Annotated in this window: 43 protein-coding genes, 1 tRNA gene and 1 pseudogene (1 of these 45 running past the window's edge); 26 read left to right on the top strand and 19 right to left on the bottom strand. The window is 59.4% G+C overall.

The features are described from left to right. Positions 1-686, bottom strand: partial view of a phosphate regulon transcriptional regulator PhoB gene (gene phoB / locus BF99_RS0104400; RefSeq protein ID WP_025769913.1) — the 5' portion only. Its footprint begins 19 nt before the window's first position; 686 of the gene's 705 nt are visible here — the first part of the coding sequence; it begins with the start codon at positions 684-686; the stop codon falls past the left edge of the window. Between the two features lie 223 nt (positions 687-909). Continuing rightward, positions 910-5,064 (bottom strand): ATP-dependent RNA helicase HrpA, encoded by a 4,155-nt coding sequence (gene hrpA / locus BF99_RS0104390; protein ID WP_197019038.1) that lies wholly within the window; start codon positions 5,062-5,064, stop codon positions 910-912. Between the two features lie 496 nt (positions 5,065-5,560). On the opposite strand from hrpA, the gene BF99_RS0104370 reads away from it, so the two are divergent. From BF99_RS0104370 to BF99_RS0104325, 9 genes are all read left to right on the top strand, one after another. Beyond that, a complete protein-coding gene (locus BF99_RS0104370) occupies positions 5,561-6,622 on the top strand; it encodes a BMP family lipoprotein (RefSeq protein ID WP_197019037.1) in 1,062 nt (353 codons plus the stop codon). A gap of 29 nt (positions 6,623-6,651) precedes the next feature. After that, a complete protein-coding gene (locus BF99_RS20195; protein WP_051482774.1) occupies positions 6,652-8,214 on the top strand; it encodes an ABC transporter ATP-binding protein in 1,563 nt (520 codons plus the stop codon). Positions 8,215-8,240: 26 nt separating this feature from the next. Then, entirely contained in the window at positions 8,241-9,344 is a 1,104-nt protein-coding gene (locus tag BF99_RS0104360; RefSeq protein ID WP_197019036.1) for an ABC transporter permease, read from the top strand. Next, positions 9,341-10,321 (top strand): ABC transporter permease, encoded by a 981-nt coding sequence (locus BF99_RS0104355; RefSeq protein WP_025769907.1) that lies wholly within the window; start codon positions 9,341-9,343, stop codon positions 10,319-10,321. The genes BF99_RS0104360 and BF99_RS0104355 overlap by 4 nt, the downstream gene beginning before the upstream one ends. A 77-nt stretch (positions 10,322-10,398) precedes the next feature. Beyond that, on the top strand, positions 10,399-11,379 hold the full coding sequence (gene paaA / locus BF99_RS0104350) for a 1,2-phenylacetyl-CoA epoxidase subunit PaaA (RefSeq protein WP_038097252.1): 981 nt from the start codon (positions 10,399-10,401) through the stop codon (positions 11,377-11,379). Between the two features lie 99 nt (positions 11,380-11,478). Continuing rightward, on the top strand, positions 11,479-11,874 hold the full coding sequence (gene paaB / locus BF99_RS20190; protein ID WP_025769905.1) for a 1,2-phenylacetyl-CoA epoxidase subunit PaaB: 396 nt from the start codon (positions 11,479-11,481) through the stop codon (positions 11,872-11,874). 59 nt (positions 11,875-11,933) lie between these two features. Further along, on the top strand, positions 11,934-12,710 hold the full coding sequence (gene paaC / locus BF99_RS0104340; RefSeq protein ID WP_025769904.1) for a 1,2-phenylacetyl-CoA epoxidase subunit PaaC: 777 nt from the start codon (positions 11,934-11,936) through the stop codon (positions 12,708-12,710). 1 nt (position 12,711) lies between these two features. Beyond that, positions 12,712-13,185: a 1,2-phenylacetyl-CoA epoxidase subunit PaaD gene (gene paaD, locus BF99_RS0104335; protein ID WP_025769903.1), complete on the top strand. Its 474-nt coding sequence runs from the start codon at positions 12,712-12,714 to the stop codon at positions 13,183-13,185. A 115-nt stretch (positions 13,186-13,300) separates the two neighbouring features. Further along, positions 13,301-14,380 carry a 2Fe-2S iron-sulfur cluster-binding protein gene (locus tag BF99_RS0104325; protein WP_025769902.1) on the top strand — a complete coding sequence of 360 codons (1,080 nt, stop codon included), beginning with the start codon at positions 13,301-13,303 and terminating at the stop codon, positions 14,378-14,380. Positions 14,381-14,468: 88 nt separating this feature from the next. Here the strand turns inward: BF99_RS0104325 and BF99_RS0104320 are convergent, their stop codons facing one another. The 8 genes from BF99_RS0104320 to BF99_RS0104280 all read right to left on the bottom strand — a co-directional run bounded on the left by BF99_RS0104320 (position 14,469) and on the right by BF99_RS0104280 (position 23,611). Then, entirely contained in the window at positions 14,469-15,791 is a 1,323-nt protein-coding gene (locus tag BF99_RS0104320; RefSeq protein WP_025769901.1) for an AMP-binding protein, read from the bottom strand. Beyond that, positions 15,788-16,234: a hydroxyphenylacetyl-CoA thioesterase PaaI gene (gene paaI / locus BF99_RS0104315; protein ID WP_025769900.1), complete on the bottom strand. Its 447-nt coding sequence runs from the start codon at positions 16,232-16,234 to the stop codon at positions 15,788-15,790. Before paaI ends, BF99_RS0104320 begins: the two co-directional genes overlap by 4 nt. Positions 16,235-16,555: 321 nt before the next feature. Continuing rightward, positions 16,556-17,542: a sugar-binding protein gene (locus BF99_RS0104305; RefSeq protein WP_025769899.1), complete on the bottom strand. Its 987-nt coding sequence runs from the start codon at positions 17,540-17,542 to the stop codon at positions 16,556-16,558. A gap of 38 nt (positions 17,543-17,580) precedes the next feature. Continuing rightward, positions 17,581-18,603: an ABC transporter permease gene (locus BF99_RS0104300; protein ID WP_051482773.1), complete on the bottom strand. Its 1,023-nt coding sequence runs from the start codon at positions 18,601-18,603 to the stop codon at positions 17,581-17,583. Beyond that, positions 18,600-19,340 carry an ATP-binding cassette domain-containing protein gene (locus BF99_RS0104295; RefSeq protein ID WP_025769897.1) on the bottom strand — a complete coding sequence of 247 codons (741 nt, stop codon included), beginning with the start codon at positions 19,338-19,340 and terminating at the stop codon, positions 18,600-18,602. The genes BF99_RS0104300 and BF99_RS0104295 overlap by 4 nt, the downstream gene beginning before the upstream one ends. A gap of 12 nt (positions 19,341-19,352) precedes the next feature. Continuing rightward, positions 19,353-20,168 carry an SDR family oxidoreductase gene (locus tag BF99_RS0104290; RefSeq protein WP_025769896.1) on the bottom strand — a complete coding sequence of 272 codons (816 nt, stop codon included), beginning with the start codon at positions 20,166-20,168 and terminating at the stop codon, positions 19,353-19,355. After that, positions 20,165-21,064: a myo-inosose-2 dehydratase gene (iolE, locus tag BF99_RS0104285; RefSeq protein ID WP_025769895.1), complete on the bottom strand. Its 900-nt coding sequence runs from the start codon at positions 21,062-21,064 to the stop codon at positions 20,165-20,167. Before iolE ends, BF99_RS0104290 begins: the two co-directional genes overlap by 4 nt. 126 nt (positions 21,065-21,190) lie before the next feature. Continuing rightward, positions 21,191-23,611 carry a GcvT family protein gene (locus tag BF99_RS0104280; RefSeq protein WP_025769894.1) on the bottom strand — a complete coding sequence of 807 codons (2,421 nt, stop codon included), beginning with the start codon at positions 23,609-23,611 and terminating at the stop codon, positions 21,191-21,193. A 92-nt stretch (positions 23,612-23,703) separates the two neighbouring features. On the opposite strand from BF99_RS0104280, the gene BF99_RS0104275 reads away from it, so the two are divergent. Continuing rightward, positions 23,704-25,302: a trimethylamine methyltransferase family protein gene (locus tag BF99_RS0104275; RefSeq protein WP_025769893.1), complete on the top strand. Its 1,599-nt coding sequence runs from the start codon at positions 23,704-23,706 to the stop codon at positions 25,300-25,302. Between the two features lie 27 nt (positions 25,303-25,329). Here the strand turns inward: BF99_RS0104275 and BF99_RS0104270 are convergent, their stop codons facing one another. After that, positions 25,330-25,836, bottom strand: a complete 507-nt coding sequence (locus tag BF99_RS0104270) for a GNAT family N-acetyltransferase (RefSeq protein WP_025769892.1) — start codon at positions 25,834-25,836, stop codon at positions 25,330-25,332. Beyond that, on the bottom strand, positions 25,833-27,692 hold the full coding sequence (gene iolD, locus BF99_RS0104265) for a 3D-(3,5/4)-trihydroxycyclohexane-1,2-dione acylhydrolase (decyclizing) (protein ID WP_025769891.1): 1,860 nt from the start codon (positions 27,690-27,692) through the stop codon (positions 25,833-25,835). Before iolD ends, BF99_RS0104270 begins: the two co-directional genes overlap by 4 nt. Positions 27,693-27,857: 165 nt before the next feature. Between iolD and iolG the strand changes: the two genes are divergently transcribed. Beyond that, positions 27,858-28,865 carry an inositol 2-dehydrogenase gene (iolG, locus tag BF99_RS0104260; protein ID WP_025769890.1) on the top strand — a complete coding sequence of 336 codons (1,008 nt, stop codon included), beginning with the start codon at positions 27,858-27,860 and terminating at the stop codon, positions 28,863-28,865. A gap of 199 nt (positions 28,866-29,064) precedes the next feature. After that, positions 29,065-30,213, top strand: a complete 1,149-nt coding sequence (locus tag BF99_RS0104250; protein WP_025769889.1) for a Gfo/Idh/MocA family protein — start codon at positions 29,065-29,067, stop codon at positions 30,211-30,213. On the opposite strand, the gene BF99_RS0104245 is transcribed toward BF99_RS0104250, so the two are convergent. The 4 genes from BF99_RS0104245 to BF99_RS0104230 form a co-directional block, all read right to left on the bottom strand. After that, positions 30,184-31,464: a TRAP transporter large permease gene (locus BF99_RS0104245; RefSeq protein ID WP_025769888.1), complete on the bottom strand. Its 1,281-nt coding sequence runs from the start codon at positions 31,462-31,464 to the stop codon at positions 30,184-30,186. The genes BF99_RS0104250 and BF99_RS0104245 overlap by 30 nt on opposite strands. A 9-nt stretch (positions 31,465-31,473) precedes the next feature. Then, positions 31,474-32,007 carry a TRAP transporter small permease gene (locus tag BF99_RS0104240; RefSeq protein ID WP_025769887.1) on the bottom strand — a complete coding sequence of 178 codons (534 nt, stop codon included), beginning with the start codon at positions 32,005-32,007 and terminating at the stop codon, positions 31,474-31,476. Between the two features lie 78 nt (positions 32,008-32,085). Then, the gene (locus BF99_RS0104235; protein ID WP_051482772.1) at positions 32,086-33,072 is read right to left on the bottom strand and encodes a TRAP transporter substrate-binding protein; all 987 of its coding nucleotides are present in this window, start codon (positions 33,070-33,072) and stop codon (positions 32,086-32,088) included. Positions 33,073-33,133: 61 nt separating this feature from the next. Next, positions 33,134-33,919 (bottom strand): SDR family NAD(P)-dependent oxidoreductase, encoded by a 786-nt coding sequence (locus BF99_RS0104230; RefSeq protein ID WP_197019035.1) that lies wholly within the window; start codon positions 33,917-33,919, stop codon positions 33,134-33,136. Positions 33,920-34,120: 201 nt separating this feature from the next. Between BF99_RS0104230 and BF99_RS0104220 the strand changes: the two genes are divergently transcribed. The 6 genes and pseudogenes from BF99_RS0104220 to BF99_RS0104200 all read left to right on the top strand — a co-directional run bounded on the left by BF99_RS0104220 (position 34,121) and on the right by BF99_RS0104200 (position 41,337). Further along, a complete protein-coding gene (locus BF99_RS0104220; RefSeq protein WP_038097249.1) occupies positions 34,121-34,804 on the top strand; it encodes a GntR family transcriptional regulator in 684 nt (227 codons plus the stop codon). A 567-nt stretch (positions 34,805-35,371) separates the two neighbouring features. Beyond that, entirely contained in the window at positions 35,372-36,592 is a 1,221-nt protein-coding gene (locus BF99_RS0104215; RefSeq protein WP_197019034.1) for a hypothetical protein, read from the top strand. 545 nt (positions 36,593-37,137) lie between these two features. Continuing rightward, on the top strand, positions 37,138-38,718 hold the full coding sequence (locus tag BF99_RS0104210) for an ATP-binding protein (protein ID WP_197019033.1): 1,581 nt from the start codon (positions 37,138-37,140) through the stop codon (positions 38,716-38,718). Then, positions 38,715-38,918: pseudogene (locus BF99_RS23980) on the top strand (DNA methyltransferase); the annotation flags it as partial. The gene BF99_RS0104210 and the pseudogene BF99_RS23980, both read left to right, overlap by 4 nt. 372 nt (positions 38,919-39,290) lie before the next feature. Further along, positions 39,291-39,815: a hypothetical protein gene (locus BF99_RS23670; protein ID WP_231471305.1), complete on the top strand. Its 525-nt coding sequence runs from the start codon at positions 39,291-39,293 to the stop codon at positions 39,813-39,815. Between the two features lie 118 nt (positions 39,816-39,933). After that, entirely contained in the window at positions 39,934-41,337 is a 1,404-nt protein-coding gene (locus BF99_RS0104200) for a DNA-processing protein DprA (RefSeq protein WP_025769879.1), read from the top strand. A 546-nt stretch (positions 41,338-41,883) separates the two neighbouring features. Here BF99_RS0104200 and BF99_RS0104190 read toward each other — a convergent pair. After that, positions 41,884-41,974 (bottom strand) — tRNA-Ser (locus tag BF99_RS0104190). Positions 41,975-42,724: 750 nt separating this feature from the next. On the opposite strand from BF99_RS0104190, the gene BF99_RS0104165 reads away from it, so the two are divergent. Beyond that, positions 42,725-46,426, top strand: a complete 3,702-nt coding sequence (locus BF99_RS0104165; protein ID WP_156013159.1) for a hypothetical protein — start codon at positions 42,725-42,727, stop codon at positions 46,424-46,426. Positions 46,427-46,952: 526 nt separating this feature from the next. Beyond that, positions 46,953-47,366: a hypothetical protein gene (locus tag BF99_RS0104155; protein WP_025769873.1), complete on the top strand. Its 414-nt coding sequence runs from the start codon at positions 46,953-46,955 to the stop codon at positions 47,364-47,366. 59 nt (positions 47,367-47,425) lie between these two features. Here BF99_RS0104155 and BF99_RS0104150 read toward each other — a convergent pair whose 3' ends face one another. Together BF99_RS0104150 and BF99_RS0104145 are read right to left on the bottom strand one after the other, a co-directional pair. Continuing rightward, positions 47,426-48,421, bottom strand: coding sequence for a CobW family GTP-binding protein (locus BF99_RS0104150; RefSeq protein ID WP_025769872.1), 996 nt, complete (start codon positions 48,419-48,421; stop codon positions 47,426-47,428). Further along, positions 48,418-50,031, bottom strand: a complete 1,614-nt coding sequence (locus tag BF99_RS0104145; protein ID WP_197019032.1) for an amidohydrolase — start codon at positions 50,029-50,031, stop codon at positions 48,418-48,420. Before BF99_RS0104145 ends, BF99_RS0104150 begins: the two co-directional genes overlap by 4 nt. 210 nt (positions 50,032-50,241) lie before the next feature. On the opposite strand from BF99_RS0104145, the gene BF99_RS0104140 reads away from it, so the two are divergent. The 6 genes from BF99_RS0104140 (at position 50,242) to BF99_RS0104100 (ending at position 57,109) form a co-directional block, all read left to right on the top strand. Next, a complete protein-coding gene (locus tag BF99_RS0104140; protein ID WP_025769870.1) occupies positions 50,242-51,807 on the top strand; it encodes an ABC transporter substrate-binding protein in 1,566 nt (521 codons plus the stop codon). Between the two features lie 251 nt (positions 51,808-52,058). Beyond that, positions 52,059-53,036 (top strand): ABC transporter permease, encoded by a 978-nt coding sequence (locus tag BF99_RS0104130; protein ID WP_025769868.1) that lies wholly within the window; start codon positions 52,059-52,061, stop codon positions 53,034-53,036. Positions 53,037-53,222: 186 nt separating this feature from the next. Then, entirely contained in the window at positions 53,223-54,110 is an 888-nt protein-coding gene (locus tag BF99_RS0104120; RefSeq protein WP_231471303.1) for an ABC transporter permease, read from the top strand. Continuing rightward, positions 54,107-55,078, top strand: a complete 972-nt coding sequence (locus tag BF99_RS23665; protein WP_025769866.1) for an ABC transporter ATP-binding protein — start codon at positions 54,107-54,109, stop codon at positions 55,076-55,078. The genes BF99_RS0104120 and BF99_RS23665 overlap by 4 nt, the downstream gene beginning before the upstream one ends. Continuing rightward, positions 55,075-56,049, top strand: coding sequence for an ABC transporter ATP-binding protein (locus BF99_RS23660; RefSeq protein ID WP_025769865.1), 975 nt, complete (start codon positions 55,075-55,077; stop codon positions 56,047-56,049). Before BF99_RS23665 ends, BF99_RS23660 begins: the two co-directional genes overlap by 4 nt. Before the next feature lie 301 nt (positions 56,050-56,350). Beyond that, on the top strand, positions 56,351-57,109 hold the full coding sequence (locus BF99_RS0104100) for a Spy/CpxP family protein refolding chaperone (RefSeq protein ID WP_156013158.1): 759 nt from the start codon (positions 56,351-56,353) through the stop codon (positions 57,107-57,109). The last annotated feature ends 562 nt before the right edge of the window (positions 57,110-57,671 follow it).

Raw genomic sequence — 57,671 nt, 5'->3', positions numbered from 1 at the left:
AAACGATAGCCTGTTCCATGGACGGTTTGGACATATCGTTCGAAGCCGCGGCCCCCGTGGCCGCGCAGCGCCTTTCGTAGCCGCCGGATATGGACGTCGACGGTGCGCTCTTCGATGGAGACATCCCCGCCCCAGATGCGATCGAGTATCTGACGGCGGGTGAAGGCCCGATCCGGATGGCCCATGAAGAGCCTCAATATGCGAAATTCCGTCGGCCCGATTCGAATCGTCTCGCCTTGATAGGTCAGGCGATGGCTGATCGGATCCAGCCGCAAACCGTCGATTTCGAGGGGCTCTTGATCGTTTTTGGGAGCGGTGCGTTTGAGTACGGCCCGGATGCGGGCGACCAGCTCCTTGATCGAGAAGGGCTTGACGATGAAGTCGTCCACTCCGGCGTCGAAACCCCGGAGACGATCGCCTTCCTCGCCCTTGGCCGTGAGCATGATGATCGGAATATCCCGCGCCGTCTTGTCCCGTCGTAGGCGGTGGGCGAGTTCGATCCCGCTGATACCGGGGAGCATCCAATCCAAGAGGATCAGGCTCGGTGGCGAACGTTCGATTTCGCGCTCCGCCAGCACCGCATTGGCGGCCGTTCGCACTTCGAAGCCCGTCCGAGAAAGGGCCAGATCGACCATCTCTCGAATCGCGATATCGTCCTCGACGATCAAAATCTCCCTGCCTTGCATCGATTGATGGCTCCGGTTGTGCAAGCGATATCATCCGACTTGTCGATGATATGAAGCGTTCGGTGACATCGATGAGACCTTTTTCGATAAGTCTCATTTCGAGGTGACCCTTTATCTTGATGCGAATTATCTCGATGCGACGCTTTATCGAGATCGCAGGCGGGGAGCGATGCCCCGGATCGATATCGTTTTCGATCCATCGATCACTTGGCTTTGAATGCGCCTACCCCCCGGCTTCGATCAGCGCCCATTGCCGGTCCAGTCGTTTTTCGGAAATCCCGTCGGACGCCAAGCCGGTCTCTTGAGCGAAGACGGAAAGTCGGTATTCCTCCAGCATCCAGCGATAACGGATCAGCTCGGCATCGTGTCGCCGGCGATCCCGTCGATCGCAAGCGGCGGCTTCCATCTTCGCTTGCAAGGGAGCGATCCCATCAAGGCGCCGAAGGTCGTTCGCCCCTCCTTGCCGAAGTTTGTCAAGCCGCACCCGTAGTCCTTTCAGGTAGCGGGGCAAGGAGGCGAAGGCCGCCGTCGGCGTGGTCGCCAGAAACTCCGGATGGACGAGACCGGCGAGCTGACGGCGGATATCGAGCAAGGAATCGCCGGGCAAGGGCCGGGGCGGATCCTCGATCGCTTCGCGCAAATCGAGGGCGCTTTGCAGGATCGAGATCGTTTGCGTCAAAAGGTCTTCGAGCGCGGACTCCAAAGCGGGCCGGCCGGCGGCCAATAGCGCATCGAAGCCCGAGGCATCTCGGATATCGACGAGATCCGACAGCGAATCGGGCAAGGAGGTCAGAAAAGCCCGCCGGATCGCACGGTCGACAAGGTCGGCGCGGGCGCGTCTTGCGCTGCCGATGGCGGGATATCCGGCGCTTGCCGGGGCGGGTTCCACCCAATCCGGGGTGGCACCGCTGCGGGCGAAAAGCAGAAAAAACCGCTCCATCTCCCCGCCTCGAGGCAGGATTCCTCGGATATCTTTTTCAACGGCGATGGCCACAAGGCGCATCAATCCTTGCCCGTGGGCGCGCCGAGCCGCTTGGGCGCTTTGGAAATGTTCGATGACAACGCCATTGCCGACATCGCGCAAGGCAAGATGCACGATTCGAAAAACATCCGACCCCGATTCCTCGGCCTCCCGAGGGAGCGCTCCGAAATCCCAGCGGCGATGGATCTGCGCTCCCGGCGCGGCCAGGTCCGATTCAGGCTCGCCCCTTGCCCTCCTTTGCCCCGCCTTGCGGGAGCGGGAAAAAGAGGCGGATCCGGGTATTTGGGCAATCTGCCGTTCCAAGCGGTCCAGATGTCTTCCGCAGGCGATGACCGCCCCGCTTCGATCCACGATCTCGAAACGCATGAACAGCCATGCCGGAAGCAATCGCTCCAAACGATCCGGATCCCAGGCTTGCGCCGGGATATCGATGGCCCTTAGGCGATCGAGATGGCGGGCGATCGCCCCTCGCAGCGAAAGACCGGGTGGCCGGGGTGCGCTGACGATGGCTTTGGCGACATCCGCCAGCGGCATCATCCTTCGGCGGATGCCCTTGGGCAGAGCGCGCAGCAGCGCCAGCGTTTTTTCCTCCAGCATCCCGGGTACCAGCCACTCGAATTTCGCGATATCCAAGTGCGGCAGGCCGTCCAAGGGCAAGGTGGCATTGACGCCGTCGTCCTCTTCGCCGGGGGCGAAGCGATAGCGAAGGGGGATGGTGTGATCGCCGACTTGCAGGGTATCGGGGAAGGGGGCGTTCAATCCGCCTTGCATGATCTCGGGTAGCGCTCTTGGCAAGGGAGGGCTTTTCGGATCGATCGAAGGGATCCGCTCCTCGAGCGTTGCGGGCAGGATATCCTCGATGAGAAATTCGAGGGCGCAAGTCCCGGCGGCGTCGAGGGAGGATAGCCATTGCTCGAAGCTGCGTCCGTCGACGATCTCGTCCGGAAGACGAGCATCGAAGAAGGCGGCGATGGCATCTTCTCGTACCAAATATCCCGGGCTGCGCAACTTATCCTCGAGGGTGCGCAATCGGGCCAGGGTGCGGGCGTTGGCTTCGGCGAAAGGATGGTGGCAAGGGTAGCCGCCCTCGACCAGCCCCGATCGCAAGAAGATCTCCCGCGCTCCGGCGTGGCTGATCGGGGCGTAGCGCACCTTGCGTTTGGGGATCAACACCAGCCCGTGGAGCGTTACCTGCTCGTGCACCATGGCCTCGGCGCGCCGGGGATCGAAAAAAGCGTCGAAGTGGGTGCGGCGCACGAGACCGGCCGCCGCCTCTTCCACCCACTGTGCCCGAATCCGCCCGGCGGTGAAGGCCAAGGGGCGCTCGGTATTCACCACCGCGGCGGTGACGATCCAAGGGGCGCCGGTTTTGGCCAGAACCGAGGCCGATGCCAGGCGAAAGCGGCTCCCGCGCAAACCGGCGTAATCGCCTTCCGGGGTGAGTCCGCCGACGAAGCGCAGCAGACCGGCCAGCAGCGCGCGATGAATTTTCCCGGGCGGGGCGATTTCATATCCACCTTTTGCGGTGCGTCGGGCATCGGGCACCGAAAGCCCGATCTCGCGGCAAAGGGTGCGGAGTTGATCGTGCACCTCGAACCAGTCCCGCATCCGCATCGGAGAAAGGAAATGACGACGGCAAAATCCGAGCAGCGCGGATTTTGCCGATCCCGCCTTGCGCGCCCGATGCCAAAGATTGATGATGCCGAGGAAGTCGGAGCGGGAGTCGGCGAAGCGTGTATGCGCCCCCGCCGCTCCTTTTTTGCCGGATGAGCGATCGCGCGGATCCGGCACGCTCAAAAAACTGACGATCACCAGAGCCTCAGGGATGCATTCAAGGCTATCGGCGGCCAGCAGAATGCGCCCGATGCGGGGATCCAAGGGCAGGCGGGCGAGATTGCGGCCGATCCGGGTCAGGTTTCTTGCATCGTCGATGGCTCCGACTTCGCGCAGCAGACGAAGGCCGTCACTGACCAAGCGATGATCCGGAGGGTCGACGAAGGGAAAATCATCGACCTCGGCGATCCCCATGGCGAGCATCCGCAGCAGCACCGCCGACAAGTCCGCTCGCTTGATTTCGGGCTCGAGGTGGGCGGGGCGGGCGAGAAAATCCTCTTCGTCATAGAGCCGGATGCATATCCCGGGTGCGGTGCGGCCGCAGCGTCCGGCGCGTTGGTCGGCGGCGGCGCGGGAGATGGCCTCCACCGGTAATCGCTGCACCCCGGTGCGATGGGCGTAGCGGCTGATCCGCGCGGTACCGGCATCGATCACGAAACGGATCCCCGGTACGGTCAAGGAGGTCTCGGCGATATTGGTCGCCAGCACGATCCGGCGCCGAGCGGGGGACGAGGGGGGATCGAAGAGGGCTTGCTGCCGGGCATCCGAAAGACGCGAATGAAGCAAGAAGACTTGCGTATCCGGCAAGGCCATATCCTCCACCCGGCCTGCGACATCGCGGATTTCGCGCTCGCCGGAAAGAAAGACCAGCACATCGCCTTGTTCATGGCGCAGTTCTTCGAGGCCCGCGGCCACTTTATCCGCAATATCGAAGCCCGGCTCGCCGGGGCGATAGCGGATATCGATCGGCCAGCTTCTTCCGGGGACATCGATCACCGGTGCCGATCCGAAAAAACGCGCCAACCTATCGGCTTCCAATGTGGCCGAGGCAATCACCACCCGCAAGTCCCGGCGGCGCGGGATCAATCGCTGCAAATAGCCGAGCAGGAAATCGATATTGAGGCTGCGCTCGTGCGCTTCGTCGATGATCAACGTATCGTAGGCGAGGAGATCCGGATCGCTTCGAGTCTCCGCCAACAAGATCCCGTCGCTCATCGATTTGACCAAGGTCGAGGGATCGATCCGCTGATGGAAGCGCACCTTCAATCCCGCAAGCCCTCCCACCTCGCTTCCCATCTCGTCGGCGATGCGAGCGGCGATGCTGCGGGCGGCAAGGCGTCGGGGTTGGGTATGACCGATCATCGCCCTCTTTGCACGCCCGGCGCGAAGGCAGATCTTCGGAAGTTGGGTGCTCTTGCCGGAGCCGGTGGCCCCGGTGACGAGGATCAACGGATGCTTCTCGATGGCGTCGGCGATGGTATCGGCATGGGCGGCGATGGGCAGGTCTTCGTCGATATGAAGTCGCGGCCGAAGGCCTTCGATGGATGAAAGACGGCGCTGCTTAAGAGCGATCGAGTTCTCGATCTCCTGTCGGATCGCGGCGATGGCCTTGGCCTTGCGATCGAGATCGCCTTCGCTCTTCGCTCCTTTTCGCAGATGAAGGCGAAGCAAGCGTCGGCGAAAGCGCTCGGCATCGGCCGCCATGCATCGATCGAGACGAGCCAGCAGGGCGTTGGCTTGGCTTGCGAGATTTCGCGGTGGAGTTGCGGTGGATCCGCCCATCGACGAGGACATCCTCTATGGTCTTTTATCGGTCGTGCCTTTTGCGTATCGCTTCGAACATCGATCGGATCGGTGGATTTTAAAAGGATATCAAGCGCGATCGAATCGTGCGTCCATGAGCCGACAGCATCGTAGGTGTCGGCAACTTGGCGTCGGCAACTCGATGACGATCCATCGCATCGAGCCGATGGCCCGATATAAAAAGGGTTCGCTTTGAAAGGGATAAAGGGATTTCGGATCGTCGAGCGCTCGCGAAAAGCGAATCGTCGATGCCCTTCGATTCGGGATCCGAGTCGTTTCTTCCATTATCGAATTTGATAGGATATCTTATGAATCATCGCTCGATGGAATGGCCCGGGGCAAAGGGGTACTGAAACAACAGCCCGAAAAACGAGATCCATCGGCTTTTGGAAGAGGACAAGATGCGATGAGACATCTCGATGGTCGTCTTGAATGAGACGATGATAGCGGGGCTCATCGACGAAGGAGACGAGGAATGAAAACTTATCATCGGCCAAGGAGCATTTTTTCCGCAGACGATCCGATGCGAGGATCGATATCCGCGGCAATTCCAAGGCTCAGGGGTCTTGTCGGATCGCTGCTGCTGATGCTGGTGGCTCCGATGGTTTGGGCGCAGCCTGCGGTCATCTACGATCTCGGCGGGAAATTCGATAAATCGTTCAGCGAGATGGCCTATACCGGGGCGAAACGCTGGGGGGACGAGACCGGCGGGCGCTTTTTGGAAATCGAGCTGCAATCGGAAGCCCAGCGCGAGCAGGCCCTAAGGCGCTTCGCCGAAAGAGGGGCCAATCCGGTGGTGATGGTCGGATTCACCTTCGCAACGACCTTGGAGATCGTCGCCCCCGACTATCCGGAAACGAATTTCGTCATCATCGACAGCGTGGTGGAAGCGCCGAATGTGCGCTCGGTGGTCTTCAACGAGCATGAGGCGAGCTATTTGGTCGGGGTGATGGCGGGTCTTGCGACTCGCACCGACACCGTGGGGATCGTCGGGGGGATGGATATTCCGTTGATCCGAAGGGTTGCCTGCGGCTATGCCTTGGGGGTCGAGGCCGCCAACCCCGAAGCGAGGGTGATTCGCAATATGACGGGAACGACCTCGGCGGCGTGGAACGATCCGATCAAGGGTGCGGAACTGACCCGATCCCAAGCGGCGCAAAAAGCGGATGTGGTTTTCGCAGCGGCCGGCGGGACCAATGTGGGCATTTTGCAGGCCGCGGCCGACGAGGGGATTCTTTCCATCGGAGCGGACAGCAATCAGAATCACCTCCATCCCGGTTCGGTGCTGACCTCGATGCTCAAGCGAGTGGACAATATCGTCTACGAGGCTTTCAAAGGCGGTGAGGCGGCGAGCGCCGGGGTTAGCGTGATGGGGCTTGCCAACGGGGGATTGGGGGTCGCCTTGGACGAGCACAATGCGGACTTGGTCGATGCGAAGATGAAAGCGGCGGTGGACGAAGCCTTCGACGCCATCGCCTCGGGCCGGATCGTGGTGCACAACTACACCGACGACAGCGAGTGTCCGGCGAATTCATGACGTCGACGCCCGCATCGACGCATGCTTCGATGCCGTCCGGGCAACGCTCGCCGAATGCCTCGCCACCGGTCTCGCCACCCGCCATCGAGTTGCGGGGGATCTCGCGCGCCTTCGGCCCTGTGCAGGCCAATCGGGAGATCGACCTGTCGGTCATGCCGGGGACGATCCACGGCATCATCGGAGAGAACGGGGCCGGCAAATCGACCTTGGTCTCGATCCTCTACGGTTTTTATCAAGCCGACGAGGGCGAAATTCTCATCGACGGTCGGCGGGTCGATATCCACGACAGTCAAGCCGCCATCGCCGCCGGGATCGGTATGGTCTTCCAGCATTTCAAGCTGGTCGAGAATTTCACCGTCTTGGAAAATATCATCCTCGGCTCGGAAAAGGGCGCTTTGCTGCGCCCGGTCCTCGCCAAGGCCCGTCGAGAACTCATGGATATCGAGCGGGAATACGAGTTGGAAGCGCCTCCGGATGCCAAGATCGAAGACCTTTCGATCGGTCAGCGTCAAAGGGTCGAGATCTTAAAAGCCCTCTATCGACAAGCCCGAGTGTTGATTCTCGACGAGCCCACCGGGGTGCTGACCCCCGCCGAGGCCGACCGGCTGTTCGCCATCCTGCGCCGGCTGCGCAGCGAAGGCAAGACCATCATCCTGATCACCCATAAATTGCGCGAAATCATGGAGGTCACCGATACCGTTTCGGTGATGCGCCAAGGCCGGATGCTGGCCACCGTCGCCACCGCCGCCACCGACATCGAGGAACTGGCCGAGCGCATGGTCGGGCGCAAGGTCTCGTTGCAGATCGACAAGCCCTGCGCCTGCTTGGGCGATACCTTGCTCGAAGTCGAGAACCTGCATATCGAGACCGGCACCGAGACCCCCGCTTCGCCCTTGGCGGGCATCGATTTTTCCCTGCGCGCCGGCGAGATCCTCGGAATTGCCGGGGTTGCGGGCAACGGACAATCGGAGCTGCTCGAAGTGCTCGCAGGCTATCGGCGGGCGAAGGGAAGCGTGCGTATCAAAGGATGCGAGGTCGCCCTTTCCGGTAGCGGCATCGATGCCGGGTCGAGGCGGGCTGCAGGCCTTGCCCATATCCCCGAGGATCGCCAAGGCGTGGGGCTGGTGATGGGGTTTTCGGTGGAGGAAAACGCTATCTTGGGCTACCACCGCTCTTTCGGATACGGCACCGGGGCGCTGATGGACCGATCCGCGATCCGAAGCGAAGCGAAACGGCATATCACGCAATTCGATATCCGTCCTCCCGATCCCGGCCGCGCGGCGCGGGATTTTTCCGGAGGCAATCAGCAAAAGATCGTGGTGGCGAGGGAGATCGGAGCCGAGCCGGATATTTTGTTGATCGGTCAGCCTACGAGGGGGGTGGATATCGGGGCCATCGAATTCATCCACCGCCGGATCATCGCATTGCGCGATGCGGGCAAGGCGATTTTGCTGGTTTCGGTGGAGCTCGAAGAGATCCTGTCGCTTGCGGATCGAATCATGGTGATGTTCGGCGGCCGCATCATGGGCGAGCGTCCGGCGAAGGAAACCGACGAGCGCGAACTGGGGTTGTTGATGGCCGGCGTCGTCTAGCAGTCGTTTGAATGGGGATTCGCCCGATGCAGCGAACCATGTCGGATCGGGTCGATATCGTTTTGATCCCCATCATCTCGCTTTTCCTAGCCTTTTCGATCAGCGCGCTGATCATCGCCGGTATCGGCGAGGATCCCTTCGAGGCCGCGGCCTTGATGGTCAGCGGGGCTTTGGGATCGGCCTACGGGTGGGGCTATACCCTCTATTACGCGACCAATTTCATCTTCGTGGGTTTGGCCTTCGCCGTGGCCTTTCATGCGCGGCTGTTCAATATCGGGGGCGAGGGTCAGGCCATGCTCGGGGCGCTGGGCACGGCCCTCGTCGCGCTGCATATCCCATGGCCGCATTGGAGTTTGGCTCTGCTCGGCTGCGGCATCGGGGCTGCGCTTTTCGGCGCTTTTTGGGCGCTGATCCCGGCGTGGATGCAGGCCCGCCGCGGCAGCCATATCGTGATCACCACGATCATGTTCAATTTCATCGCCGCCGCCCTCCTCAACTATCTGCTGGTCAATCATCTGCGCCCCGAAGGGTCGGTGGCCCCCGGCAGCGCATTGTTCCCCGATGCGGTTCACCTGCCGACCCTGCACGATATCCTCTCCCCCTTGGGGTTCGCCTTTTCCAAATCCACCCCGGCCAATATCACCGCCTTTTTATCCGTGGCGGCGGCGATCCTCCTATGGTTTTTTCTCTGGCGTACCCGTACCGGCTATGAAATTCGCACCTTCGGGCATTCCGAGAATGCCGCTCGCTATGCGGGCATCGATCCTTTTCGCATCACCTTGATCGCGATGGGCTTGTCCGGGGCCTTGGCGGGATTGATGGCGCTCAACGCCACGATGGGGGAGAGCGAGAGGTTGATCCTCAATCCCACCGAGGGGGCGGGCTTCATCGGCATCGCCGTCGCCCTGATGGGTCGATGCCATCCCTTGGGGATCGTTCTCGCCTCGATCCTGTTCGGATTTCTCTATCAAGGCGGGGCGGAGCTCGCGTTGTGGACGTCGATCCCGCGCGAGTTGATCGTCGTGATCCAAGCCCTCGTCATCCTCTTCACCGGAGCCCTTGACAATATGGTGCGCATGCCGATCGAGCGCCTTTTGGCGAGATCAAAGCGAGCAAGGAGCAAAGCGTGAGCGAACTTGCCGCCGATCTCATCCCCGTTCTCGATTCCACCTTGCGGCTTTCGACTCCCTTGCTGCTGGCTTGTCTTGCCGGGCTTTTTTCCGAACGGGCCGGGGTCTTCGATCTCGGTCTCGAGGGCAAGATGCTGGCGGCGGCTTTTTTCTCCGCCGCCGTCGCTTTTCTCACCGACTCGGTATGGACGGGGCTCGCCGCCGGAGTCCTCGCCTCCGTGGTGTTGGCCTTGTTGCACGGGCTGGCTTCGATCAGCTTTCGCGGCAATCAGTTGATCTCCGGGATCGCCATCAATTTTCTCGCCGTCGGCATGACCGCGATGATCGCCAGAAGCTGGTTCGGACTCGGCGGGCATACCCCGGCGCTCGAGGGAGGAAGCCGCTTCGACGCCTTGCACTTGCCTTTCGAGGGGATCGTGGCCCAAGTCCCCCTCGTCGGACCCCTCTATGCGGAGTTGATATCGGGGCATACGATCTTGGTCTATCTATCCTTGGCGTTGGTACCGATGACGTGGTGGATTTTCTACCGCACGCGTTTGGGGTTGCGGCTGCGGGCCGCCGGCGAGGCGCCGGATGCGGTGGAGACCGCGGGGATCTCGGTCGTCGGTCTTCGCTATATCGCCGTGATCTTATGCGGTGTTCTATGCGGCCTCGCCGGGGCCTACATGGCCACCGGATTGCATGCCGGCTTCGTCAACGAGATGACCGCAGGCCGCGGATTCATCGCCTTGGCCGCCCTCATTTTCGCCAAGTGGCGCCCGTGGGCCGCCCTGTGGTCATGCCTGCTGTTCGGATTCTTGCAGGCTCTGTCTTTGCGCCCCGATCTCTTCGAACGCCACTTTTCCATCCATTTGCAGCTGCAACTGCTCGACGCCCTACCCTACATCTTGACGGTGGTGATACTCGCAGGCTTCGTCGGCAAGGCCATCCCCCCCAAGGCCTGCGGTGTACCCTACGTCAAGGGGGGCGCCGGCTAGCCAAGGGTGTCTTGACCGATCGCTTCTCGCAGTGGCGGATCGATCAAGGTCGATGCTTCGAACGAGGGAGGTGGATCATGCGCACGTCAACGGTTTCGCCTTCGGGCGATGAGGACGATCGAAGGGTGCGGGCCTTTCAGGCTCGTATCGATGCCGGTGAGAAGATCGAGCCCGCAGATTGGATGCCCGAGGATTATCGGCGGACCCTGATCCGTCAGATCGGTCAGCATGCCCATTCCGAAATCGTCGGCCAATTACCCGAGGGCAATTGGATCAACCGGGCGCCGACCTTGGAGCGCAAGGCGATTTTGCTGGCCAAGGTGCAAGACGAGGCCGGTCACGGTCTTTATCTTTATTGCGCCGCCGAGACCTTGGGGGTTTCTCGAGACGAGCTGACCGCCCAACTGCTCGACGAGCGCATGAAATACAGCTCGATCTTCAACTATCCGACCTTGAGTTGGGCCGATATCGGCGCCATCGGATGGCTTGTCGACGGCGCGGCGATCATGAATCAGGTGCCGCTCCAACGCTGCTCCTACGGGCCTTATGCGCGGGCCATGGTTCGTATCTGCAAGGAGGAATCCTTTCATCAGCGCCAAGGCTTCGATATCATGATCAAAATGGCCAAAGGCAGCGATGCGCAAAGACGGATGGCACAAGATGCGCTGGATCGTTTTTGGTATCCCACGCTGATGATGTTCGGCCCCCCGGATCGAGACAGCGTGCATTCCAAGCGCTCGATCGCATGGAAGATCAAATTCGATACCAATGACGATCTGCGCCGGAAATTCGTGGATCAGACGGTGCCGCAGGCCGATTTTCTCGGGCTCAAGATCCCCGATCCCCACTTGCGTTGGAACGAGGACGAGCATCGCTACGATTTCAGCGATCCCGACTGGGGGGAATTCTTCGCGGTCATCAAGGGCGACGGTCCTTGCAATCGCGAACGCTTGGCGGCTCGGCGAAAGGCTTGGGAGGAGGGCGAGTGGGTTCGAGATGCCCTGCTTGCCCACGCTCGCAAATCCGCCGCTCGCCGCCGCCAGGAGAAGGCCGCTTAGATTCGCAAAGGTGATTCCCCGGCGCACTCGTTATCGATTCATTGACGGGTCCATCCGAAGATCCACCACGAAAATCATCACAAGGAGGCGTCGGTAACAGTGTTCGATGATGATTTGCCCGCCGGAGAAAGCAAGTCGCCCGCAGGCGATGAGGTGCGAGAACCCCCCGAATCCGAGAGCGACACCGGCGCCGATGCGGGCCGTGATACCGGCCGTCTCGAGTGGCCGCTGTGGGAGGTTTTCGTTCGTGGCCGCCACGGGATGAGCCATCGCCATGTCGGCTCCTTGCATGCCACCGATGCGCAGATGGCGCTCAAGAACGCCCGCGATGTCTACACCCGCAGGCGCGAAGGGGTTTCGATCTGGGTGGTCGAATCCCGCGCGATCACCGCATCGATCCCCGCCGACAAGGAGGCCTTTTTCGACTCCTCGGAAACCAAGATCTACCGCCATCCGAGTTTTTACGATATCCCCGACGAGGCGGGAGCGATGTGATGGAATCCGATCCAAGGCAATCCGATCCAAGGCAATCCGATCCAAGGCAATCTGGGAGAATGACCTTAGATGGGAGGGCGGCGAACGATCCGCTTTTCGATTATCTATGTCGATTGGGGGATGGCGCGCTGATTTTGGGTCATCGCCTCGGTGAATGGTGCGGCCATGCCCCGGCGCTCGAAGAGGATATCGCCTTGGCCAATACCGCCCTCGATCTCATCGGCCAAGCGCAGCTGTGGTTGGATCTGGCGGGGCGGATCGAGGGCGAAGGGCGAGGTGCCGACGATCTCGCCATGCTGCGAGATGTCGACGAGTTCAAAAATCCCTTGTTGGTCGAGCAGCCGAACGGCGATTTCGGCTGCACCCTCATGCGCCAATTCCTCTTCGACGGTTTCCACTTCCATCTGCTCGATCACCTGCGAGGCGCTTCCGATCGACGGGTGGCGGATATCGCGGCCAAGGCGATCAAGGAGGTCGAGTATCACCTCGCCCGCTCGAGCGATCTGGTGGTTCGTTTGGGGGACGGTACGAAGACCAGTCGGGCTCGCATGCAAGGGGCCTTGGATATCCTGTGGCCTTTTACGGGCGAACTCTTCGAGGCCGATATCGTGGACGAGGCGATGCTTCGGGCCGGGATCGGCCCCGATCTTCGAAAACTCGAAGTGGCCTATCGCTTGCATCTCGATCGCATCGTCGAAGCCGCCACCTTGACCCTCCCCGAGGTCGGCAGTTGGCAGCGAGGCGGTAAATCCGGTTTGCGCCACAGCGAAGCCTTGGGTTATCTATTGGCGCAGATGCAGTGGTTGCAGCGGGCCTATCCGCAGGCGAAGTGGTAGGATGAAACCCGATCCCGATCGGATCCGGCATTGGCTGGAGGAGGTCCCGGATCCCGAGATCCCCGCGATTTCGGTGATCGATCTCGGGGTGGTGCGCAAGATCGAGTGGCGAGGCGATCGATTGGAAATCGCCATCACCCCGACCTATTCCGGCTGCCCCGCCAACCGGGCCATCGTCCGCGATATCGAGGATTGCCTGCGCTCTCACGGGCTGCAAAAGATTCGTTTTCGCACCAGTCTTTTTCCGCCGTGGACCAGCGATTGGCTTTCCGACAAGGCCCGCATCAAGCTGGCCGAGAGCGGGATCGCCCCGCCGGCGGAGCATCCCTCGAGCCGATCCGGTCGCCCGCAGCGCTGCCCGCAATGCGGCGACGAGCGATTGACGAGGATCAGCGAATTCGGATCCACCCCTTGCAAGTCCTTGTGGCGCTGCGAGCGCTGCCATGAACCCTTCGATTATTTCAAGTGCATCTAGGGGCATCCGAGGTGCATCATGAACGAACGCGCATCGAGCCCCTTTTCAACGACTTTCCCACCGACATCTTCGGCCATTTTTCCGATCATCGAATCGACCATCGAGGGGGTTCGTCTTGGCGCGCTTTTATCCGCTTGAGACCGTTCGCGCCAGAAAGATCACGCGCCAAGCGGTGGAGGTCACGCTGCGCCCGGTCGGCCCCGGAGATTTCGCCTTCGTCCAAGGCCAATACCTGACCTTTCGCCGCGAATTCGACGGCATCGAGATTCGCCGCTCCTATTCGATTTGCGCAGGCCGCAACGAGGGCGTGCTGCAAGTGGGTATCAAGCGCGTACCAAGCGGGGTGTTTTCGGCTTGGGCCTTCGAGCACCTCGTCGAGGGAACGATCATCGAGGCGATGGAGCCTGCCGGGAGCTTCGATTCGCCGCTCGAAGCCGGCATCGGGCGGCATCGCTATTTGGCCTTCGCCGCCGGTTCCGGCATCACCCCGGTGATATCGATCATCAAGACCCGCCTGGCGGCGGAGCCGGGCTCGGAATTCACGTTGATCTACGCCAACCGCCACCTCGATACGGTGATGTTCAAAGAGGAGCTCGACGATCTCAAGAACACCTGTATGGCGCGGTTGAATATCGTGCACATTCTGCGCGATGCCGAGGAGGATGCACTGCTGTCTCGGGGGCGAATCGACGCCGAGAAATGCGATCTCATCTTCGATCGACTGATCGACCCGAGGCCGATGACGCGGATTTATCTTTGCGGCACCGAGCCGCTGATGGATCTCGTTGCCGGTGCGCTTTCCCATCGAGGCGTGGATCGGCAACGTATTCGCCGAGAGCGCTTCGTCGCCGGCAGCGGTCCTGTGCCCTTGGGACTCTTGCGGGCAGCACCTGCGGCCTCGAGCGACGATGCAAGGTCCGGAGTCTCGGTCAGCCTGACCCTTGACGGGGTCGTGCACGGTTTCGAGATTCCAAAGGGGCAGACCCTGCTCGATGCCGCATTGGAGCGAGGTCTCGATATGCCCTATGCCTGCCGGGCGGGGGTGTGTTCGACGTGTAAATGCCGCTTGGTCGAAGGCGAGGTACGGATGCGGGTCAATCACGCCCTCGAGGATGACGAGGTCGAGCAGGGCTTCGTGCTCGCCTGCCAGACCATCCCGCTCGGTGAACGCCTTGCGGTGATCTGCGAGAACTGATCGCTTTCGGTCGGCGCCTTGTCGGCGTTCTCTTTGCGGGGTCGTTCTCTTTGCGAGATCGTTCTTTGCCAAGTAGCCCTATGCGGGATCATTTCTTTTCGCGCAAGTCGACCACGCGAACCGCTTTGCCTTGCGATCTCGGCACCGAGCCGACCTCGCCGAGCCGTATTTCCACATTGATGCCGATCATCTCCTTGATGCGGCGCTTCAAGATCGTCGCCGGATCGGAGGCGGGCGAGGCCTTGACCGCGCCTTGACCGATGGCCGGATCGGGCTCCACGCAGACCCGCATCCCATCCATACGCCCCTCGACGAAGCGCTCGATCTGGAAGTGCGGCGCCAAGCCTTCGACCGTCAATACCTGCTCTTCGATTTGCGAGGGATAGACATTGACCCCGCGCAGGATCATCATGTCGTCGCTGCGCCCGGTGACCCTCTCGATGCGTCGCATCGGGCGAGCGGTTCCGGGCAGGAGGCGGGTGATATCACGGGTCCGGTAGCGCACGACCGGCATGGCTTCCTTGGTGAGCGTGGTGAATACCAGCTCCCCTTCTTGGCCGTCGGGCAAGACCTTGCCGGTTTCGGGGTCGATGATTTCGGGGTAGAAGTGATCCTCCCAAAGATGCGATCCATCCTTGGTTTCCACGCATTCGCTGCCGACCCCGGGGCCGATGATTTCGCTTAGACCATAGATATCGAGGGCGTGCATGTCGAAGGCGCCTTCGATTTCGCGGCGCATCTTGGCGGTCCAAGGCTCGGCGCCGAGGATCCCGACTTCCAACGAGAGCGCTTCGGGATCATGCCCGTTTTCCCTCAACACTTCCAGGATATTGAGCAGATAGGAAGGGGTGACCATGATCGCCTTGGGCTTTAGATCCGTGATCAACGTGATCTGCTTCGCTGTTTGCCCGCCGCCGATGGGTACCACACAGGCCCCGAGGCGCTCGATTCCGTAATGGACTCCGAGCCCCCCGGTGAACAGGCCGTAGCCGTAGCTGTTATGCACCAGATCTCCGGGGCGTACACCGGCGGCCCGCAGGCAACGCACGATCAGATTCGCCCACAGATCGATATCGCCTCGGGTATAGGCCATGATCGTGGGCTTGCCGGTGGTCCCCGACGAACTATGCAATCGGACCGTGCGCGAACGATCCGTCGCCAACATCCCCAAGGGATAGCTGCGGCGTAGATCCTCCTTCACCGTAAAGGGAAAGAGCGCCAGATCGTCCAAGTTCACGAGATCGTCGGGGTGGACTTGCGCCTCTTCGAAGCGCTTTTTATAAAAGGGCGAGTTTTCGAATGCGTAATGCAACGCCCGCTTCAATCGCTCGCTTTGCAGCGATCGAAGTTCGTCGACGGAAGCGTTCTCGATAGGCTCGAGTTCGGATTTTGCGGGGGCGATATCCCTCACGATTCCTCCTTCGGAGTCGATTCGTCGAAAAGCGCCCGTCCGAGCGTGAAACTCATGCCGCGCATCTGGGCGATCATCGTTCCCGACCCGGCGTTGACGTTCACGTCGAAAATCCCGTTGCGTCCTTTGGCCGAGACTTCGCGCGCCGTGGCCCGCAATATATCGCCTGCATGGGCAAAATGGATATAGCTGATGACATTATGCTGGGCCAGTGTCGATTCGTTGCGGCTATTGCAGGCGAACTGAAAGGCACTGTCGGCGAGGGTGAAGATCACGCCTCCGTGGCAAAGACCGTGCCCGTTGCAGTGATGGGGCTCGATCTTCATTTCGACCACCGCTTGTCCCTCGTCGACCTCGATCAGATCGATGCCGAACCAGCGGCAAACGGTATCGTTTTCCAAGATCGCCTCGGCCGATCGCCGGGCTCGCTCCTTCGGGGTCATCGAATCCCTCGCTCTTGTCGATTGTGCTTCCTTTCGAATCCGACGCTGCTTTCAAAGGCGCTTCTTGCAGGGCTTGGGTCCAAGAGCCCCCGAGAGTGGATGGATCGATCCGCCCTTTCGATATCTTAAGGAATTCATGAGAGATTATCGAAGGTCTGGCCGACGTCCTCGAGCCTCGAGGGTTTCACCTGCGATCGCCGGCGAAGTCCGGGTGATTGTGGGCAGGGGCATAAAGATGAATATGAAAAAGCCCGCCCTCGCAGATACGAGGGCGGGCGATTGGCGCGATATCTCGGCGCGATATCGCTTTTCGGCTTTTGTTCAGTTTGCGAGACAGTTATCGATATTGTCGTTGTCGCAAACATCCAAGCCGGTGTAGATCGGATCGTCCACCGATTTGCCTTGGGCGATTTCTTTGAGAACGTACATCGCCTTGTAGCCCATCTCGAAGGGACGCTGACCGACGAGCCCATTACCCAATCCATCTTTGGTCTGTTCGATCTGCATCGGCAGGGTATCGGCGACGAGGATCGAGAGCGAGCCGTCGTCCAGTTTGGCTTTGTAGGGCTTGGCCGCCTGGCGGTAGGCGTTGTCGAACCACTGGGTGAAAGCCCCGGTGGAGATGAAGGCCGTCAGATTCGGGTTGGCGGCCAGGATATCGCTCATGCCTTGAACCGCGACATTGCCGTCGTCGTTGGTGATCAGCGGACAGCCCGATATCTCGGTCCAACCGTTTTCACCGGCCAGCGCGGTGCCCGGAGGTGTCCCGGTATCCTTTCCCGCCAGCGTGTCGCGAATCCCCTTGAGGCGTTCGTTGTGATTGGCGGCCGCCGCTCCCCCGGTCTGCAGGCAGACGCTGCCGCCGCTCGGATGGCGGGCTTGAGCGAGTTTGGCGAGGTTGACGCCGATATCGTAGTTGTTGGTGCCGACATAAGTCGTGCGAAGCGACTTATCCCGATCCAAGAGATCGGAATCCCAAGTCATGACCGGGATCCCGGCATCGACGGCGGCCCTGAGCGCCTTGGCCATGGCCGGGGCGTTCGAAGGAGCCACGGCGATTCCGTCGACCCCTTTGGTGATGAGATCCTGGACGATTTGGATCTGCTCGAGCTCGGTATGCTCGCCGGGGCCGATGTACTCGCAAGTGACGTCGTCCAGCTCTTTTTGCGCTTTGTAGCAACCGTCCCGGGCCAAGTCGAAGAAGGGGTTGTTCATGGCCTTGGGGACCAGCGCGAAGGTGTAATCCGCAGATGCCGCCGCCGGGAGCAGCAAGGCGGTGGCCAAGGTGGATGCAAGAAGTTTTTTCATCGAGGAATTCCTCTCGGGTCAATGGTTTGTATGGCGGATCATTTCCCGCCGCGATTGCGGATCTGTTCCAAAAGCACCGCAAGGATCAGGAACAGTCCGACGAAAAATTGTTGCCACAGCGCGGGGATGCCGGCCAAGAGCAGGGAATTTCTGATGAGCTCCATCAAGGCCGCCCCGATCGGCGCCCCGAGGGCGTAGACGACTCCGCCCATCAGATTCGCCCCTCCGATCACCGAGGCTGCGATCACCGTCAGTTCGTAAGTGACTCCCATGCCGTTGGTCGCCGAGCCGGTGTAGCCGATGAACATGAAGGCCGCCAGTCCGGTGCACATCGAGCAGACCATATAGACCGAGACGATCATCCGCTCGACGGGGATGCCCGATAGTTTCGCGGCCTCGGCGTTGCCGCCGATGGCGATGACCCAACGGCCCCATGTCGTATGCCTCCAGACGATCCAGAAGATCGCGGTCATGACGATCAACACCCAGACCACGTTCGGAACCCCCAAGACGCTTTCGCCCCCGATCCATTCGAAGAGATCCGTATCCGGGCCGAAGTCGTAGATCATCTTGTTGTTCGAGAGCACCATCGCGATGGAGCGCGCCATCGCGAGCATCCCCAAGGTCACCACGAAAGGCGCCATCTTGAGGTAGGCGATCAAGAAACCGTTGATGAAGCCGACGATCGCCGCCGTTGCCATGCACACGAGAAAGCCCATCTCGATGCCCAAGCCGGACTGCATCGTCAGTCCCAGCGTGATGGCGCATAGGCCGAGCAGCGAGCCGACGCTCAGATCGATCCCCGCAGTGCAGATCACCGCCGACATCCCCAGCGCCATGATGCCGAAGAAGGCGAAATTGCGGGTGATATTGAATAGATTGCGTTCGGTCATGAAGGCGTCGGAGACGAAGGTCATGACCACGCCGATGGCGAGGATCGCCAGGAAAACCCAAAAGGGCTGGGCCCGAAGCAGACTGCCGAAGCCGGTCACTTCTTGCCTGAGCGCGATGCTCTCGTCGATCTCGGCGTGCAAGTCCGGGTTTTTGGCAGGTTGTTTCATGCGGCTTCGATCGCCCCCGTGATGAGACCGGTCACTTCCTCGGGGCTGGTTTCGGCGATGGATTTGTCCGCCACCTTGAGGCCTCTTCGCAAGACCGCGACTCGATCGCAGACCTCGAAGACATCCGGCATGCGGTGGCTCACCAAGATGACGGCATGTCCGCTATCCCCGAGTCGCTTGATCAACGCCAGAACTTCCGCGACCTGTCTTACCGAAATGGCCGCCGTCGGTTCGTCCATCAAGACCAACTTGGGATCGCTGAGCCGAGTGCGGGCGATGGCCACCGCTTGGCGCTGCCCCCCCGACATCTGGCGCACCAGATCTCGCGGGCGGGTTTCGGATTTCAGCTCGGCGAAGATCTTCGCGGCGCGGTCGAAGATCGATTTGTGATCGATGAAGGCGAAGGGACCGATCCTTTTTTTCTCCTCTCGCCCCAAAAAGACATTGGCCGCCGCCGAGAGGTTGTCGCACAAGGCCAAATCTTGGTAGACGATCTCGATCCCGGCCATGCGGGCATCGACCGGCTTTTGAAATTCGACCTCGCGGCCCTCGATGCGGATGGTGCCCTCGGTCGGAAGGAAGTTCCCGGCGACGATCTTCATCAAGGTCGATTTTCCGGCGCCGTTATCCCCCATCAAGCCGACCACCTCGCCCGCCTCGACCTCGAGATCGACCCCCTCCAGCGCATGGATCGCGCCGAAGGATTTCGTGATGCCGACGAGCTCGAGCAGGCTCAATCCGCCATCTCCTCATTCGCGCAAGGGATTGGCAGGCGCAGGAGGCTGTCCGTCATAACCCCCCCAGACCGACTGATCGAACTGGATCACGGATCCGGTCATCATCCCGCTATCGCCGGATGCCACCCAAAGGACGGCTCGGGCTACCTCGGCGGGATCCAAAAGGCGTCCGAAGGGTGTTTTGGCGGCTTCTTTGTCGATGAAATCCGGATCCCCCGATTCCTCGGCTTGGAGTTTGCGTTCGTGATCCGAGTTCATCCATCCGATATTCAGTTGGTTGACCCGGATCCGATTGCGCATCAAGGCAAAGCCGGTATTTCGCGTAAGCGTCGCCAACGCCCCCTTCGAAGTGGAGTAGGGGGAGAGGAATGGTTGCCCCGCCAGAGCCGAAGTCGAGCCGATATTGACGATCGCACCCTCGATGCCCTTGGCGATCATCGATTTGGCGCTGTCTTGCATCAAGAAAAAAGGAGCCCTGACATTGACGGCGAAGATGGTGTCGAAGAGCGCTTGCGAGGTATCGAGAATATTGCCCCGATCGGTGAGCGCGGCGCAGTTCACCAAAATATCGACCCTGCCGAAGCGGGACTCGGTTTTCGGCACGATGGTTTGCACATCCTCCATCCGGCCCAAGTCCGCCTTGATCGTTTCGACCGGCACCCCGGTGGCCGATTCGATGCCCTCGGCCACCTTGATTCCTTTCTCGAACCCTCGCCCGACGATGACGATCCCTTGCGCCCCGGCTTCGGCGAAGGCCCGGGCGACGGCGGCTCCGAGTCCTTGCGTGGCTCCGGTGACGATGGCGATTTTTCCGTCGATCCTGTTCATGAGATCACCCGATAGTGCGCGGCCTCCAAAAGCCTTGCCAATTCATCATGGCCCTTGATCGCCATCTCGAGCGGCGGGCTGACGACCGGATCTTGCTCCGCTTCGACCACGAACCAGCCCTGATAGCCGCGATCCGCCAATTCGAGGACGATACGCTCGAAAGGCAAATCGCCGTCGCCGGGCACCGTGAAGGCCCCTTTCAAAACCGCATCCAGGAAACTTTCCTTTTCCCGATCGAGCCCGTTCACCACCGCTCGTCGGATATCCTTGGTATGGACATGGCTGATCCGGCGGTGATGGGCCAGCATACGGGAGATATCGCCGTTGGCCATGGCCAAGTGCCCCGTATCATAGAGCAATCTCACCGCCTCGCCGGTGCGATTGACGAAGGCGTCGATTTCCGATTCGGTCTCGATCACGGTACCGACATGGTGGTGGTAGGAGATGGGCATGCCTTCATCGGCGCACCATTCGGCGAAGGCGGTCACCCTCTCCCCGTAGGCCTTCATCCGGCGGTCATCGATGGTCGGCTTGGCGGATAGGGGTGTGTGGCGATCTCCTTGGATCGAGCGGGCGGTTTCGCCGTAGACGATGCAAGGGGCTCCGGCGGCGATGAAGAAATCCATCTGCTTGCGAATGCGATCCTTCTCGGCCTCCAGGTCCCCTTCGAGCAGCCGCCCCGAGAACCAGCCGCCGCAGATCGATATCTTGTATCGATCCAAGACGGGTCCGAGTTCTTCCATCGACATCGGAAATCGCTGGCCGGTTTCGATACCCGAGTATCCCGCTTGCGATGCTTGGCGCAGGCATTCTTCGAGGCTCACATCGTCCGAGAGTTCCTCGAGGTCGTCGTTCCACCAAGCGATGGGCGAAATACCGATCTTGGCCTGTAGCACGATTTTTCAAATCTCCATTCGTTATCGAAGGTGCGAACGCCTTCGTGATCCTAGTCGATTCGGATTCAAGAGATCGAGGATCGAAGGGCCTTCGCCGAAACCGCGGATACCCGACCGCCCGATGGATCAGCCCCGCAATCGTTCGTTGGCGGGATCGTAAAGGCCGCCCGCCACGACCTTGGCGTCGAAGGTGCGCCCGATGATCTCGACCTTTAGCACGCTGCCGATAGCGGCGTGGCCGGGGTCGATGAATCCCATGGCCAGATTCTTGCCCGTGCGATGACCCCAAGCCGAGGAGGTGATAGTCCCGACGACCTTTTCGTCGACGACGATCGAATCCCCCGGATGCGCCACCGCGATATCGCTTGCCACTTCCATCGTTGCGAATCTGCGCCGGGGACCGTCATCGCGCATCCGCTCGAGAGCGGCCTTGCCGATGAACTCCTTGTCCATCTCGACAAAGCGTTCGAGCCCGCTTTCGAAGGGATTGAACTCGGTGATCAGATCGCTCTTCCAGTGCCGATAGCCCTTCTCGATGCGCATCGATTCCAAGGCTCTGGATCCGAAAAGCCCGAGATCGAATTCCCGACCGGCTTCGACCAGGATATCGAAGCACGGCCTTGATTGCTCGACCTTCAGGTGGATCTCCCAAGCGGGTTCCCCCGAGAACGACACCGCCATGACGATGGCCTCGATATATCCGATATGAACCTTGCGTACGCTTAGCCAAGGGAAGGCGGCCGCCGACCAATCCGTGCGCGGCGAGACGGCGGCGAGGAGATCGCGCGCCCTCGCTCCGGCGACGACGAGGATCGTATGGCTGCTCGTCAAACTCGTTATCCGGATCGATCCGTCGATGGGGGCATGCTCGCTCAGCCACTCCAAATCGTGTCGCTCGGCCGCCGCCGCCGAGCCGTACCAGATCTTGCCCGATCCAAGATTGGCGATCGTCGCCTCGCACTTGACGTTGCCTTGGTGGTTCAGGAAATAGGCCAGACCGATCTTGCCCTTCCTTCTCGGGATGCGCGAACAAGAAAGCGCATCGAGCCAATCGTGTGCGCCGGCCCCGGTGATTTCGAGCCGGTTGAAGCCGTTGACCTCCATGATCCCGACGTTATCTCGGACATTGGCCACTTCCAAGGCGACGACCTCATGGACATTGTTGATGCGAAACGAGAGATCCTCTTCGAAATCGGAAGAGGGCTTGAAGAAATCCACCCGCTCCCAGCCATCGACCACCGAAAACTCGGCGCCCAAGCCAAGCAGTGTCTCGTAAAGCGGTGTCGTTTTGAGCCTGCGCCCCGCCGGGCGATGCTCGTGCGGCCGGTGGAAGCGGAATTCGTTCCGATAATCCTCCATGGCCTTGATGGCGGTGAATTCCACATTGGCATGAGGGGAGAAACGACGCGGATCCAAGCACCAAGTATCGTAGCAAGCCTCTCCGTGAGCGATGATCTGGGCCAACAGCCAACCATGCCCGCCCCCTTCGCCCAAACCCGCCCGCAATCCGGTGATGCAATAGGCGTTGCGCTTGCCCGGGATCTTGCCCACCAGCGGCAGGCCGTCGGGGGTGTAGGTGATCGGTCCGTTGATCACGTTGCGGATGCCCGCTTTTATCAGACAGGGCAGGCGATGGAATGCGCCGCCCATGACATCCATGACCCGATCGAGATCGTTCGGACAAAGCGCCATCGAAAAACCCGGGTCGATCCCGTCCAAGCCCCAGGGTCGGCAGTCCTGCTCGTAGAAGCCGACAAGGAGTCCTTTTTTCTCTTGGCGGCAGTAGAAATCGTCCGTGGGACAGCGGATCAGAGGGAGGCGGATATCGAGGGCCTCGATCTCGGGGATGCGCTCGGTGAGCATGTACTGATGTTCCATCGATGCCACCGGCAACTCGACGCCCATCATGGCCCCGATCTCGTTGCACCGATAGCCGCCGGCATCGACGATTTTCTCGCAATGGATATCGCCCTTTTGGCTATGGACGATCCATGATCCGTCTCCCTTTTGCGTCAGATCGATCACCGGATTGAAGCGGTGGATCTCGGCCCCGGCCTTGCGCGCTCGTCGAGCGAGGGCTTGGCAGAGTTGGGCGGGGTCGATATCGCCGTCATAGGGATCCCAAAGCGCCCCCAATAGATTGTCGGTGTCGACCAGCGGGTGGCGGCGTTTGCACTCCTTGGCGTCGATATATTCGAAGGGCACGCCCATGCCCTTGGCGAGGCTGATGAAATGGCGGTAGCCGTCGACATGATCCTCGGTCGAGGCCAGCCGCATTCCGCCGGTGCCGTGGTGATAGTCGATCGGGTAGTCGGGATCCTCGGCGAGCGCTTTATAGAGCTTGATCGAGTGGCTCTTCAGGCCGATCATCGTTTGGTTCGGGCCGAAATTCGTCACCTGAGCGGCGGAATGCCAAGTGGTCCCCGAGGTCAGTTCATCGCGCTCGATCAGGACGCAATCGGTGATTCCCTCGCAGGTCAGGTGGTAGAGCGTCGAGCAACCGCCGATGCCCCCGCCGATCACGACAACTCGGGTCTGTGTTTTCATAGTGCTCGATTCGATGGATTTCGCCGATCGATCGGCTTGCCCCGGGCCTGCATGGATCGAAAAGACGAAGCGAAAAGACGAGGGGGGATCGAATGTCAGGCAGCGAAAAAAAAGCCGATGGCGGAAAAAGGGGAGCCAAGCGCCCCGGCGGGCGGGCCGTGCGAGTCGCCGCTCGCAGCGCTCCCAAGCCACAGATCGTCGCCGGCCCTCCGGGGCAACGAGGCGGTCATTACCGCCCGCTTTCCGATCGTGGAGTCGTCGACATCATCGATACCGCGATGCGTATCCTGGCCGAAATCGGGATGGATCGGGTTCCGGCGCCGGTGATCGACAAGGCCATCGAGGGCGGCGCCCATTGGAATCGATACCGCCGTCTTTGCTTTCCTCGCCCGCTCATCGAGAATATCATCGATGGGGCCGCGAAGTCCTTCGTCTATCACGGGCGCGATCCCCGATACGATTTCGAGATCGGGGGCGATCGCGTTTATTTCGGAACCGGCGGGGCCGCGGTCCAGACCCTCGATATCGATACCGGCCGATACCGACCCTCGACGCTGCGCGATCTCTATGATTTCACTCGCCTGGTCGACACCCTCGATCACGTCAGCTGGTTCACCCGTTGCTGCATCGCCACCGATGTTGCGGACCCCTTCGACCTCGATATCAACACCGCCTACGCGCTCTTGGCGGGAACCACCAAGCCGATCGGAATGTCGTTCACGGTCGGGGCCAATGTCGATCCGATCGTCGATCTATTCGATTGGGCGCTGGGGGGCGAAGGCGCGTTCAAATCCAGACCCTTTTGCAAGGCGCATATCTCGCCCGTGATCTCGCCGCTGCGTTTCGGAGAGGATGCGGTCGACGTAACCCTCGCCTGCATCCGCCGCCGGGTGCCGATCAACGCCATCATCGCCGCCCAATCGGGGGCCACGGCCCCGGCGACTCCGGCGGGCATGCTGGCGCAATCCACGGCCGAGACCTTGGCCGCGCTGACCCTGGTCAATCTATTCGAGCCGGGCTATCCCGTCATCTTCTCGAATTGGCCGCTGGTGGTCGATCTTCGAACCGGGGCTTTTGCCGGCGGCGGGGGCGAGATATCGGCGATGAACGCCGCCGCCGCGCAAGTTTCCAACCACTTGGGTTTGCCCAGCGGCATCGCTTGCTCGATGTCCGATGCCAAGGTCGTCGATGCCCAGATGGGGGCGGAAAAAGCCATCGCCGCGGTCGCCGCCGGTCTTGCCGGGGGCAATATGGTCTATGAATCCTCGGGGATGATGGCGGGCTTGCTCGGCGCCTCCTTCGAGGCCTTCGTCGCCGATAACGAAATGCTCGGCCATGTCTATCGACTGATCCGCGGCATCGAGGTCAGCGAGGAGACTTTGGGCTTCGATGCGATCTTGGAGGCGGCAACGGGCGAGGGACATTTCCTCGGCGCCGCCCATACCATGGCGGCCATGCAGCGTGACTATTACTACCCTGCGCTCGCCGATCGCGATACGCCCTCGGTTTGGGCCGAAAAGGGGGCGCTCGATATCGCCTCTCGCGCCCGATCGATCGCCCGCGAGATTTTGGCGAATCACCATCCGCACTATCTAAGCGCCGAAGTCGATCGCCGTATCCGCGATCGCTTCGATATCCATTTATCTTCGAAAGATCTTCGATCGGCGGATATCGGGCATCGCTCGGATTGAAGATGACGGTCCGCTTCCTTGCAACCTCTATCCATCGATCCGGGAGCGGAGCGGGGCGCGCGCCAGATAAACGACGCCCTTTTCGCCATCGGGCTCCCAACGCTCGCCGATCTCCTCGAAGCCGTGGCGTTTGTGGAAGCGCAGCGAACCCGGATTGGGCGGTGCCAGATTGACCTCGGCCAAAAGAACCGGCCGCCGGTCTTGAAAGCGGGCGAAGGTCGCTTGGTAGAGCGCTCCGCCGATCCCTCGACCTCGGTATTTTTCGGCCACGGCCACGCGATCGATGTATGCGAAGCGTTCGAAACGTTCGGAAATCCACCGATAGTTGAGGCTTGCGTAGTCGAGCCCTTCTTGCATGCACAGCACGAAGCCGGCCACCTCGCCGGCGATCTCGGCGAGTGGTGTCGCCACACCTACATCTTGCACGAGGCGATCGAAATCGGATCTCGAAAGCGTGCCGACACCGGGGACGCAGGCCTCGTTGATCGCGTGCATCTCGCCCAAATCGGCCTCGCACCAATCCCGGATATTCATACCCCCACTCGTTGCCGAGCCCGGATGCGCTCTTGATCCTTGCGCGCGCATCGCACCGTTTCTCTCTCGGAAACTTCCGGGACCCCCACATCCCACTCGGCATCGCCCGGGACCCACGAATAGGCATCGGTTGCGATCGACAGCACGGTGGTCTTGTCGGTCGTTTTCGCCCACTCCAGTGCGCTCGTCAGTTCGGCGAGGCTTTCGCAATGGCGGGCCTGCGCCCCCATCGAACGGGCATGCGCTGCGAAATCCACGCGCTCGGGGTCGTTCGGATTCAGCACCCGACAATCCTTGAGCAGGTTGTTGAATCCGGGCGTACCCTTGAATTCTTGGAGTCGATTGATGACCGCATAGCCGCCGTTATCGCAAACGATGACGATCATCTTGTGGCCGGTGAGCACGGTGGAATAAATATCGGAGTTCATCATCAAATAACTGCCGTCGCCGACCAGCACGATCGGCACCCCCTTGCCCTTGATCGCCATGGCGACCCCCCAGCCGGCAGCCACCTCGTAGCCCATGCAGGAAAAGCCGAACTCCAGATCGAAGGTATGCGGATTCTTCACGCGCCAGCCCTTGGCGGTCTCGCCCGGAAGGCCGCCGGCGGCGGTTACCATCGTATCGTCATCCCCGGCGCTCTTGTTGACGGCATCGACGACTTGGGCGTAGGTCGGGATCGGCGCGTTGGTGGGCGCTTGATGCGCTTGCAGCAGCGCATCCCACTGCCCGAAGAGCGTCGCCGCCCGTTCCAGATGGCTCGGATCCGCCCGCCATTGTCCGAGGGCGGCATCGAGTTCGTCGACGCTTTCCCTTGCATCCCCGACCACCGCCAGCGCTCGATGCTTCATCGCATCGAAGCGGGCGGCGTTGATCGATATGAATTGCGCATCGGGGGCGAAGGCCGTCCACGATCCGGTGGTGAAGTCTTGAAGCCGCGTTCCGACGGCGAGGATCACATCGGCCTCTTCGGCCAGGGTATTGGCCGAGGTCGAACCGATGATGCCGATCGGCCCGGCGTGGAGCGGGTGGTAATGGGTGAGGCTACCTTTGCCCGCGATGGTCTCGACGATGGGGATCCCGCGCGCACTTGCGAACTCGGCCAAGCGATCTTCCGCATTCGAATAACGAACGCCGCCGCCGGAGATGATCAAGGGCCGTTGCGCGCTTTTCAGCAGATCCGCCGCTGCGATCACCTGGCATCGATCGGGGCGCGGCCTCGGGACGGTCCAGACCCTTTCATCGAAGAAGGCTTGCGGATAGTCGAAGGCGATCTCCTGCGTATCCTGCGGCAGGGCGAGGAAGGCAGGCCCGCAATCGCCGGGGTCCATCATGGTGGCGATCGCCTGCGGAAGACTCGAAATGATCTGGGCGGGATGGGTGATCCGATCCCAGTAGCGGGTGACCGGCTTGAAAGCGTCGTTGACCGTGATCGAGGGGGTGTGAAAATGCTCGACTTGCTGCAAAACCGGATCCGGAAGGCGATTGGAGAAGGTATCCCCTGCGATCAGCAGCACCGGGAGTCTGTTGGCCATGGCGACACCGGCGGCGGTGACCATATTGGTGGCACCGGGCCCGATGGAGGAGGTGGCGATCATCCACTGTCGCCGCCGCTTCGCCTTGGCATAGCCGATGGCCGCCAATGCCATGCTCTGCTCGTTCTGACCCCGCCAAGTGGGGAGTCGATCTTGCACCCCTTCGAGGGCCTCGGATAGACAGGTCACGTTTCCGTGTCCGAAGATCCCGAAGACGCCGGCGAAAAGCGGTACCTTGTCGCCATCGATAGTCGTGTATTGATTGATGAGATGGCGTACCACGGCTTGGGCCATGGTCAACCGAATCACAGGACCGGCCATACGATATCCCCCTCGGAATTCGATGATCTTTTAAGATATCCTTTCGAAGTGCAAAAACGCCCGAAGTATCCGAGCGGCTAGTATTCGAGCGGTTGGCACCCAAGCGCTCGATCGACCGACGGATCCGAATCGACTATCGAAAAGACCACTCAAGGAGCGATCTCGATGCTCAAAATCGCGGTGCTCGGCTGCGGCCGCATCGGAAGAATGCACGCATCCAATATCGTAGCGCATCCCCGGGCGCGATTGGTGGCGGTCTATGACACGCATACCCCTTTCGCCGAGGAGGTCGCAGCCGCCCAAGGGGTGCATCTCGCCAAGACCCCCGAAGAGATATTTTCCGCCGCCGATGTGGATGCGGTGCTGATCGCCAGTGCGACTCCCACCCACGCCGATTACATCGAAGCGGCGGTCGCCGCCGGCAAGCCGGTGCTGTGCGAAAAGCCCATCGACCTGTCGTTGGCCCGCGTCAACGCCTGCGCCGAGAGGGTGAGGGACAAAGGCGTGCCCATTCAGATCGGCCTCAATCGCCGCTTCGATCCGGGCCATCGGGCGGCGCGCGCTGCGGTGGCCGCAGGTGAGATCGGAGAACTCCATCAAGTCATCATCACCTCGCGCGATCCCGAAATGCCCCCCCGCTCCTATTACGAGCAAGCGGGCGGCCTCTTCCGCGACATGGTGATCCACGATTTCGACTTGGCGCGTTTCATGCTCGCCGAGGAGCCGGTCGAGGTTTTCGCCATCGGCGGCCGGCTGATCGACCCCGTTTTGATGGGGGAACTGAACGATTACGATACATCGATGGTGATCATGAGCACCGCATCGGGCAAGCAGTGCCATATCAACACCTCTCGCACCTCGACCTTCGGCTACGACCAGCGGGTGGAGCTGTTGGGAACCAAGGGCATGGTTCAAAGTCTGAATCGCAAGCCGGTCGAGGTTCGCAAATTCAAAGCCGAGCAGGTCGAGGCCGCCGAGCCTTATTTGAACTTTTTCATCGAGCGCTACAGGGAAGCCTTCGATGCCGAGATCGACTCGTTCATCGACGCCATCGAGAACGGCACGCCGGTCGAAGCCGATTTCGAGGACGGTCGGCGGGCATTGATACTCGCCGAAGCGGCGATGCAATCCGTTGCCGAGGGCCGCTCGATCGGCGTGGACGAAGTGCTGTGACCGCTCGCCCGCCTCGCTCTTTGCCTCGTCGTCCATCGATAAACCACCGATGAGCGACGACGAATCGACGCATCGATAAACCCACCGCACGCACCAAAGGAGAGTTCGGGCACATGGCTAACCAATCGAGCCGGAAGGCTTCGTCTTTACCTGAGCGTCGATATCGACCCCGACTTGGCATTCGACGGGGAGTTCGTCCATGAAACCGGCGCTTGGGGTAGGTCTTATCGGTGCGGGTTTCATGGGGCGGACCCATACCTTCGGATATGCGGTGGCCGAGAAGGTTTTCGATCTGAGCGTGCGCTTCGATCTCAAGACCGTCGCCGATGTGGACGAGGAAAACGCCAAGCGCGCGGCAAGGCAATTCGGCTATGCCGAGGCGGTTTCGGATTGGCGCGAGATCATCGACGATCCGGCGATCGATATCGTTTCCATCGCCACTCCCAACACGCTGCACAAGGAAATGGCTTTGGCGGCCATCGCCGCCGGCAAGCACGTCTATTGCGAAAAGCCGCTGGCCCCGAGCGCATCCGATGCCCGCGAGATGGCCCTTGCCGCCGCCGGCAAGGGGGTCAAAACCCAAGTGGGCTTCAACTATCTTTGCAACCCGGTCTTTTCCTTGGCCTTGGAGATGATCGAGCAAGGAGACCTGGGTGAAATCCGTAGTTATCGCGGCATCCACGCCGAGGATTACATGGTCGACAAGAGCGCGCCTTGGACCTTTCGGCACGATTCCCGAGGCGGCGGCGCCCTTTCCGATCTCGGCAGCCATGCCTTGGCGAGCGCCGAATATCTGCTCGGTCCGATTTCGAGCGTCTTGGGCGATTGCGTGACGGTCGTCGACGAACGACCGAGCCCCGATGGCCCCAAAGCGGTGGAGGTCGACGATATCGCCCGCGCCTTCGTGCGATTCGCCAACGGCGCCACCGGTTCGATCGAGGCCAATTGGGTGGCCACCGGCAGAAAACTGCAGCATGTCTTCGAGATCTACGGCTCCAAGGGTGCCCTCGTATGCGATTTCGAGACCATGAACGAGCTGCATTTCTACGATAACCGCTGCGCTGCGAATCGATCGGGCTTTAGGCGCATCCTGACCGGCCCGAAGCATCCACCCTACGATCGCTTTTGCCTCGCCGCCGGCCATCACATCGGCTTCAACGATCTCAAGGCCATCGAGGTCGCCGCCTTCGCCACCGCCATCGTCGACGACCGACCCGAACCCTTCGGATTTACCAAGGGCTTCGAAATCCAAATGCTGATCGAGGCCATCGAGGCCTCGTCCGCCGCCGGCCAATGGCAGGAGATCGGCCCGAGATCCTTATTCGATCAAGCCCGGAAGGGTCAATGAAAGAGCCGGCATGAATGTGATCAGCATAAGGGCGACGAGGATGGCCAGATAGAAGGGCCAAATCGTTCTTACCGCCTTTTCCATCGGTAACTTTCCAACGGCACATCCGACAAAGAGGCAAGACCCGACCGGTGGTGTGCAAAGACCGAGCCCGAGGTTTACCAGCAGCATCATGCCGAATTGCAGGGGATCCATACCCAGAGCGCCGGCGACGGGCAGGAAGATGGGCGTGCAGATCAGGATCAGCGCGGCCATATCCATGATCATACCTAGCAAGAGCAAAACGGCATTGATCATCAAGAGGATCAGGATGGGGTTATCGCTTAGCCCGGTCAGCAGTTCCACGGTCTTGCTCGGAACCCGGTAGAAAGTCAGCATATAGGCGAAAGCGGCGGCGCAGGCGATCAGGATCATCACCATCGAGGTCGTGCGCACCGATTGGACGACGGCGGTTTTGAATTTTTCCCAAGTGATGGTGCGGTAGACCAAAAGGGTTACTACGAAGGCATAAAGAGCCCCGAAGGCGCCGGATTCGGTTACCGTGAACACACCGGAAAGAACGCCCCCGACAATGATGATCGCCGTCAGAAGGCCCGGAATGGCCCCGGCAAACCCCAATGCAAGTGCCATCCACCCGGGAAATTTTTCGGCACCGTAGCCCCGTTTCACTGCCACCAGATAAGCGGCGACAGCAAGGCAAATGCACATCAAGATACCGGGCACGACCCCGGCAAGAAAGAGTTTGGATATCGATACCGCGCCGCCCGTTGCGAGGGCGAAAATAATCATGTTATGGCTAGGTGGAATGATGATTCCGGCGATCGAAGAGGTCACAGTGACGTTCACCGCGTAATCGGCATCGTAGCCTTTATCTTTCATCACCGGAACGAGGATGGATCCCAGCGCCGAGATATCGGCGATGGCCGATCCGGAAATCCCTCCGAACAGCATCGAAGAGAAGACGTTCACGATTCCGAGACCGCCGCGCACCGCCCCGACCGCGGCTTGGGCGAAACGCACCAACCGCATCGCGATGCCGCCGTGGAACATCAGTTCGCCCGCGAAAATAAAGAAGGGGATCGCCATCAAGGAAAAGACATTGATTCCCGAGATGATGCGCTGAAACCCCACCAAAAGCGGCAACCCTTCGTACCAGAACGCAGCCAGCGAGGCGACTCCCAGCGCGAAGGCAACGGGCATTCCGATGACGACACAAAGGGCAAAAGAAGCCAGAAGAAGAGATAGTCCCAATTTCGCTCCTCACTCGATACTGTCCTTGCGGGAGTCCCGCCCAAGCATTACGCGAATCGAATGACCGGTCGAGTAAAGAAAAAGCAGCCCCCCGCAGATGGTCAACGGCAACGAACGCAGGCCCTCCGACCATTGGATCAACGGGATGAGCGTATTCCACTTGAACATCGTCAGTTCAAGACCGTGCCAGAACATCAGTCCTCCGAAAAGGGCCATGAGGACATCCGTCAGCAAGGTGAATCCGATACGCAGCCAAGAAGGCACGATGCCGCGAAATATCACCACAGATAGATGTGTGTTCCGGTGTACGCCGACAGCTGCGCCGAGAAAGGCGATGACCATCACAAGCAACAATGAAACCTGTTCCACCCAAGTCGGTGTGTCGTTCAAAACATAGCGGCCGAAAACCAGCCAAGCGAAAATCGCCGTCATCACCACGAGGGCCGTCCCGGCGAGTAAGAGGCTGATCCGAGCGCTCAAGTCGTACGCTCGATCCATGATTCGCAGAAATGTGGGTGGGGTGTCGGGGCCGGGCTTGTCCATCGGATATTCTCGCTTGATAAACGCCCGACATCCAAGTGTGGAGTCGGGCGTTTTATCTTCCTCCCGATGCATTCGATATCAATCGGTTGTCCGAGCGATTTCCACCAGCCTGCGCATATCGGGATTGGCGGCCAAGTACTCATCGTAGACCGAATTCATCGCATTTTGGAAGGGTGTCTTGTCGGTGATCTCATTGACCATGATACCGGCGGCTTCGACATCCTTGCGAGCTTGATCCGACTGAACCGCCCAGAGTTCGCGCTGATACAAGGCGGCTTGTTCGGCCGCCCCCTTGATAGCGGTTTGTAGTTTCGGCGACAGCGCTTCGAACTTTCCGGTATTCACGCAGATGCATTCGGGGATGATCAGGTGCTCGCTGAGCGAGTAGTGAGTGGTCACTTCATAGTGGCCTACATTTTTGAACGAGGGGAAGTTGTTCTCCGCGCCGTCGACGACACCGGTCTTGAGTGCCTGTTGTACTTCCGAGAATGCCATCGGTGAGGGGTTGCCGCCCATGGCCGAGATCATGGCCGTATACAAATCGTTGTTCATGACCCGGATTTTCAGACCCTCGACATCGGCAGGGGTATTGATGGGTTTTTGGCTGTAGAAAGATCGGGCTCCGGCATCGATCCACGCCAGCGGCAAGATGCCGGCTTCGGCCATCGCCTTTGCGATGATATCCCCGGCCTCGCCTTCGAGAACGCGGAACATATGTGGGACGCTTTTGAAGATGAAGGGCAGCGAGACGAGGTTGGCTTCCTTGACTATCGGGCCGATCGGACCCAAGTTGAAGTTGCCGAACTCGATCGCGCCGATGCGAACCTGCTCCAACGCATCCGGCTGAGAACCGAGTACCCCGCCGTGGAACACCTCCACTTTGATTTCACCTTCGGTGGCCTCGTCGACGAGATCCGCGAAGCGATCCATTGCCGCGGTATTCGGGTGGCCATCATGGTGGATATTCCACGCCCGCCAGTCGGCAGCGCCTGCAGCCGTTGCGAGAGCGGCCGCAACGATGCCGACCGTTGTGGTTCGAACGATCTCGATGATGCGACTATGCATGATATCTTCCCTCCTCGGGTTGTTTTTGCAGTTGACTTCGTCGTTTCGACGGCCATGGCTTTTACGAAAAAAGCAAGCCCCCGTTGATATCGATATTGGCACCGGTGATGAATGCAGCACCATCCGAGGCCAAGTAGGCGACCAATCCGGCGACATCATCGGATGTGCCTTCGCGCTTGAGCGGCGTGATATTGGCAACATGGGCGCGAACTTCGGGTTTGGTGAAAAGATTATGGAAATCGGTATCGATCATCCCCGGGCAGACCGAGTTCACCCTGATATCAGGTCCCAGCTCTTTTGCCAATCCTCGGGCCATGGTCATCACCGCGCCCTTCGAAGCGGCATAGGCGACCGCACCGGGTCCGCCGCCATCGCGTCCCGCTTGGCTCCCCAATGCGATGATCGAGCCGCCCTCGGTCATGCAAGGGACGACGGCCTTGGCTATGCGCAGGAACGAAGTGGCATTCAGATCCATGACCTTGTTCCAGTGATCCACGTTCATGTCCGCCAGCGTCTTGCGGGCGATCAGCCCGCCGGTGACATGGACCAAAATATCGATCCGATCCCCGAAGGTGGCTTGGGTTTTTGCGACGAAGGCGTGGACGTCGCTATCCGAGGTCATATCGCCGGGAGTGGCCAGTGCCCGTCCGCCCAAGCCTTCGATTTCGGCGACGGCGCTTTTTGCGCCTTCCTCGGAGCGATGGTAGTTGATGGCCACGGCCGCCCCGTTCAAGGCGAGGCGCAGTGCACAGGCACGCCCGATATCCCGGCCGCCACCGGTAACGACAGCGATGCGCCCATCGAGTGAATTTTTGGGCATCGAATCGGCGACAGGTATTTCCGACATCATGTTCTCCCCGGATATTGTGGAATTTCAGTGCGCGATCGGAGATGGTCTCTTCTTTGAAAACCAGATCCCATGGAAGTATACTAGCATACTAGTATCATACAAGGCTGGATATGCGGCGATGAAATTTCTTGGTGTACCGCCGAGCGTTTCACGATTCGGATTTGCCCTTCGGAGGCATGGAGCTGGATGAGGGACTCAATGAATCTGCAAATCGACGTTTTTGAACGCAGGACGTCGGCGGATGTCATATTCGACCATCTGCGAGGCGAAATCGGATCGAATAGATTGCCACCGGGCGCGAAAATCTCCGAGGTTGATATCGCCGAAAAGTTCGGGGTCTCGCGTCAGCCCGTCCGGGACGCCTTCAACCGCCTTGCAAATCAAGATCTGCTGTTGATCCGGCCGCAAAAGCCGACCGAGGTAAGAAAATTCTCTTTGTCCAAGATAAGACAGGCTCGCTTCATAAGGCTAGCGGTCGAGCTGGAAGTGGTTCGAATTGCCTGTGGGGTTCAAGATAGTCGCCGTACCGATGCAATGGGAAAAAACTTGGAAAGGCAGCGTCGCGCGGTCGATGCCGATGATATCGAGAGATTTCATGAGCTGGACTACGATTTTCACAAGCAGATCTGCGAGCTGAGCGGCCAAGGCATGATGTTCGAGACGATTCAGTTCTACAAAGCCAAAGTCGACCGCTTATGTATGCTGAGCCTTGGTCAGGCAAGCGAGGCTTCCGATCTCTTGCAGGATCATCGGCGAATATTCGATGCGATCTCGGCAGCCAAGGTCAAGGTTGCTGAAAGGGCCGTGAGGACTCACCTGAGTCGGCTCGATGAGACCATTCGAGAAATCCGGGAAGAGCATGCCGAGTACTTCGAGGATTGATCCCTGAAATATTGCGCTTCCTACCGAGTCGCCGGAAAGTGCTCGAATCCGGATAAGCGACAACGATGGATCGGGTAGGCGGACATCCATAGTCAAAGATATTCGTACCAAGTGGTTTATGCGGACCGACCGTTTTCCCCTTTTCGGAGTGATTTGAGACACCGATCGAGATCTGATCGCAGGGGATAGCGGATATGCCTCATGGCAAATGGCAAGAGAGGTCAAAAGGCCAAAAGGGCGGATGCTCCCAAGAAACCGAGAATGACGGTGGCGCATAAGGTAAGGGCTGGTGTGCGGGTGACTTAAGGTGAGTCCATGGAGCCGGCCATCCGGAGTTTCGACATGACGGTAGTCGCTGTCGACCGTTGGACAGGGGCGTTTTTCGATGGGCCGCTTTGGAAGAGAATTCCGTGATGTATCCCGCGGCATCGCCAAGGCAATCGTCGACCTCTTCGATCACGGCGATCCTGTCGCTTGGTTGACATAAAGATCGATATGTTGAAGTATGATTAGTATCGTCACTAAAATATCGAGAACAACCAACGAGGTGATACACGACAAAAACGCTTGGTCGACATCGTATGTTCTTGCCGAGAAAATATGCCGTACGACAGATCCAAGCCATGCAAATCGGAGACATTGATCATGATTGATCCTGCGACTCAAGCCCAGCTGAAAGAGGCCATTATCGACTGCATCGATACCGATCAAGGAATTCTTGAAAATCTCCGAAACGAAATACGTCCTTTGCAGGGAAAGACGAGACCGATACAGCCTCGATCAACCACGTCAATATCGATCGTCGGAACGGATGGTGGAAATAATCAGTTACACTTCGATCCCTTCTTGATTCAGATCGTAAGGGTCGTCGATAGCAGTGACAACGAATATTGTCTCGAGGCCGTTTCCCCGACCACGCCGATCTCGAAACTGAATCATCGGCAGCTATCCGGCGATGGAACGCCGCAAACCGCACTCGGCGAAATGATGCGATTTCTCGGCGTCGAAACGCTGCCGATGCTCTCCCACATGATTCGTCCCACCGACAAAGACAAGCCTGTTTCTCCGAGTTGGGTTCAGGTCTATCGAGAGCTCGTCGAGTGGGCTATCTTGTTTGCAATCTTGAAGAAAGACTTCGGTACGGACACCCTCATCGTTTGCGACGGCTTGCTTCGCAGCAAGGTATTTGCAGGGGATCTCTTTAATCGCCTTCTTCAGGGCATGCACGATCGAATCGAAGAACAGCGGCAAAGGAGTCGCCGTCGTATTTATTTGGTCGGGGTGGCGAAGCACAGCAAGGTTCTCTCTCGATATCGCCTCGCGATGGCGTTGGAGGAGATATTGCAAACCGATTATCCGGCCTATGTGGAAGTGCCACGCGAAGTCGAAGAGCGGGCCTATATTTGGTCCGAGTTTGCGCGAGGAGACGATCGTGCCGAAGAAGGAGGCGAAATCAATAAATTCGTCGGGGGAAAGATGTTTCTCGTGAAATTTGGGGCGCACAGCCGCGATCCCATCTGGCCCGTCGATATCTTCGTACCGCAAGTATCCGAAGTACAAAAAATATTGGGCTCGTTGCTGGCAGATGCGATCAACGGATTTCCGGTCGCTCACTATCCACGCTGCCTCCAAAGGGCGCATGAGAACGCAGCGCTGGTGGGTTTTGATTTCGACATCTTGCAAGACTTTATTTACGACGGCGTACGTAAAAGCCTCGAAGGCGAAGCATCGGTACTCGATGTATTTCAGCTTCAAGACGCCGACCCCGCTCAACGACGCTATGGATGAGATCCGCCATGTCCGCAGAGATACAGCTATTTCCGAAAAAAGAGATCGTAGGAATATTTCGCGGCTTCCAACAAGGAGGCTTGGAATTTCATGCCGATCTCGTATTGCCTTATCGAAACGAATTTCAAAACATCCCGATGCATGGCCAGTTTCTCCTCGTACAACTCGAGACGTCGGGTGAAGCCGTACTCGGACGAATCGCCTCGTTTTCATCGGAGGGGAAGCTTTCCTTCGGCTCCGGCGAGGAATTCAATATTCGAGCCGTTCGCGAAGACCGTGCCATTCCGGAGGATCTCAGGGAGCAATATCTCAGATATCGTGTCAATATTCGCGTGCTTGGTGTATTGCGCAAGAACGGTATGAGACTTACCTTCGTAGCCTCACATCGGCGGTTGCCGCATGTCGGCAGCCAAGTCGCTTTTCCGTCAGGTGAGGTGCATCGCGAGATAGCCGGGCACAATATCGAAGGTGCACCCATCGGACACCTTGCATTCGGCGAGTATATCTATTCTTCCGGCAGATCCGATTTCAAAATCCAAGAATGGATGCAGATCTTAGATCCCGAGATCCTCGTCAAATTTCCGGTCGAATCGCTGGTATCACGCCGCAGTTTCGTATTTGCCCGGGCGGGCTTCGGTAAATCCAACCTGAACAAACTCTTGTTCAGCCAGCTCTACAAGACAACCCCCTATGTAGAGAAGCGTGGCGGGCGAAGGGTTCCGGTAGGCACCGTCATCTTCGATCCCGACGGAGAATACTTTTGGCCTGACGACAAAGGACGTCCCGGTTTATGCGATGTGCCCGCTCTCGAAGACAGTCTCGTCGTCTTCACCGAGCGCCGCAATCTTAGTCCTTTCTATCAATCATTCGTCGCCGGGGGTATTCGTCTTGATATTCGACGCCTGCGTCCGAGCGATGTCATCGCCATCGCTCTTGATCCCGATCGGCAGGAACAACAAAACGTAAGAAAGCTAAGGGGGCTGTCGCAAGAACGCTGGGAGTCTTTGGTCAACCTGATCGACGTCAACGGGAACGCCACTCCGATCGATGAATTATGCAAGATATTGGAACTCGATCCTCAACGACAGGAAGTGGAGGCGATCGCCGCTCGCAGCAATATGACCGTGATCGTACGCATGCTGCACGACAAGAGCAGTCAGCTCATGGATATGCTCGTCCATGCTCTTTCCGAGGGCAAGATATGCGTGATCGACGTATCCCAGATGCGTAGCGGCCAGTCGTTGATCCTCTCCGGCTTGATCCTTCGTCGAATCTTCGATCGAAACCAGCAAGAGTTTACGGCCGCCGAACCGAAGACCATTCCCACCATCGCCGTGGTCGAGGAAGCCCAGTCGGTCCTCAAAGAAGGGGCCTCGGCGGCGGAGCCTTATATTGCATGGGTCAAGGAGGGACGAAAGTACGATCTCGGCGCGCTGTTGATCACCCAACAACCCGGCAGCATTCCGGTCGAGATACTAAGCCAAGGCGATAATTGGTTCATTTTTCATTTGCTCTCATCGGCCGATTTGACATCCCTGAAACGAGCGAACGCGCATTTCAGCGACGATCTCCTAAGTTCGCTACTCAACGAACCGATACCGGGTCAGGGTGTCTTTTGGAGCTCGGTCGGCGGCAAACCCTATCCGGTGAGTATCCGCGCGCTTTCCTTCGAAGGGATGTTTTCGATGCGCGATCCGGGCTACGATCTGCCCGAAGGCAAGACCTATGCGAAGGTGCTTCATGATATCTTCGAAGTCGATGCTCGGTTGGATTTCGTGAGATCCAAGGGCGATCCGGTCAAGATGGCGCCGTCGGAATCTTTAGAAGAAAGACCGGAAACGATCGATATCATGGCGGAAATCGAAGCGGGGATGATCGAAGCACTTCGAGAGGATACCGAATTGATGAATAAACTTGAATCGGAAGAGGGTGCCGCATGGGGTACCGTAAGAGCATTTTTCCTTGATCGACTTCCCGCTCACCTCGATAACAGGGATGACTTGGCTTATCGACTGGTCAAGAAGGCGATGGATGAAATCTTCGGTGAGCAAAATAAGATATGGGAATCATTCAAGAATCCATTCAATAAAACCTATATCCGGAAGATAAGGCGTGATACACAATGACTGGGCGCTTGATAAATACATCATTGAACGCGATATGCCCGTATTTCACCATGTTCCCTCTCGCATTTCCGCTACGGATTTTGCGAAGATACGCCAAGAGGAACCAAACCGTTCTCGATCCTTTTTGTGGGCGAGGAACAACGAACTTCGCCGCTCGATTGGAAGGCCTATCCTCGCTGGGGGTGGATTCGAGTCCGGTCGCGGCCGCAATCACCGAAGCCAAGTTGGCCCAGGTCGGCATACCTGAGATATTGTCCGAGGCTCGAGATATTCTGTCGGCCATCAAGCCTTACGATATCCCGTCGGGTCCATTTTGGGAATGGGCGTATCATGCCGAAGTCCTCGTCGATCTTTGTCGCTTCAGATCCGCTTTTCTCCAAGACTGCTCGACACCGGCTCGCATCGCTTTGCGGGGAATCATCCTCGGGGCATTGCACGGTCCGAGACAGAAGACCTTCCAAAGTTATTTTTCCAATCAGAGCCCCAGAACCTATGCCCCGAAGCCTGCATACGCCGTCAGGTATTGGAAAAATCGTGATTTGCAGCCCTTGCAAGTGGATGTTCTCGGCATCATGGAACGCCGAGCGAAACGCTACTACGGTTCTCTTCCGAAAAGCGATGGCGAGGTCCGTCTTCGCGACAGCCGCGAGATCGATTCGCTAAAGCCCGTATCAGGTAAGCCAAAATTTTCTTGGGTGATCACTTCACCACCCTATTACGGTATGCGTACCTATATCACCGATCAGTGGCTTCGTTATTGGTTCTTGGGCGGTGCGGCCGATGTCGACTACAAGAATAAGCATCAGATCCTACACTCGAATCCCCAAGACTATGTCAGCGATATTCGCAGGATTTGGAATAACGTTGCCGATTGTTGCAAGCCGGATGCCAAGATGGTCGTCCGCTTCGGCGGAATATCGAGCAGACCCGACGACCCTTTGGATATCATAAAAAATTCATTTCGAAACAGTCGTTGGCGCCTATCCACCATAAAAGATGCAGGCACCTCGCTCGAAGGCAAGAGACAGGCCGATGCCTTCCTCCGAAGCCATAGCGAGGCTATCGTTGAATATGATATTTGGGCTGATCTAGCATAGCCAAACGAATTTCCTTTGATCGCAAGTACTTGTCGTACGGTGCTCGCAGCTCTGCTGCGGCGTTCCGGGAGCGAAGGTCTATCCCGTTGCGTTGGCTTCGGCCGGTTTTGGGGGTTGAATGTTCGTTTCACCGAAGACGCAGGCGGTTTTGCTGTTGACCTCGCATTTTTCGAGGGCCGATGGTGGCTTGGCGAAGCCCTTGACGCCGGGCGAGTGGGGGCGGTTTGCGATTTGGCTCAAAGAGCGATCGCTCACTCCCGAGGCGCTGCTGGGGGATCGACCTCGGGATATCCTCGAGGGGTGGTCGGATCGGCGGATTACATTGGATCGCATCGAGGCGTTGTTGAATCGGGGTGCGGCGCTGGCTATCGCCGTCGAGAGGTGGTTGCGGGCCGGGCTGTGGGTGATGACGCGATCGGATGGGGATTACCCGATTCGGTTGAAGCGGCGGTTGGGGGCGGACTCTCCGGCGGTGCTCTACGGTTGCGGTGATCGCACGCTGCTCGATCGCGGTGGACTTGCCGTTGTCGGTTCTCGCAAAGCGGGCGAGGATGATTTGGGCTATGCGCGAAGGATCGGGGCTGCGGCTGCAAGGCAAGGGCACGGTATCGTTTCCGGCGGGGCGAAAGGGGTGGACCAAGCATCGATGCACGCTGCGCTTGAAAACGAAGGCACCGTCGTCGGGGTGCTGTCCGATGGGTTGTTGCGGGCGAGTTCGGCTTCTAAGTACCGCGTTTACTTGAGGGAAAAGAGGCTCGTTCTTGTATCGGCGGTCCATCCCGAAGCCGGTTTCAGCGCAGGCAATGCCATGGGGCGCAATAAATATATCTACTGCCTCGGCGATGCGGCCTTGGTGGTTCGTTCGGGCATCGAAGGTGGAACATGGAACGGGGCTTCGGAGAATATCGAAAAGCGCTGGGTTCCCCTTTGGATAAAGCCGACCAACGACTCTTTCGCGGGCAACGATGCCCTCGTAAAGCGGGGGGCGAGGTGGGTTTGCGAGGATGTCGATCGCTTGCAGGTCAAGGATTTATGGGGTGATTCGGAGGGTTTCATAGCGAAGAAAGCGGATCTTTTTAGCCCGATGAAACCGAGCCCGGAAATCCAATCGTCGCCGGAAGGGGAGCGCGGCGAGCGAAGTGCCGGGCTCGAGGTTGCATCGGAAGAATCCGAGGCATCTTCGCTCACCCCGGAGGTTCGGGCAAGTGCGTCGGTGGAGTCGGGGAGCGAGTCCGAGTCGATGGCGACGCATTCCGGGATCGAGCGCAAGGCCTTGTCGATGGGTCGCTTGCCATCGGATGAAAGCCTTGCGTTCTATGACCTCTTTCTTCGGATGATTTCAAGGACTTGCGCCGAGTCGGCCAAGACCCCGGATGAGATCGCCGAGTTGCTCGATGTGAACAAGGCGCAGGTCAATGCTTGGCTGAGGCGGGCGCAGGCGGAAAGGAGGGTTCGGTGTCTTGCGAATCCCGTGCGCTACGAGTGGATCGATGCGCGGCAGGCTTCTTTGTTCGGCAACTGAGCCGGCTTTGCGGGCTTCGGGTGTTTATCGAAGGCATGACGGTGAGTGTTTGAAAGAACGCCCTCGCCGTGGTTGGGGGCACGACAAAATTCGGATGCGGGGCGAAGGAAGAGCGCCGGCTCGGTTGTTCGGGGGGACGACTCGTGCTTTTTCCGAAGCGTTCGGTTCGGCGATGAATGAAGGGATATTCGATGATCGATGGCGCAGGTTCCGAGCCGATCTTGATCGTGGTCAAGGAAGGCTCGCCGTCTGCGGTCGCAGCGGTCTCGTGATCGAAAAAGAGCGCCTCGATCCCCTGTCGATACCGATCGGATGGTGATTTTTCGGGTAGGTCGTTCGCGATGAGACCGGATCGATAAGAGACGAGGATCAATCATCGATGCGGCCGATCCTCGCTCGGATCCAGCCCCCGGCTGCGGGGTGGATGCTGCGGTTCGTTTCGAGTCCGAGGGCAAGGAGACGGTCTACGGCACGATGAACGTCAATCGGATCCGGTGCCGGTCACGGGTATCGGAAGGTGAAGATGAGGGCGATCGAGCGTTTGATTGGCGGAGAGGGAGGGATTCGAACCCTCGATGGGGGATTAGCCCATACTCCCTTAGCAGGGGAGCGCCTTCAGCCACTCGGCCACCTCTCCGTGAAGGCTATCCGTGGAAGGTTACATGATCGCCCCCGATATCGTGCAAAAAATCTCGCTTCGGCCGGATGCATCGATAAGGATCGCTCGTGCGGTGGACCTTTCGAAGCCCGGCAACGATATCGACTTTCGCTCGAGGGACAACGAGGGACAATCAAGGATTATCCATCGTTTTTCGCTCCTTCGGCTTCCAACTCGATAGGAGTCGGCTTTCGATCCTCGAGATTCGTTGCCTTGTAATGCGAAGATGATACGGTCTTCGACCCAAGACGAATGGCCAAAGAGCCGGATGCCTCAGGGGATTCGATCTTCCAAGATTCGCTCGAAGATCGAAGGCCTTCGCCTTTGCAGTGCATCGAAGAGGGCGCAATGACCGCTCGAAGATCGATCAAGCCATCGAAGTCCTCGGCTTGATCGAAATGCCCATGGCGGATCGCCAGGAAAGAGTCTTTTATTCGATCAATCGGATATTCGGTCAATCGGTTCGGCGCAAAATAATCGTGGTATCGAGAGTCGGCAGAGTCGGGACGTCGAGAGTCGATGATATCTTTGGAAGGGCGATACCGGCGATAAGCATAGCTATTGAAAATCTCACGATAAAGTGGTAATGATAGATAGTTGTCATCGATCGTAAGCGGAGGTGATTGCCCGTCCTCGCTTCTCGGGTCGAGGCGGAGAATTATCCTTGTGTGGTAATGCGGCTTTCAAACCATCCATCAACCGAAATAGCCCTCTTGGGGAGATGCAAAGATGAAATCCAAGGCAATCGCCACCTTCATGGCCATCCTCGCGATATCGATCATGTCCGGATCGGCGATCGCCCAAACCACCACTCCCGCCCACGAATGCATCGACCTTTCGCAGCAAGGTCAAACCGAAACCGCCTATCGATTGACGAATGAATGTAGCGCGACCATCAGGATTTCGGGGCGAGATGAAAGTAACGGTCTTTGCCAAGCATTCGACAGTCAAGACGGGGAGGACGAGATTGCAAGCAGCGGCACTTTCAATATCGCCGCCCCGGCGCAGATATGCGTTGAGTATGCAGATAGCGCAACCCAAACCGCATCCGGCTATCCGGGTTGCGGCACCCTATCGGATTGCGGCACGGGAGGCAATACGATCACCCAAACCCATCCTACGAAACCGACGGCCACGATCGCTATATCCCCCGCCGGGACTCTCGACATCGACGAGGGCTCTTCGGGTACGTTCACCGTCGCTCTTAGTGCAGCGCCGATCGGGAGCGCTGTGGTGACGCTTTCGAAGACGAATTCGGATATCACCCTTTCCCCGACATCGTTGACCTTCACCTTGGGGAACTACAACCAAGCCCAGACCGTTACCGTCAGTGCCGCCCAAGATGGCGATGCCGTCGACGATCAAGATACGATCACCCTTTCGGCCACCGGAGGCATCTCGGCGGCGAATGCCACCAAATCCGTCGCTGTGGGGGATAGCAAGCCTGCGGGCAATATCGTCATCGTGAGCCCGCTCGGAACGCTGCTCATCGACGAGGGCACTTCGGCCAATCTGCGGATCGCTTTGAGCGTCGCCCCGAGTGCGAACGTGACAGTGGCGCTTTCGAAGACGAATTCGGATATCACCCTATCCCCGACATCGCTGACCTTCACCCCCGGCAACTACGACCAAGCCCAGATCGTCGCCGTCAGCGCAGCCCAAGATGGCGATGCCGTCGACGATCAAGACACCATCACCCTCTCGGCCGGCGGAGGCATCGTGGCCGCCAATGTGACCAAATCGGTCAGCGTCGATGATGACGAGCCGCCGCCCGGCGAGATCCTCATCACCCCGGCCGGAGCGCTATCGGTCGAAGAGGGCGGCTCGGCGGTGCTGTCGGTCTCTTTGAGCGTCTCCCCCGATGACGATACTCAGGTGACGCTTTCGAAGACGAATGCGGATATCACCCTATCCCCGACATCGCTGACCTTCACCTCCGATAACTACGACCAAGCCCAGACCGTCTCCGTCAGCGCCGCGAATGACGACGATGCCGCCGACGATCGAGACACGATCACCCTGTCGGCCGGCGGGGGTATCGATGCCGATGATGCGAGCAAACTGGTCATCGTCGATGATGACGATGCGCCGGCGGCTCCTTTGGGCAAGATCGTCACCGGTCCCTTCCATGCGTTGACCATCGACGAGGGCGGTTCGGTCGATATGACGGTCGTTCTCAGCGACGCTCCGAATGCCGATGTCACGGTGGCGATCACGAAGTCGAATTCGGATATCACGCTATCCTCGGCATCGTTGACCTTCACCGTCGATAACTATAACCAAGCCCAAACCGTCACCGTCAGCGCTGCGGAAGATGACGATGACGTCGACGATCAAGACACCATCACCTTGTCGGCCAGCGGGGGTATCGATGCGGATAATGTGAATAGATCGATCAGTGTCGATGATAACGACAAGCCGCCCTCGGGCCTCATGGTCTTGGTTCCGGCCACGGAGATCCTTGTCAAGGAGGGCGAGTCGGGCACATTGACGGTCGCTTTGAATGTCGCCCCGAACGCGGACGTCTCGGTAGTCCTTTCGAGCCCCGATGCCGATATCACGCTGACCCCGGCATCGCTGACCTTCACCTCCGATAACCACGACCAAGCCCAGACCGTCACCGTCGCCATTGGGCACGATGACGATGCGACCGATGATGAGGCTTTGATCACATTGACGGCAAGCGGAGGCATCGTCGCTCCGAACGAAACCATGACGGTTCTGATGGAGGATGACGACGGGGCTGCCGAAGGGATCGATATAAACATTCCGAGTTTGAGGATCCGAGAGGGAAGGTCCGGGAGATTCAGCGTCAGGCTCGAATCCGAACCGAGTGCGGATGTCGTCATATCCTTTTCGTTCTCGTCCATCGTCGGTCCGCAAGGGCTCACGATTTCGCCGTCGTCGCTCACATTCACGAGCGGAAATTGGGGGGTGTATCAGGACGTCACGGTCAGCGCGGCGCAAGATGACGACGATCAATCATACGCAGCGGAGATGATCCTGTCCGCTTCCGATGGCTATCCCGCAGCGAACGCCAGGATTTTGGTGGAAGTCACCGATGACGAGGCGGACCCCGATTATCTCGAAATACTCATCGAGCCGGGTCCGGATCAGACGGTTGACATCAACGAGGGTGATTCTTTCGATTATCGCGTTTCGTTGAGCGTTTCCCCCGGGTCATCGTCGATCGTCACCTTCTCTCCCAGTTCATCGAAAATCACGGTGAACCCCTATTTCCTGACATTCACCCCGGAGAACTTCTCCCAAAAGCAGACCATGACGGTCAGGGCCTTGGTCGATGATGATCTGATACATAACAACTACGAGTTCAAGGCCCAGTTGGGACCGGATGTCTACGCCGAGATCGTCAGGAGGGAGATCAGGGTCTTGGATAGAACCGAACCCGAGCCCGAAGGCCCCTTTCTCTCGTTGGAGGCCGTCGATGGCTCCCGCCCATCGGTCAACGAAGGCGAGACCGAACAGTTCCATATCCTTTTGGGCTACCAGCCGGAAACGGATGTGCAGGTCGCTCTTTCCACCGACAGCCCGGAAATCATCACCTTGAATACGAACACGATATCGATCCCTCGGGATGATTGGCAAACTCCCCACGTATTCAATGTCAGCGCCGCTGCCGATGACGATGCGCTAAATGTCGATGTTCGGGTCAACGCCACATCCACCGCTGGGGGCCAAGAGGAAAGCGCCTCCATGCTCATCGTGGTCAAGGACACCACCGGCGCTGAATGGGCGCAGCAAGCGCAAGCCCCGGCCATTCCGCCTTCGAACTCGTTGGACCACGCCACCTTGCGCGTGCGCTGCAAGCAGGATACCGACTGCGATGCCTACCTGTTTTGTACCTCGCAAGACGGTGAGGTTTTCGAGGGTGTATTGGATCCGATCCCCGCCAACGGCACCTTGACCCTCACGGCGGCGGAAATCGAGGAGATTACGAGCGGGTCATGGGCCGGGAAAGGGCGTTTGAACTGCGAAATACGAGGCGACGGCAGCCTCGAAGCGCAAGTGTGGACGCGCTCGGGGGACGGGGTGCTCGTCAATAACTCGCCGGTTATCGTGAGCCGGCCGTTCGAGGGTCTCCACGTGGCGTCGATCGAGTCCATCTCCTCGCCGTTGACCAACGAGATCACGAATGTCCGCATCCGATGCAATGCCCCGAGCGGTGAGCACTGCACCGATACCAAGCTTTATTGCTATGACGATATGGGTGTTCTTAGGCAAGTCGATCTGGGGACGATCGATCGCTACTCGGTGCGGCATTTGCAAAGCAGCGAACTTTCCGATCTGATCTCCTATGTCTGGAGGGGCTTGGGTCTTTCATGCGATGCCACGAGCGAGCAACCCTTCAGTGTTCAGGTGTTGACCCGCACCGGTAGCGGTGTGCTCGTCAACAACTCCGGCTGCAACTGATCGGTTTTTAGAAGCCCCAACTTCGTTCGAAGCAGGGCCGGTGGTGTTGGCGCCACCGGCCCGCTCGCTTCGGTAGATAAAAGCGGCCCGCCCTTTGCGGGTGCATACGGAAAAGTCTTGCGAATATTCTTGTGCACATCGATATCGGGCGCTCTTTGCTTATTTCAATCGATACTTCGAACGATGGGCGCTTTCGCCCTTTTTATATCGGAAAGCCTCCCGATTTTTCCGATTATCTCGGTCGCATCGAATCGATCATCGATCGCTTGCATAAAGCGGGCTTGCGCTTGAAGCGGTTGTGTTCTTGCCAAAGTTCTTTGGCGCAAAGAATCTTCGCTGCGATGCTTTCGCTTCGCTGATCGGACATCGGCTACCCGCCGCATCGACAAGCCGAATCCCTTGAAAGAGCGCATCGCTCGGAAGGCGAAGTCGTCTCGGTCGGCGAAAAAAAGGGGTTGACGAATTTTGAAATTTATGGCATTTGTAGTATCGATCGTTCCTTCCTTGGTCGGCGAGGAGAAATGATATGAAAAAGAGACATCATCGATTGGGCGGACTCGTGGCGGCGATGGCGTTGGGCATCTTGGTGGTATTCACGTCCCCGCTGCAGGCCCAAAGCGGCGCCGACGATGCCTTGACCCCGCAGCCTGCGGATATCGGAGGCTGGATCGAGCACGATAGTCAGTTGGCGGAAGGGGGTTGGATCGAACACGATAACCAACTTGCCTCCCCGCACGGAAGCGGTGGCTTGAAATGCGACCACCAAGGCAATTGCCGTCAGGCATCGGGCGGTGAGCGCACGACGATGTTTGCCGGGCTATCCATCGATCCGCCGCAGCCGCTTTGCGACACCGATCCCTACTCCTGCTTCTACTTGGTCGACAAAGACCAGACCCTTCCCGCAGGGCTGAGAAATACGCAGCAGGCTTTCCTTGAATGATCATCATCGAATGATCATCATCGATGGTTCAAAGGGAGATTGATTGCAAAAGGGGGGTGCTATTTCGATGCGGCGAGGGCGGCATTGTCCGAAGAACCATCATTCCACCAGCGCTCGATTTCCTTTGCCGTGATGCGCCCTTCGATGCCGATGGCGACGATCCCGCTTTGCGCATTGGAAGGAGCGCTCTTGATCGATATCCGGCGCCCGGTGACTTGCACCTCGAAGGCCCTCGACTCCCCAGTGGCGTGCAATTGGCGCACGAAGCCCTTGATCCGATAAAGCCCCGAAGGGCGCCTTTTCAGTCGATCTTCGAGAACGGTGCGTCCGAAGGCGATATCCCCGGATGCATGCCAGCTGACATAGTCGGGATGCGCCGATGAAGAGCGCTCGGATGCCTCTTTCGATGCCGGGGATTCAGGTATCGGTCCGGCGCTTTCGGGGGCGGGGCGATCGGGATCCGGTCGATCGAGGGTGGATGGATCGAGAGCGAGCCGATCCAGAATCAGCGCCCCGATCCTCTCGCTTTCGACGATCTCCCCTGCAGGTGCCAAAAGACGGATGCGGTCGATGACTTTGGCCGAAGGCTCTTTCGAGATCATGATCAGATCCGCAACTTCGACTTGGGATCGGACTTGGTCGGCGATCAAGGGATCGTCCAGCAGCGAAAGACCGTTGGCACCATCGAAGACGGCGACGATCCCGGCATGGACGAGTTCGGGCTCGCAGGCGGCCACGGCGGCGATCTTCGCCGGGTCCGCAATCCCGCTTGCTTCCACGATCAGATGATCCGGCCGCTGCCGGCGGTCGAGAACGTCGCCGATGGCGAGGAAAAGATCGGCTCCCATCGTGCAGCACACGCAGCCGTTGGTCAGGGCGATGGTGTCCTCGTCGGCGCACATCAAGAGCGAAGCGTCGATATTGATGGCCCCGAAATCGTTGACCAGCACCATGATTCGCTGTCCGCGCGGCGCGTGCAAGATGCGATTGATCAAGGTGGTCTTGCCGGCCCCCAAGTAGCCGCCGATCACGGTCAAGGGCAGGCGGGGGCTCATGCCAAGGGTTCCTTTGCCGGGTAGACCTTGCCGCCCAAGACGGTGCCGAGAACGGAAATATCCTTCAACGCGCTCGCATCGCAGGCCGTGGGGTCGGTGGCGAGAATCGCGAAATCCGCCCGCTTGCCGGTTTCGATGCTGCCGATTTCGCGATCGAGTTTGAGGGTGCGGGCGGCGCCCAGGGTAATGGCATGCAGAGCCTCGTCCACCGAGATGCGCTGCGCCCGCCCCAATATGCGCCCGCTCATGGTCTGACGATTGACCGCGCACCAAGCGGTGAAGAGCGGCCCCATCGGGGTGATCGGTGCATCCGAATGAAGGGCGATCTCGACTCCGGCATCGAGGGCGGAGCGCGCCGCATTCATACGCCGCGCGCGATCCTCGCCGATGGTCAATGCCGCATGCTGATCCCCGAAATACCACAGATGGTTGGAAAAGAGATTGACGTGGACGCCCAAAGCGGCGCAGCGCACGAACTGATCCCTCCCCATCATCTGACAATGTTGCAGTACATGACGCGCATCCGGCCAAGGATATTGGCGGGCCGCGGCTTCGAGGGCATCGATCGCGACCTCCGATGCCTCGTCGCCGTTGACATGGATGTGCATCTGCAAACCCGATCGCTGCATCTGCAACGCCAGATCGAAGATCGACTGCGGCGGGGTGTTCCAGATACCGTTGGGTTGGCCGCCGACATAATGCGGCCATTTGACGCGGGCGGTCCAGCCTTGAATCGAACCGTCGGTCATCAACTTGACCGCGCCCAAGCGCAGTTTGTCGCTCGAACGCTCGCGCAAGGCTCTCGCCCGCTCGGCGATCTCTTCGGGGGATGCCCCCATCGCGCCCAGCGCGGGGACGATGCGAGCGGGGAAGCGCTCGTCCGCGGTGATATCGAGCAGGCGGTCGGCATCCGCCTCGGTCATGGTCGAGAAGAGATCGGTGGCGGTGGTGACCCCGGCGCGTTTGCAGACCTCCCCGTAGGTGCGCATCGCAGGCTCGGTCAAGGAAAGACCGCGAAAATCGATCCCTAACCGCCGCATGACGGGGAACATCGCGGCCATTTCCTGCAGCTCGCCGGTCGGCTCGCCGTTGGCGTCCTTGACCACCCCCTCGGCGTCGGTCTCGCGATCGTAGCCGGCCATCTCCAAGGCTTTGGAGTTCACGCACATCAAGTGGAAGTTGGAAAACATCACCGCAACCGGCCGTTCGCCGCCGATCCGATCCAGATGCCGGCGGCCGAGCCGTTCATCGCGCAAGAAGATCGGATCGAAACCCCAACCGACCAAGGGCCGATCCGCAGGCAGCGTTCTCTCGATCGCTTGCAGGTCGGCGATGACCGAGGCCAGATCCCGCTTCCCCCGCCACGGTTTTCCCGCAGGATCGATGCGATCGTGATAGCCAGCGTAGGGATAATCCCATATCCCGCCGGCGATCGCATGGGCATGACCCTCGACGAGCCCGGGCATCAGCACGAATTCCTCCAAAGAGGAATCATGGACGGGATCTTCGCCGGCATGGCCCCAGGCATCGGCGCATCGCTCGTCGCCCACCGCCAAAATGCATCCGTCTCTTACCGCGACATGGGTCGCCTGCGGTCGATTCGGATCCATCGTTATGATCTTCTTCGCTGAAAATACCTTTGGGCGGGACATGAGATCTTCCTTTCGAGGCTCGCTCGTATCAAAGGTGGCGGCGAGAATGGCCCGCCGCCGAAAGTGAAAAAAGAAATACGGCCCGTTCGATTCTGTTTCAAAATCACCCTTCGCAGAACGATTCCCCGATCAAAGATGGGTTCAAGATATTCAAGGAGGTTTTTCAAGATGACAAGATCGATGAGAGCCGTCGGCGGCTTGGTTGCCATCGCCTTGGCGTTGGGCGCATTTTCGAGCGGAGTGTCGGCCGATGGCGGGCGGTTGGTGATCGCCTCCACCCAAGTCCCCCGCCACCTCAACGGGGCCGTGCAGTCGGGTATCGCCACCGCGATGCCGAGCACCCAGATTTTCGCCTCCCCGCTTCGTTATGACGAAAACTGGGATCCGCAGCCTTACCTTGCGAAAAGCTGGGAGGTTTCGGGCGATGGCATGAAAGTGACCTTGAACCTCGTGCGCAACGCCCTTTTCCATGACGGCAAGCCGGTGCGGGCTGCGGATGTCGCCTTTTCGATCCGGACCGTACGGGATAACCATCCCTTCAAGACGATGTTCGAGCCGGTCGCATCGATCGATACCCCGGACGATCACACCGTGGTGATCAACCTCGACCGACCCCACCCGGCCTTGTTGTTGGCGCTCTCTCCCGCGTTGGCCCCGGTGCTCCCCGAGCATGTCTTCGGGGACGGCGATGATCCGAAGACCCATCCGGCGAACTCCGCCCCGATCGGTTCGGGTCCTTTCATGCTCGAAGAGTTCACGCCGGGCGAGGCGGTGGTACTCAAGAAGAATCCGAATTTCTTCATCGAGGATCGGCCGCGACTCGACGAGATCATCATCCGCATCATCAAGGATCCCTCGGCCTTGCTGATCGCGATGGAAAAGGGCGAGGCCGACATGTATCCCTTCATGGCCGGCAGTCAGGAGATCCGGCGCTTGGAGAAGGTGGAACGTCTGGCGGTAACCGATCAGGGCTATGCCGCGGTGGGTCCCATCAGCTGGCTTGCCTTCAATACGCGCTCGCCGAAACTGAGCGATGTGCGGGTACGTCAGGCGATCGCCTATGCGGTGGATCGGGATTTCATCGTCAAAGCCTTGCACCGCGGGGTCTCCAAAGCCCAGCGCGGCCCCATCATCGAGAGTTCGCCCTTCTTCGATCCCTCGATCCCCGCCTATGATGTCGATCTCGATCGTGCGAGATCCCTGTTGGCCGATGCCGGTTTCGCCGATGGTATGGCGTTGACCGTCGACTATATCCCCGGCCCCAAGGAGCAGCAGCAGACGGTGGCCGAATACCTCAAATCCCAACTCAAGAAGGTCGGCATCGATATCACCGTTCGCGCCGCCCCCGATTTCCCCACGTGGTCCAAGCGCATCAGCAACCATGACTTCGAGCTGACCATGGACGTGGTATTCAACTGGGGAGATCCGGTGATCGGGGTGCACCGGACCTATCTCTCCACGAATATCGTCAAGGGGGTGATCTGGTCCAATACCCAGCAGTACGCCAACGAGCGGGTCGACGAACTGCTCAACCAAGCGGCGGTCGAAACCGATCCGGCAAAGCGCAAGCGGCTTTACGCCGAGTTCCAGCGGATCGTGGCCGGAGATCTTCCGATCTACTGGATCAACGCGATGCCCTATCACACCGCTTACGACAAGCGTTTGGTCAATCCTCCGGTCGGCATCTGGGGGGCGATGCATCCGCTGGATCGGCTGGAGTGGCCCGAAGGATAAGGCTTGCCGAGCGAGGGGCAAGGCCGATGAGCCCTTCGAACGAGCGGACGATCGAGCCGATGATCGGGCCGAGAATCGGGCCGAGAATCGAGCCGACGATCTTCGAAGTCGGAAGGCCGAAGCGAAGCCGCCTTCGCTTTCGGCCTTCCGATATCGGCTTCGGAGATATCCTGTTTCGTTCTCGCGCGTGCGTTCTCGGTATGCTGCGCTTGGCGCTTGGCGGCTGCGTTTTTCGGCGGTGATCCCTTTCGATGTCCGGTAGCTATCTGATCAAGCGCCTCCTTTGGGGGGTGTTGTTGATGGCCGGGGTGGTGGTTCTCAACTTCTTGTTGATCCGGCTTGCGCCCGGGGATGCAGCACTGGTGATCGCCGGGGAAATGGGGGGGGCGAGCGAGGAGATGTTGGCCTCGATTCGCAAGGAATACGGCCTCGATCGCCCCTTGATGGTGCAGCTCGGTCTTTATCTCGCCGATATGGCGAGGCTCGATTTCGGGCAGAGCTTCTATTTCAACCAGCCGGTGACGGGGCTGATCGCGCAGCGGGTCGGGGCCACGATCCTGTTGGTGATCGTGGCCCAGTTGCTGGCGATCTTTATCGGGGTCGTCCTCGGGGTGTTGGCGGCGAGAAACCCCGGCGGCCCGATGTCCGCCTTCGTCTCCGTCTTTGCGACCATCGGCTATGCGGTTCCGGTCTTTTGGACCGGGATCATGCTGATCATCCTCTTCGCCTCGGTGCTGCCGATCTTTCCGGTGGAGGGAATGCAGTCGGTCAAGCTGCGCGAGGCCGGAATCATCGTCAAATCGCTGGATATCCTGCACCATCTGGTGCTGCCCGCTTTCACCTTGGCGGTGATCTATCTTGCCCAATACGCCCGACTCTCGCGAGCATCGATGCTCGAGGTGTTGGGCTCCGATTACATCCGCACCGCTCGCGCCAAGGGCGCATCGGAAGCCTCGGTGCTCTTCAAACATGCCTTGCGCAACGCCGCCTTGCCGATCCTGACGGTGGCCGGATTGCAATTCGGCAACCTGATCTCCGGAGCCCTGCTGGTCGAGACCGTCTTCAATTGGCCGGGCATGGGCCGCTTGGCTTTCGACAGCATATTGCGTCGGGATCACCCGACCATCCTCGGCGTGCTCTTTTTCTCGGCGGCGATGGTCGTGGTGGCGAACCTGCTGACGGACCTTGCCTATCGCTTCGCCGACCCGCGCTTGCGCGGCAGGACATGAGTGGCCAAGACATGAAAGACGGCCAACCACCGATCCCGGCGACGCATCTCGATGCGATGAAAAAGCCATTCGATCGATCCCCGATCCATCGGCGCGTATCGACGCACATCGGCAGGCATAAGTCGGCCCGTACCGGCAAGGTAGACGGCGAGAGGAAGAGGGCAAGAAGATGGAGATGAGAAAAAAGTGAGCGCTCGCTCTGTCGATTCGCAGTCCATGGATGAATCGGCGCAAAGCCCGGCGGCGGAGGCTTGGATCGCCTTTTGCCACAACATCCCGGCGCTGGCCGGGCTCTTGATCCTTTTGGGGATCGTCGCCTTGACCCTCTACGGCACTTTGTTCTATGCCGGCGATGCTTATGAAATCGTCTGGGCGCCTCACGAGAAGCCGCTGACCGAATCCGACTTTCCCTTGGGAACCGACTATTTGGGGCGCGATATCGTCGCCGGATTGATCGCCGGCGGTGGCCCGACCCTTGCCGTGGGCCTGTGCGCGGCCCTGCTGACGATGGTGATCGGCATCGCTTTCGGGGCGCTGGCGGGCTATTACGGCGGATGGGTCGATATTGTGTTGATGCGGATCACCGAGTTTTTTCAAGTGTTGCCGGCATTGCTTTTCGCGATGGTTTTGGTCACTTTATTCTCGCCGAGCCTCGTTACCATCGCCATCGCCATCGGGGTCGTCAGCTGGCCGCAGACCGCGCGTTTGACCCGAGCCGAGTTCCTCAAAATCAAGGAACTCGAATATGTCACCGCCGCTCGCGCCATCGGTACCCGCGATCGGCGCATCATCTGGAAGGTGATCCTCCCCAACGCCGCCCCGCCGTTGATCGTCTCTGCGACCTTGACGGTCGGGGTCGCCATCCTCTTCGAAGCCGGGATCTCGTTTTTGGGATTGGGCGATCCCAATACCATGAGCTGGGGGTTGATGATCGGGATGAATCGGGAATACATCCTCGATGCTTGGTGGCCGGTGACTTTTCCCGGGCTTGCGATCTTCCTCACCGTCTTCTCGGTCAGTCTGTTGGGAGACGGGATCAACGACGCCTTCAATCCGAGGTTGCGGGAGCGATGAGCCGGATATTGGAGATCGACGATCTCGCGGTCGATTTCGATACCCGTTTCGGACGGGTGCGAGCCCTCGACGGGGTGAGCGTCGGGCTCGAAGCGGGCGAGACCTTGGGTTTGGTCGGCGAAAGCGGCTGCGGCAAATCGATCACCGCATTGGCGGTGATGGGATTGGTGCCCACGCCCCCCGGTCGCATCGGCGCAGGATCGATCCGTTTTTGCGGCGAGGAACTGATCAAAGCCCCGAAATCCCGCTTGCGTAACTTGCGCGGGGCGGAGATCGCGATGATTTTCCAAGAGCCGATGAGCTCCCTCAATCCGGTGTTCACGGTCGAGGATCAAATCGTCGAGGCCATCATGCTGCATCGACCGATCGAATACGATGCCGCTCGGCGCGAGGCGGTGGCTCTGCTCGAGCGGGTCGGGATCCCCGAGGCTGCGCAACGAGCGCGGGATTATCCCCATCAGCTATCGGGAGGGATGCGTCAGCGGGTGATGATCGCGATGGCCGTCAGCTGCCGTCCGCGGGTGCTGATCGCCGACGAACCGACGACCGCCCTCGATGTCACGGTGCAGGCTCAGATTTTCGATTTGCTGGGCGAGATCCAGCATGAATTCGGGGTCGCGATCATCCTCATCACCCATGATATGGGGGTGATCAGCGAAATGGCGGATCGGGTGGCCGTGATGTATGCGGGCCGGATCATCGAGGAAGCCGGTGCCGACGATGTCCTCGACCATCCGCAGCATCCCTATACCCGCGGACTGATCGCTTGCATCCCGACCCTCGAAGATGACGCCTCTTTGCGCGAGATCCCCGGTGTCGTGCCCCCCCTGCACGCCCTTGGTAGGGGCTGCGCCTTCGCGGATCGCTGTGCATATATGGATGCCCGCTGTCGGCGGGAGCGTCCGGCGCTGGCGCCGACCGGGCACCACGCCAATGCTTGCTTGGCGGTCGCCGAGGGCCGATTGTGAGCGATCTCCTCGAGGTGCGGGATTTGAGCGTCCGCTTCGATGCCGGGCGCGCATCGCTCTTCGCTCCCAGGCGTTGGCTCGAAGCGGTGCGCGGGGTGTCCTTCGGGATCGATCGCGGGAAGGCGCTTGGAATCGTCGGAGAAAGCGGTTCGGGAAAGACCACCACGGCGATGGCCGCCATCAGGCTGACGCAGGCCGCAGCGGGTCGGGTGCTGCTCGAAGGCGAGGATCTTTTGACCCTCGACGAGGCGGCGATGCGCGCCCGTCGCAAGGATGTGCAGCTGATCTTTCAAGACCCCTATTCATCGCTCAATCCGCGCTCCAGGGTGCGCGATATTTTGCGAGAGCCCCTCGATCTGATGGAGGTCGGCACTCGGGCTTCGCGCGAAGAGCGGGTACGCGAACTGATCGATCTGGTGGGGTTGCGCGTCGATCAACTGCCGCTTTTCCCCCATCAGTTTTCCGGAGGGCAGCGCCAGCGGATATCCATCGCCCGGGCTTTGGCCACCGCTCCGAAACTGCTGGTTTGCGATGAGCCGGTCAGCGCTCTCGATGTCGCGATTCAGGCTCAGATCCTCAATCTGCTTTTACGGCTCAAAGAAGAGTTGGATCTGGGATATCTTTTCATCAGCCATGATTTGGGGGTGGTGCGATACCTTTGCGACGAGGTGGCGGTGATGTATCTCGGTCGGATCGTCGAGATCGGACCGCGCGCCCAAGTTTTCGAATCCCCCCGGCATCCCTATACCCGGACCCTGCTCGCCGCCGTGCCTTCGTTGAAGCGGCGAAAATCCTCCGGCTTCAAGCGCCCGGCCGCCATCGAGGGCGATCCCCCGAGCCCCATCAATCCCCCCAAGGGCTGCGCTTTCGCTCGCCGCTGCCCCCATGCAAAGGATATCTGCTTGTCGATCGATCCCGCCCTCGAGCCTCGAGCCGGGGGACGGGTCGCTTGTCATTTTCCGGTGTCCTGATTAGCGAGAAGATCGCGGGTGAGAAGAGCGCGGGCGGTAAGAGCGCACCCGGGAGGAGCGCGGGATGAATCGATCGATCGCCCGCCCCGAAAGTGTGCTTCGAAAAAACGCATCCCTCACCGCCCATTTCGGTGCCCGATCGATTCATTCCCCCTTGATAATCCGCACCCTCGCACCGATATCAGACCTTTGACCCAGAGCAAGCGAGAGGCAGGCGAAGGCCCGATCGATTCGGTTTCTCATAGCCCCGTCGTTGTCGATCGCTCATGAAATTTCAGCCGATCCAAGAGGGTTTGTCTCCATGCAATCCATACCGAACGAGAACTCCGCCAAGAGCGAGCGCCCACCTTCGCTCTTGCAAGCCGCTGCAATCGCTTTCGCCCGCAAGATCGAGATCGCCGCCCGCTTTGCGGTGTTGATCGCTTTGAGCGTTTCGATGGCGAGCCTGTCGGCGATCCCTGCTGCCGCCGCTTCGACGAAGACAGTCGAGAACATCGAAGACGCCGTCATCGATCCGATGTCGCCGGATCCCGCTCACTTCTTCGCCGCTTCGAACTTCCTCATCGAAACTCATGGGGGATACGACGACGCCGAGGGAAAAAAGGGTCAATCCGATCGCTTCACCAAGCGAACGAAGCGCACCGTTCGCAAGATGCTCAGGAGGATCGATGCGAGCCCGGAGCAAAAAGAGCGCATCGATGCGATCGTCGACCGGTCTTTGGACGATATCCATTCCCTGCGATCCGAGTTCCAAAAGAGCCGCCGCGCCTTTCTTGCGTTGTTGGCCCAAGAATCGCCGGATGGGGCGGACTTGGATGAGGTGCGCAGCGAAATGCTGCATCTCGACAATGAAATCAACGCCCGCATCTTGGGCGCAGTGATCGAGATATCCGAGGTGCTCACCCCGGATCAGCGGCGCATGGTCATCTCCAAGTTTTCCGGCAAGCGCGGTTTTTTCGGTCGCCTGATGAGATGGCACGATAAATGGCACGATCGCCACCATGATGGGGATGACGACCATGACCATGATCGTGACCATGATCGCGATGACCGGTACTGAGGCTTTCGGTTCGGCATATCCAAGATAACGAGCCGACCGTCGATTCTTAGTTATAAGGACAAACCAAATAGCCAAGCCGTCGTCTTCGAAGGCAGTCCTTCGAGGGCGAGGCTTGGCTTAGGCGTATCGGGGTTATTGAGAACACTCCTGAGAACAGGCTTGGCGAGCGAACGCATCGTTATGCATCCTTCGAGAGATTGCTATACGAGCCTTGGATTTTCCTCCAAGCCCGAGAAAATTCGATATCGGTGGCTGAAAAAACAAATTGAGGGAAGAATAAATCCGAGGGGATGGGGCGGAAGAGGGCTAATTCTCGAATCGCCTGCCCGACCGTCTCGATATCCCCGTAGACGACGAAGGCCACGGAGGCGGGACGATGGCCGGGCAGGCGACCCTTAGGCTAGCCTTTCGGGTTCTCCGTGCCCCGAAGAGTCATCGATGGGCGTTGCCATTCACATTCTTGATGGCGTCGAGCAACTCGGTCTTCATGGTGTTCATTCCGGTTGCCATGACATCCATCTTCGCTTCCATCTTTGCCTCCATCTTCGCTTCCATCTCGGCC

Source organism: Thioalkalivibrio sp. HK1, from assembly GCA_000583135.1.
In the GTDB taxonomy this organism is placed as follows: domain Bacteria; phylum Pseudomonadota; class Gammaproteobacteria; order HK1; family HK1; genus HK1.
The sequence above is the reverse complement of the archived record's forward strand: the minus strand, read 5'-3'. Positions and strand labels throughout refer to the sequence as shown.

Bases quoted from the DNA above. Each gene is read 5' to 3' on its own strand.
- paaA (WP_038097252.1), top strand. From the start codon at position 10,399: ATGCGCACGTCAACGGTTTCGCCTTCGGGCGATGAGGACGATCGAAGG.
- BF99_RS0104100 (WP_156013158.1), top strand. From the start codon at position 56,351: ATGCAATCCATACCGAACGAGAACTCCGCCAAGAGCGAGCGCCCACCT.
- iolG (WP_025769890.1), top strand. From the start codon at position 27,858: ATGCTCAAAATCGCGGTGCTCGGCTGCGGCCGCATCGGAAGAATGCAC.
- BF99_RS23670 (WP_231471305.1), top strand. From the start codon at position 39,291: ATGGAACGCCGAGCGAAACGCTACTACGGTTCTCTTCCGAAAAGCGAT.
- BF99_RS0104290 (WP_025769896.1), bottom strand. From the start codon at position 20,168: ATGAACAGGATCGACGGAAAAATCGCCATCGTCACCGGAGCCACGCAA.
- BF99_RS0104155 (WP_025769873.1), top strand. From the start codon at position 46,953: ATGAAAAAGAGACATCATCGATTGGGCGGACTCGTGGCGGCGATGGCG.
- BF99_RS0104280 (WP_025769894.1), bottom strand. From the start codon at position 23,611: ATGAAAACACAGACCCGAGTTGTCGTGATCGGCGGGGGCATCGGCGGT.
- BF99_RS0104220 (WP_038097249.1), top strand. From the start codon at position 34,121: ATGAATCTGCAAATCGACGTTTTTGAACGCAGGACGTCGGCGGATGTC.
- BF99_RS0104200 (WP_025769879.1), top strand. From the start codon at position 39,934: ATGTTCGTTTCACCGAAGACGCAGGCGGTTTTGCTGTTGACCTCGCAT.
- paaC (WP_025769904.1), top strand. From the start codon at position 11,934: ATGACCTTAGATGGGAGGGCGGCGAACGATCCGCTTTTCGATTATCTA.
- BF99_RS0104235 (WP_051482772.1), bottom strand. From the start codon at position 33,072: ATGCATAGTCGCATCATCGAGATCGTTCGAACCACAACGGTCGGCATC.
- BF99_RS0104145 (WP_197019032.1), bottom strand. From the start codon at position 50,031: ATGGATCCGAATCGACCGCAGGCGACCCATGTCGCGGTAAGAGACGGA.
- BF99_RS0104210 (WP_197019033.1), top strand. From the start codon at position 37,138: ATGCAGATCTTAGATCCCGAGATCCTCGTCAAATTTCCGGTCGAATCG.
- BF99_RS0104275 (WP_025769893.1), top strand. From the start codon at position 23,704: ATGTCAGGCAGCGAAAAAAAAGCCGATGGCGGAAAAAGGGGAGCCAAG.
- BF99_RS0104165 (WP_156013159.1), top strand. From the start codon at position 42,725: ATGAAATCCAAGGCAATCGCCACCTTCATGGCCATCCTCGCGATATCG.
- BF99_RS20195 (WP_051482774.1), top strand. From the start codon at position 6,652: ATGCCGTCCGGGCAACGCTCGCCGAATGCCTCGCCACCGGTCTCGCCA.
- BF99_RS23665 (WP_025769866.1), top strand. From the start codon at position 54,107: ATGAGCCGGATATTGGAGATCGACGATCTCGCGGTCGATTTCGATACC.
- BF99_RS0104360 (WP_197019036.1), top strand. From the start codon at position 8,241: ATGCAGCGAACCATGTCGGATCGGGTCGATATCGTTTTGATCCCCATC.
- BF99_RS0104370 (WP_197019037.1), top strand. From the start codon at position 5,561: ATGAAAACTTATCATCGGCCAAGGAGCATTTTTTCCGCAGACGATCCG.
- paaD (WP_025769903.1), top strand. From the start codon at position 12,712: ATGAAACCCGATCCCGATCGGATCCGGCATTGGCTGGAGGAGGTCCCG.
- BF99_RS0104250 (WP_025769889.1), top strand. From the start codon at position 29,065: ATGAAACCGGCGCTTGGGGTAGGTCTTATCGGTGCGGGTTTCATGGGG.
- BF99_RS0104130 (WP_025769868.1), top strand. From the start codon at position 52,059: ATGTCCGGTAGCTATCTGATCAAGCGCCTCCTTTGGGGGGTGTTGTTG.
- paaI (WP_025769900.1), bottom strand. From the start codon at position 16,234: ATGACCCCGAAGGAGCGAGCCCGGCGATCGGCCGAGGCGATCTTGGAA.
- BF99_RS0104240 (WP_025769887.1), bottom strand. From the start codon at position 32,007: ATGGACAAGCCCGGCCCCGACACCCCACCCACATTTCTGCGAATCATG.
- BF99_RS0104270 (WP_025769892.1), bottom strand. From the start codon at position 25,836: ATGAATATCCGGGATTGGTGCGAGGCCGATTTGGGCGAGATGCACGCG.
- BF99_RS0104140 (WP_025769870.1), top strand. From the start codon at position 50,242: ATGACAAGATCGATGAGAGCCGTCGGCGGCTTGGTTGCCATCGCCTTG.
- BF99_RS0104305 (WP_025769899.1), bottom strand. From the start codon at position 17,542: ATGAAAAAACTTCTTGCATCCACCTTGGCCACCGCCTTGCTGCTCCCG.
- BF99_RS0104150 (WP_025769872.1), bottom strand. From the start codon at position 48,421: ATGAGCCCCCGCCTGCCCTTGACCGTGATCGGCGGCTACTTGGGGGCC.
- hrpA (WP_197019038.1), bottom strand. From the start codon at position 5,064: ATGGGCGGATCCACCGCAACTCCACCGCGAAATCTCGCAAGCCAAGCC.
- BF99_RS0104230 (WP_197019035.1), bottom strand. From the start codon at position 33,919: ATGTCGGAAATACCTGTCGCCGATTCGATGCCCAAAAATTCACTCGAT.
- iolD (WP_025769891.1), bottom strand. From the start codon at position 27,692: ATGGCCGGTCCTGTGATTCGGTTGACCATGGCCCAAGCCGTGGTACGC.
- BF99_RS0104300 (WP_051482773.1), bottom strand. From the start codon at position 18,603: ATGAAACAACCTGCCAAAAACCCGGACTTGCACGCCGAGATCGACGAG.